This window comes from Ruegeria sp. CDSB114, assembly GCF_059611025.1.
In genome coordinates this window covers 1-54,511 of record NZ_JBXWOT010000009.1, presented here as the reverse complement: position 1 = coordinate 54,511, position 54,511 = coordinate 1, and the positions used below count along the sequence as shown (strand labels likewise).

The window sequence follows — 54,511 nt, the reverse complement described above, 5'->3', positions numbered from 1 at the left end:
AGGTTTGAGCGCACGCTCCGAGCGCTTCGCCACGGCAAGAATGTAAGAAAGAAATTGACCGTGAAAAGCAAGGCGGCTGAAACAGCACTCTTTAAGGAAGCAGGCGCCACCGCACACTTTCGGGCAAAACAGGTTTAACCCAAGGTGTTGCCGGTGATGAAGGTGTACGAACTTTCGACCAGATCGATGACGACTTCCAACTCTTCTGGTGTGGTTGGAGTATAGATCATGACAAAGCCGCTCCATCCGGGGCGTTGATCAGCCCAAGGGTGAGCTACGGCCCAGCCAGCCTCAATTGCTTTTCGCGCCAATGCTGGGTCGAGCGAAGCGTGCAAGCTGCCATCAGGATGCATATGCGCAAACTCAAACCCACCGACGATAGAGCTCGGTTGAGACAACAACATGCCGGGATCAAGCTGAAAGCCAATCGCGCCAGGTAGTGATATGCGTGTGGGGCCAAGTGTGACCCCTGGGAATTGCGCAACTCGCTCCAGCAATAGCCGGGCCAAATCGGCATCAATTTCGACACCAATCTGAGTATGCGGTACGCCGCTTGTCGTTTCAGGGCGAGGCGAGGTGCGCTCCGGGAACGCGTACTCTTGCGCATATGCCAAAGGGCTCGTGACCGCCGCTACTGCGACAACAGCAAATATTTTCGGGAAAATATCCATATTGTTGGCGACCCCGTCAAAAGTTAAGAAAGAGCACTCCGTGCAGTATCAGCGCACTTGCACACATCATTCAGCCTTTAACGCTTCGATATTGATCAAGAGCTCTATTTCGTCGCTCACCGCAGGTGCAAACGCCCCAAGTCCGAATTCAGACCGCACGATAGTCGCCGTGGCTGCCAGCCCCAAGGTTGGCGTGCCCTCTTTTGGGCCAAACGGGTATGGCGCTGACTTGTTAAGCGTTGTTTCCAGGACAACAGGTTTGGTGATGCCATTCATGGTCAGGTCGCCAGAAATATTCGCGGTGTTGTCCCCGGTCACTTCAATGCTGGTTGAGGCGAATGTGACCACGTCACCGTCACTCGCGCTAAAAAAGTCATCGGACATGAAGTGTTGCAAACGGGCATCCCAGCCCGTGATCATGGATTTTACAGGCATAGACACTGTGACAGATGAGGCCGACGGATCATCTTCGTTGAACTCTATCTCACCGCTAAAACCTGAGAACATTCCAAATGTTTCTGAGAACCCGATGTGGGCGTAGCTAAACAATACCTGGCTGTGTCCAGGATCCAGCTCGTAAGTGCCACTCTCGGACAATGCGGTTGTCGCGCCCATCGATAAGATTACCGCCAGCGGGGTTGCTGCCACTTTAAACATTGATACGCTCCCATTTTGACAAGACGTGTTTGCGAAATTGAATTTTGGGATTTAGTTTTTAGCTTGCCATACTTTTAGGACAAAATGTTCTACTATGCAACAAAATGTTCTATAGGAGGGGTGATTGAAAGAAGATCCTAGGCTGATCGCCACACGACTGACCGCGCTTGATGCTGCGCAAGAGATACTAATGGATGAGGGCGTGCTGCATGTAACTCATGGCTCAGTATCGAAGGCAACGGGCATTTCGCGCAGCACACTTTACAGACACTGGCCAGATGCGCGTAGTCTGCGTGATGCAGCGTTCAGGCGCATCGCAACACCGCAGAACATACCGCCCAAAACCGATGGCCCGCTACGATCTGACCTGCGCTGGCTACTCGGTGTACTGATGGGAGCCTTGAATGACACGCCATGGGGCCAAATCGCGCCTCAGGTGGTCGCTGCTGCGTCCAACGATGCAGAAGCGAGGTTGGTGATCACTGAATTTATGAAAGACAGGTTCGCAAGTGTTGAAGCAGTATTTGCAGCCGCAATAGGCCGCGGTGAGATCACCGCCGACATCCCGGTTGACCAACTCATAGAACTAGCAGTCGCTGCACCTTATTTCCGCAAACTCATACGTCACGAGGCACTGGACGAGGATTGGTTGGATCAACATGTTGATCTGCTTTGCAATATAGCGAAAACCAATACGGGACATTGAACATCGCCTGAATTTGCAGACAAAGCGACCAAGAAGCCTAACGATTTCCAAGATCGCGGTGGGGCCACGTTCGCTGCGTGACATCAGCACGTCGCATGGTCAAAACGAACTGCTACTCACAACGTTGATGTCTGTACTCTGATTTGTCGCTGCTGCTCTTTCCTATTGCAACATGAACACCTTGGGTTCAGTGTTGCCATTGTCTGCAGCAAGCACGATAGGCCGCAAGCAGCCCAAAGCGAACCTTCAAGACAGGAATTTGCAGTTTCGTTGATGCGAACCTACGCGCCGTTCGCTACTCTCGCATAAAAAGCATTCACAGTCTCGGTTAGCGGCCATTCAACAACGCTTGCCATGAATTGACTTTTGGTGCGAAGGAAGCTTTCGCTTGGATCTATGTTAGGCTCAGGATGCATTGATTTTCGCTGCGCTGCGTGATTCACAGCTCCAAATATGGAGCGATGACATGAGCGACCTTTATTGGCTGACAGACGAGCAGATGGCCAAGCTTTCCCCTTTCTTCCCGAAGTCGCACGGCAGGCAACGGGTCGATGATAGAAGGGTGCTGAGCGGGATTATCTTCATCAATCGGAATGGGTGCGTTGGCGAGGTGCCCCCAGGGAATACGGACCTCACAAGACGCTCTACAGCCGGTGGAAGCGTTGGAGCGAGAAGGGCATCTTCGCACGGATGATGGCTGGTCTGGCCGCCGAGCACGGTGAAAGGAAGATGGTCATGATCGACGCCACATATCTAAAAGCCCATCGCACGGCGTCCAGCTTGGGCGTCAAAAAGGGGGGCGTGGCCGCCTGATTGGCAGAATCAAAGGCGGCATGAATACCAAGCTGCAAGCTATCTGTGATAGCCAAGGTCGCCCGCTCAACCTGTTCGTTACCGCCGGGCAGGTCAGCGATTACATCGGTGCTCGGGCTCTGCTCAGCAGCATACTAAACGTGGATTGGCTGCTCGGGGATCGCGGCTATGACGCCGACTGGTTCCGTGAAGCGTTAAAAGACAAAAGGATACGCGCCTGCATCCCAGGCCGTAAGCAACGCAAGACACCGGTCAAATACGATAAGCGCAAATACAAACGCCGCAACCGGATCGAGATCATGTTCGGCAGGCTCAAGGATTGGAGGCGCGTGGCGACACGCTACGACCGTTGTCCCAAGGTCTTCCTCTTAGCCTTCGCACTCGAGGCAACCGTTATGTACTGGTTATGAATCTTGACCCTAAGTAGAATTGGTCAAGTTGAGAACTCTGTCGGTTTCAGCGCCAAGCCTTGTTGCAACAAACGTCATTGAGCCGCCTGGCGCTCTTTTTCCGGCCAGAATTCATCTACCACGACATATGCGATGATTACAAAGAAGGCGGCGCTGGCAACTTGTAAAACTCGAGTGATGCTCTTGACGTCAGCCTCGTCTGAAAACGGTGCAACCGACCCGCCGTATACAATCAGAGCCGTTGTAATAGCAGAGCCGGCAGCGGCGGCGAGTGGGGCTTGAGATTTACCGAGTGCTCCGAGTGTCAGGCAAAAGAAAAAACACAGCAGAATGGGCGTTAGAATAACCGGAGCTATTACGTTTATCTCATAGCAAATGATGGATACTGCCGCCCCAAGAAGGTTTGCCGTCAGCATTGCTTTTGCAACTGTTTTGCCTGCAGCGGGCATTGCCGCAAGTTGCTGGCTCAGCAGGGCGACAAAAAACAAAACAAGTAGTGCAGATGCGCCGGAAACAAAAAACGCCAAGGCAAACGGCACTGTTACAAGCGACATCCTGACTATTCGGCGATGTGGGTCGAAGTTCGGCGACGATGCGGCCTTCTTCTGGGCCGCTGTTTGAGGTTCGGCGGGGATCAGCGCGAACATTAGCGTCGATACGAAGCCCGCAAACAGCAGATTCAAAGGTATCCAATACACAAGCACCAAGGCCAGATCCTGGGATTGCAGAACCAAGTTTGGGATCATCAATGCCCCCATGAGAGCTATGACACCGGGTAATACTCCGGCGCCGGAAACTGACCACATGAAAGACAGGATTATTCCAATCGCCACCAGCATCAGAAATACAAGCGGATATGGTGAGAAGATTGACGACATCAGGAACGAAATGAACATCAATCCAATAGAGAAGACAAAGAGCTTCGCAAATGCTGTCAAAGGCAATGCGGCAGGTGCTTGCAGAAAAAGGGCGGCGAACACCGCCCCAACGACGGCAAGCGGCCACCCAAGAAATAGGCCCAATGAAAAGACGCCGGTAACACCCAGCGCAAGCCGGGTGACAGAGCGTTGGTCCTCAGTACGCATAGGACAGAATTGAAACCACGTGAATGTAGGTACGTCCCACGAGGTTCAGCAACGAGTTGTCGCTTAGGTACATGATCACATCGGCTTGCCCATTCAACTGAAAGCGAAGGTCGTCTTCGGTGCTTCCGGCTTCATAGCCGGGTAAAACGATCCTGACTGGGAATCTCTCAGGCTCTCGTAAAAAACCTTTGGTGCTTGGCGGGCTCGCCAATTGCCCGGGCACATCACCGCCGCTTAGGGAAACCGCCGAACTAAAGCTCTCAATGACGCCCGGAATAACCTGACCTGGATGCATGTCCAACACTACATCAACCGGAGACCCTATCGAGGCTCTTCCTAGGTTGTTCTCGGAAAAATACGCCTCAATCCAGACGTCAGTTGCGTCCAGAAACGTCAACAGATCCTGACCGGATCGCGCATATGTTCCGGGGGCTATCAGCAAATTAGAGATGACACCTGTCGCCGGAGCGCGCAACTCAGTCCACTCAAGGTTAAGCTCTGCATCCGCCAAGGCGGCCAACGCGCGCTGGATTTTCGGATTTTCAATCCCGTCGTCACCAAGTCTCTGTTTTGCTTTTTCCAGATCTGCTTTTGCGTTCTCATAGTTTGCCTCGGACTCTGCCAGTTGCCCTCGCGCATCATCGGCCTTTGAGACGGCAATCAACCCTTTCTTTTCGAGCGCAAATACGCGTTCTGTTTGAATGCGCATCGTATCCAGATCGCTCTGCGCCCTTGCTAGTTTGGCTTGTGCCGCTCTTACTTCTGCCGAAGATGCGCCGACTTCTTGAGTGGCTGCTTCGAGATCAGCTTCCGCTTTGTCGCGCTGAATCTCGTAGGGTCGCGCATCGATCCGGACAAGGACATCTCCGGCCGAGACAATCTGACCATTTTCGACCAATACTTCAGTCACGGTGCCAGTCACCTGAGGGACGATCTGAGTCGCCACGGCTTTTACTCTGGCGTTCCCGGTAAATGGCGTTTTCCGATCAGCGACCAAATACCAGACAAGGAAAATCAGAATGACAGCCAGGGTTGTCCATATCGTTTTCCTCATTTCGTCGTACCATCAGCAACGCCCTCGGCTTCGGGCGAGGTATCAATCCAAACCTTGAACAGCTCATAGAAGACAGCAAAGAGAACCGGCCCCATAAAGACACCGATCAAACCGTACGCCATCATACCTCCGAGAACACCGATGAGGATGACCAACATAGGAGTCTCGAGGCCTTTTGAGATGAACACGGGTCTTAGGAAACTGTCCATTATAGTGACGGGAACAGCCAGTATGGTGAAGATCAAAGCAGTTCCGCCGGACATGGAACTCCATGCGTAGATAATTACCGGTATAAGAACCAATCCGGGCCCGATTTGGATAATCGAGAGTATCAGGCAGATGAATGCCAACGTGGCGGCCGAAGAAATCCCAAACAAAGCCAACAGTATCCAAACGCAGACCGCTTGAATGGCAGCTACGCCAATCACGCCTTTTGTAACGTTCCGAATTGTTGCGCCTGCCAGTGTTACGAATTCTCCACCGCGCGGAGCGAAAACACGGTTGGCAAAGCGCTGAAGACCCTGGACCATATTTGGCCCGGGGCTGAACAACGCCCCCATAATCAATACGGACAGAGCTAAGCCAAGAAGCCCGATGCCGATGCCCAACACCTTTCCAAACAGCGACTTGGTGATCTCAAGGATTTGCGCGCCATATTTCGTAAGCGCGCCGTCAAGATTGCGCTCAAACATCCCCCAGACATCGGAAATTTTGTCTCCAACCAATGGCAATTCCTTGAGGCCCTCGGGCGCAGGGGGGACTTTCAACTCACCCTTGTCAGCTTGTTCCGCGAATTCAGCCCCTAGTTCTGCAGCACCAGACACCGCAGTTGCGACAGGCCCGAGGGTCAGAACAAGGCCCAGCAAAACCAAGATCGTTGTGGCAAGCTTTTTCCGACCTCCCAGCTTGGACTGCAGCCAATCAAATGCCGGGTAAAGCGCCACACAGAGGATAGTTGCCCAGATAACCACGCTTGCAAGCGGGGCCACCATGACCAGAGCGCTGTAGAGAAATAGTCCGAGAAAGAGCAATCGTATCGCTAGATCGACAATCTTTGCGTCCTGTGTCTTTTCCATTCCATCCCTCCATATATTTTTTTGAGTTTTAGTGATCATCTATCAGCTTGAAGGCGCAAATGAATCCAGGCCGCGGTTTGAGATGCACAGACGGGCCAATGCCTGTGCAGGAACTCGGTTTGGCTCATTTGAGTGCAGTCTATTAGTCCGCTTTTTTGTCGTCTTGGGACAAGATTGTATCTGCCACTGTGGTCGCCGCGGTCACGAAGACACCGAGGCCCACGATGATGTAAATCATTGTGAAGATCTTCCCTGCCGCGGTTTCAGGTGAGAAGTCACCAAACCCTACGGTCGAAATTGTCACTACAGAAAAGTAGATTGAGTCGAGCCAACTCCAACCTTCGACAAAGTGGTAAAAGACCGAGGCCCATAAAATCATTCCAACCGTGAAGGCAAGAATACCTTTCACTCTACTGTCCTTGAAAGCGACGCCTATCCCACGTGTTATTCTGGTTAGTGAGTTCATCCTGTCCTCGTCGTTTGAAAAATTCACATATAACAGTAATTGGATAAATGTAGGAAATCGAAGAAATCTGGCTGCCAATAGCTTGGGGGATGCGTCGAGCCGCTGAAGTCGCAACCCCTGCAACGTGTCCAGTTCTGGTCGGTCAGACTCGCTTCAAGCCGGCTGATTGGAAGCTGGGTCAGCGGTACAAAAGTTATTTTGTCATCTACCCGTGATTTAGCTGTCCGTCCAAATCAGCGAGAGTTATCAGCTGTACGGTCAAGATCATTCAGAGGTCGGGAAATTTACCGACCATATAATCCATTAACCTAACAAATAAATGGTTTAGGTTGCCCAAGGTATGAATCGGAACATTAGGAGAAAAGCGTGCGATACGTTGCAAAAGGTGTATTGGTTTGTTGCGCTGTCGCGTTTGTGGCTGTGTTAGCAGCTTGGCTTTTCCTGTCTTCTACGTTGTTTTCTTCTGTAAGGACCACCTTCGTTGAAAACCTAATCTCCAAGAAACTTGGTCAGGACGTTATCATAGAGGATGAAGTGCGTCTGGGCCTTGGCCGGCACTTGCAGGTGTCAGCGGCGGGGCTGATACTACCCGGTTCGCGGAGAGCGAACGAGAATCTGGCAGCAATCGACGGACTTGAGTTCGAAATTTCCACGCGCGACCTCTGGAACAGTAATCTATCGCTGAGCAACCTTTCTCTCTCGGGCGTTCACCTGAACCTGATCACAGGCAAAAACGGCGTCGGAAACTGGCAGTCCCTTTCCCAATCAGATGTAGAAGCCGGGCAAGCTGCTAAGTCTCCGAAAAAGCCTTTGGCTGGAGTTCTAACGGACCATAAAATTGACCTGACCGATATCACCGTTTTTTACCAAAACCATCTAAACGGGCTTGAGCTGGATCTGCAGCTTTCTGAGCTGCGTCTAAAACGCGATACGGAAACCGACGTTGCGACCGCAGTTGGGGCCGGTTCGCTAAACGGAGAGAGGTTTGATCTGAACGCGACATTCCCTGCGGAAGACCCGTTTCAGGTAGCGGTGAACTTCGAACAGATTTCGATTACCGCAGAGGAATCCCCCATAGAAGACGGGCTGCAAGTGAAGACGACCCTAGAGGTTGTAGAACTTGGCCAGCTTCTCGATATCCTGAAGCTTGACCGTGTCCTGGAAGGTTCAGGGAGTATTAGTGCAACATTCAATTCGGTCGACGGCGTTGCCGGGATTGATGATCTAAGTGTTTTGACGGAGTTGGATGGCGGGCAAAGCCTCTCGCTGACAGGACAAATCGGAGAATTGGGGAACCCGGAAGACGTATCGCTGACAACCCGCATTCGGTTGTACCCTGAAGATGCTGAACCGGGCACAGCCGCATCGCGGTATGATCTTAAACTTATCGCGGTCGACATGGTTATCGACAGCGTCCCCGGGCAGATTCCGCAGCGGCAAATGGTCATTAAGACCAACGGATTCACATTGGACACGTCTGGCGAGGGTCCGCCTCCGATCAAGTTCTCCGAACTTTCCAGAACACCAGAAGGCACCTTAAGGGTCGGAAGCATCAACTTGAGAATTGGGAACCCCGCTGATCCGTTTATCATTTTGGACGGTTCGGTCGATGACGCGCTGCAGTTACAAGGAATATCAGCAGAAGGTCTAATGGATATTCCGGCAAGCAGTTTGATCTCACCAGAACTGTTAGGACCGGACGACCAACTCGGCAGGTTTTCCGGCGACTTTCATTTGAATGGCGACATCAGTCAGCTTTCGTTGACGAATTTAGATGGAAAGACAAGTGAAACAGAAGTCTGGAACCTCGAAGTACACGGCACTGTCAAGAATGTACTCAAATTCGAGGACCTGGATTTGGCAATTGATGTTGAAGTCCCGTCAGGAGCGGACCTTTTGGAGGCACTATCGCTTGAACGCGTGGAAACCGGACAGGCTCGCCTTGAGATTGACCTCGCTAGCGAAGGCACCGATTGGAACGCGAGTGCCAATGTCGAGGTTGCTGAATCTGTCCTGGAAATTGTCGCCGATCTTGATGATGCAACAAGTGATCCTGTGCTGAAGGGTTCCATAGAGAGTGACCTGATAAAGATAGATCATATCCGAACCATCGTTCAGGCCGCCGCACAGTTGCGGAAGCTAGGCGGTACGGAGCCCGATGAGGAAGATGTCAATCAAGAAGCCGGTGGCACTAGCCCTTTAAGAGATGTGACGCTTAAACCAATTGGACGTTCAGTTCTTTTGTCCGGTATGGATATGGATGTCGACATTGACCTTCGGCACATAGAGGGTGCCAAAGGCATTAGCAGTTTGCAGAGCGAACTGACGCTTAACAAAAATGAGCTTAAAGCTGGGCCTTTGAAATTTGAATACGGTGGCGCTCATTTCGACGTCAGCGGGCAAATGGATCTATCGAACGACGCGCACCTGCTCACGTTGACCGGCAAGGCAGGCGGCTGGCAGCTGGATGATATTCTTCACGGTCTGAACTTCAAAAAAGGTGCAAGCGGTACGATTTATGCAGATTTTTCGGTGTCAGGAGGAACCGATTCACCCAAGCACTTTGCCAACAGCATGAACGGCAACGCCACAGTTTCATTACGTGATGGCTCGATCGAGACCCAGCTTTTGGATTTGGCGGGGCTGGGTGTGCTACCTTGGGTGTTTACCAAAGAAAAACAAAAGGTTGCCCCAATCATATGCTTGCGCGCGCCGATTAGTATCTCCAATGGAAGTATTTCGACGAAACAAACCACCTTGGAAACGGATCATGTCCAAGTTGTCGTTTTTGGCGGGGTCGATGTGGCTGGCAAGGTCTTGGATTTAGATCTACAGCCCCGCAAGATTGGCGAACCTCTTTCGAAGAGCCCCTGGCCAGTGACTCTAAAAGGCCCGCTAGCTAAGCCGAAAATCAAGGTCAAGGACGGCCCGAAGCGACTGAAACGATCAGATGGTGCAGACAAAATGCCTGCCAAAAGAAAACTCTGCGTCCCGGATATTTTGCAACTGCAGTAGTGGTGGAGGCAGTTGGTTCAGGAACAATCTAGAATTAAAGAAAGATGATAATGCTCCCGAAAAGGGATTTCCGCTTTGAGCCCAGAGCGGACCAAGTAGATTCTGGTTTCAGCCTTATAATAATCGTCCCTAAGGTGTGTGCCAGATTGGCGATGTGTATGCCCTCTCTTGTATCGACCGTGGGGCTTCGTCAGGGATCTCCGTTCCGAACACTTTGGCATCGTATGTTGTCCAACGTGGCGTTGGTATTGCCAACACTCTGGCATAGTAGAAAGAGCTTTGTTCCGGATCGTAATCGGGGTCTTCCCAATACCCGGATAGAATTGCCTGACCAATATCGTTTGTCCAAGTAGCGCTCTCAACGTCAACCGTGTCGCCAACGGGTCCGCCACACTTCGCGCCCGCCGCAAGATATATCGTAAACGCGTTCTGTAGTTGTCCCGTAGCTATTTAACCAACCTTTGACGATTTGAATGCGGTCTAGATTGGCTCCATCGGGACGCCTCCTTCATATCCATACGCGGCAAAATCAGCACGCGGCAGGTCCGTATCTTCAAAATCGTATCCGGCAAAAACGCGAATGCGCATGCGCGGACCTGTGGTTGCGTAGACTTCTTTCCCAGCAAGAGCGTGCCAAATGGCCTCGCGTGTGTTTTCTCTTGCCCAAACTGCCGCCATTCCCGACGCCGAAGTTTGCCATGCATATTGGGCAACCTTCTCGTCCCCACCGATACCGCCCACGACTTCTTCGAAGCGGACCGGATCCGCAGTGGATTCAACGGCAGCGTTAAGTTGTTGCCCAAACTCAGTCATGAGAAGCGTGGCGTCTTTCGCTGCCAACAGCGGCGCGAGACCCAAGTTCTCAGCGTGATCGGCAACCACCAAAAAGTCCAATGGTCAGCGCAGCCTAGCTTCGACACCGGTGCTGGATATCACCACCTCGTCCTTGGCAAAGCGGTACGCTTCATCAGGGCCTAGCACATTGCCGATCATACCGACATCTGCAGAGTAGGACGTATGCAAATGAGTGTCGCCAAAAAAGACCTGATTGGGAAAGCTCTGCCGTGGATAAGGTGAATACTGCCTGTCGCCGCGTTGAGTGCTCGGGATGTCCTCGGCATGGGCGCAAAAAGCAAGCAAAATGGTAAGAACAGATGCAAAACGGATCATTTTCGACCTCATCTATTGCACGAATGATGCTACGTTAAATGCATATTTCTACGACTCGTTCTTGTTCTTCGAAATAATTAGATTCTATCTACCGCACTAAGCCGTTGGCTAGGTTCAGCGGGGCGGAGGTGGAAGCACCTTCTTCGACTGGAGTACCTGAAGGATGTCAATAATCGCCTCAGTACTCGTTTCGATTGAACCTCGGAAGAACAGTCCAACGCCACCTTCCCCTAACTCCCGTGTGCCACCGGCGTCGTAAGTCGGCGAGAGAGAGACAAGTTCGGGAGGTAGTTCTGGGCATACCGGGTTTCTTTGAAGTATTGCGTTCGCGGTCTCGATGAATACCTGCCGAACCTTTTCGACATTGCCCTTTGCATCGGACGACTCGGTGAGTTGATCCGGAGCAAGTCTCAGGTCATCCAAACGGAAAAAATGGCAGTCATCTTTGAATTCGGCCGAAGCGGAAGCACCCACCGTCAAACCACCAGCGAAAGTGTTCTCGCCGCGTATAGATCCACCGCCGCTGCGGCTTTCGCATCGGAAAAGCTCTGCTTCGATCCTCCCACTTAGCGAAATCACTGTATCGCCGGCACGGGCCGTTGCTTCGGTCACACCGATCAGTGCGTTGCAGACATCTACAAACGCGGCTCGTTTGAGTTCCTCTACAAGTATTTCGTTTGCTCGGCGTAGGTCTATGACACTTTCGATTGAGATCCTTGTCGCGTTCACATCTTTTAGTCTCAATGCCAGATCAACGGGAAACTCACGATCTCCTAGCTTGACGTCCCCGCTTGCTTCGAAGGTAACCTCTTCAGCCAGCAGCGCGGATCCGAAAAGCCCGGCAGTAGCTAGTATCAGAAGAAAGATCCGATCCATCATCCTGCCCCCCCAACAATACCGCGAGATTGCATAACCGCCAGGAGTTCCATCATCGTCATCGCACTGGTGTCGATTGAGCCGCTCAACGCAACACCGATGCCACCGTCACCAATTTCTCGTGTACCGCCGGCGTCGAGAACCGGATTCAACGAAGAAAGCTCCGAAGGCATCTCCGGACAAATCACATTCTCTTCGGTGAACTCCTTTGCCTTGGTGAGAACGACCTCCTCGACACGCTCCGTGAGGCCAATTAGGTTAACCAACCCGCCGACAAACCCAGTAGGTTGAAGCACGACGTCGGCAAGATCAAAGTGAACGCATTGATCTTGAACATTGGCGCGTGCCGCTGCGGCGATCCCAACAGTCGTCGAGATAAAGCGAACTCCACGCCCGTTGGTCCCCTCGGATTCTTCGTTTCGACAACGATAAAGCTCGACGTCCACTGAGCCTACGAGTTCAATGAGATCACCGCTGGCGCGGGCGTCGTCGAGTTCAAAGTCAACATTCAAAGAGCAACTTTGTTCCAGTGTACCCGACAGAAGCGCTGGCGCTTGGACTTGGATTTCTCGCAGATCTAAGAGCCCCCGGAAACCTAGGCGCGTTGACGTCACACTGCTGATGCCCGCGTTAAATGCGTAAGGTAGGTTTTTCCCACGAGCGGGAATCTTGTTTGAGATGCTCAATTGAACTTCCCCGGCGTAGTCGCTTGGCGACGCATTCTGTGCACTGGGTCGAGCGTTCAACTCGGACTTCAAAAGTTCTGGGTTCGTGGTTGCGCAGGATGCGAAGAACAGCAAACACACAAAGGCAAAAGGTACGGATTTACGCGCCCCAAGTTCCGCCAAACTCCATTGTAGTTCTATTCCCATTACCCTTCGCTCAACCTCACCGTTGAATATCAACCCTAACGTACAGCGTCACGGCGAAGGTCAACAGTTTGCACCACGAAAATATACTGGTGCGGTGTTGTGTTGTCGCAACGACTTGCAGTTGACGCGGGTCCTTTGAAACTTCGAGCATAAGCTCTTCCCACAAGACTTTTCTCTCGCGTTAAGCCCTGAGCAGGTGCAGATGCATTCGGGCATCTGCCAATATTGCGAGGGTTTGCTTTCGATTCGTCGCCATGCCAGCACCTCTCATCAACAAACCGACTCCTAGGCGACACAATGTGTTTTACTCTCGACACAGGGTGCTTTTCACCTCCACAAGGGTGTTACGCCACTAAAGAGGGAAAAACCATGCGCTTGCTTTCTATACTTATTGTGACGATTCTATTCACAACCGGCGCGGTTGCCCAAACAATCGACAGGATAACAAAAAACAACGAAATCCGATTTGGTTTTCGAACAGATGCTGCTCCGTTGTCTTACATTAACGACCAAGGTCGCCCGTTTGGTCTGTCACCGTTGATTTGCGATCATGTAGCGAAGGTAATTGCGCAGAAACTGGAATTGAAGGATTTGAATGTTCAGTTCATTCCGGTCGACTCTAAGGATCGTTTCGACAAAGTAGCTTCCGGAGAGGTGGATATGCTCTGCGGGGCAGCGTCGATTACACTTTCCCGACGCGAAATTGTTGATTTCTCAATTCCAACTTATGTCGATGGCACGTCCATATTGTTACCAATCGAGGCTGAGGGCACCATGGGTGCACTCGCGGGAAAGAAGGTTGGAATGAGAAGCAGCACAACAACAGAAGCGTCCGTTCTGAATTCATTTGAAGCTGCAGGTATCGACGCAGAAATGGTGCGGTTCGCTTCACACCCAGACGGTATCAAAGCACTTCGAGACGGTGAAATTGACGCCTATTTTGCAGATCAGTCGATTTTGCTGGTCAACTACATTGCTGCGGGACTAAAGGGCAAATTCAAACTATCCCAGGAAATACTGACGATAGAAAAGCAAGGATTGGCCATCGCGAGGGGTGACGAAAACTTTCGACTCGTTGTCGATAGTATTCTGTCAGAAATGTATGCTCAGGGCACAATGGAAGAGATATTTCGTCTCGCTTTGCCGGGGGTGGAGCCGAGCGAAGCACTAAAAGCTCTGTACGTTTTCGCCCCCATTAATCCCTGAAGCTTGTCGCGCAAAACAGTTTTGTCGGGAGTTAATCACCCTGCACAATAGAAGCTGGCCTTGTAAGCAAACTGACCGCTCAAGCCAGCTTGACCAATGACCATGTTTTACTAAATGATCCTCCATTTGGCAGGCCAGTTGCCAGAATCACGGTCTTAGGCGATCCTTCGATAAATTGAAGGATCGCAATATGTTTAGATATATAATATTTGCTCTCAGTTTAAGCGCATCTAACGTCCTGTTCGCACAAGAGGCGTCCGATACTGTTGCAACGGAAGTTACGTCTGAAACTTCGTCCGACCTTCTATCTGATGCTGAGTTGCAAACTTTGGTCGCCCCGGTGGCTCTTTTTCCCGACACTCTACTCATACAGATATTTGTTGCGGCCACTCAGCCGCTGGAGATTGTTAAGGCAGAACGGTATTTGTTGGATAACGCCGACCGCGACCCCATAGAGCTCGAGCCGGAAATCGAAGCTATGGGCTGGGATCCGTCTGTAAGTGTATTGGCCACGGCGTTCCCCGAAGTCGTCGGTCAAATGGCCACCCACATCGATTGGACCGAGACAGTCGGCTCCGCCATGCTGGCCCAGTCCGACGATGTACTGGATGCGGTGCAGGTAATGCGGGATCAGGCAATTGACAGCGGAGCTCTTGTTTCCGGGCCCGAGCAAACTGTCGAGGTATCTGATGAAGAAACGGTTGTAATTACTCCGACACAACCCGAAACAGTGTACGTCCCGCAATATAATCCCGAGACTGTCTATACCGGCCCGTCGACCGGGGACGTAGTGGGCGCGGCCTTGCTGACATTTGGCACCGTGGCGCTGATCGACGAGATTTTCGACGATGACGACGATTGGTATGACTATTGGGGGTGCCGGAATTGCGGCGGATGGGGCGGTGGCCCGATATACAGAAACCCGGACATCGACATAGACGTCGACGGCAACGTCAATATCGGTAACGATATAGATCTTGGTGACCGAACTGATATCGGATGGAAACCCGATCCTGACCGAAAAAAGGAAGCCCGGGACAAGATCGCTGATCACAAAAGGCCGGAAGGTGGTCGCGGCGACCTGCCTGTCAACCGCCCCGAGGGCCGCACGGACGAACTCCGCGCAAAACTGAGCCGTGAATCCGGTGCTGCAGACATTAGCAGGGGAGACGCGGCAGCAGTTGCAGCTGGTGCAGGGGCGGGGGCTATCGCGAGCGGTGCTCTGGCCAATCGAGGTAGTGGGGGCAAGTCCTTGCCGCAGGTGAATCGCGGTAACATTGATCGGGACAAGGCTGCTGCCAAGCAGCAGGCCATCGATCGGACTAAACGGCCAGATGCGGCGAAGAAGCCTGTCAAAAAGAAACCGCAAGCAGCTAAGAAACCTCAGGTAAAAAAGGCCACGGCTCAGCAAAAACCCGCTGCGTCCAAAGGTAAGGCTATGAAGAAAAAATCTTCAGGCGGCAAAGCTCACAAGGCGTCCAAACGGGGACATGCTGCCAAAGGCAAGGGGAGGCGGTAACATGCGTAAATCGGTTTTTTCTATTTTAGTGATCGCAGTGGCTACTGGACCGGCGTTTTCCGACGGTGCCCTGTTCGAAACTCCGCAAACCGCGCTGGACGCTTTTGTCGAAGCGTTAAGGGCCGATGACCAGAATAAGCTGCTCGAGATTTTCGGACCAGAGGCAGAAAATCTAATCGGAACGGGTGATCCGGTGGAAGATCAGCAAAGAAGGCAGGAAGTGCTTGGCATGTATGCTGAAGGATACCGCTTTCAGCCCGAGGATGATGGGGTTTTTCTTCTGCTTGGCGAAGATAGTTGGCCCTTTCCGATCCCAATTCTGAGAGCTGAAAATGGTTGGAAGTTTGATTTAGAAGCCGGGGTAGAGGAGCTTTCCGCCCGTGAAATCGGACTGAATGAATTGGAAGTGATCGAAACGCTTGAGGCCTATGTTGATCTTCAGGCGGCGTTTCGTCTTGTGGACCACAATGGCGATGGCGTCATGGAATTTGCCCAAACGATCATATCGGATCCCGGCGCACGAAACGGCCTCTTCTGGCCAGAAGAAGACAGTTTTGTCGGTGAAGCCCTTGCCCGCGCTACCGCCTCGGGGTGGAGCGACGGTGCGGATGATTTCGAACCCGAACCTTTCCTCGGTTACTACTTCGCAATTTTACAGGGGCAGGGACCAAATGCTCCGGGTGGTGCCTATTCCTATTTTGTCGGCGATCGGTTCGTGGCGGGTCACGCCTTGCTTGCGGTGCCTGCGGACTACGGAGAAACGGGTATCCATTCTTTTCTCGTGGGTGAAAACGGCACCGTGTTCGAAGCGGACTTTGGGCCGGATACGCTTGAAATAACAGCTGAGATATCTACCTATGATCCCGGCCCAAATTGGTCACCAGCCGAGTAAATTTAGATTGGCGGCGACGCTTTGTTGCCGGGCTTTGGTTTGACCGCTTTGTTGCCGCGTGCAGGTGTAGATTGAATGCAATTCTCGACTTAAGTGGCACTGGTTCGGGAAGGATCGATTTTGGGAAATCTAATTAATCGATGAAAAAACTGCCCTTGATTCAATTTGACCCAACTTGCCCGCAATGGTTTGATCGAATGGCCGCTTTGTCCGCGTTCTGTGAGTTCGCTTGTGTTGAGATATTGCGGTCGTAGCGAATGACCGCAAAGGGTTGTGTCGCAAACTTTTGGAGCGGCCAGAGGCGGCGATTTTGTGGACACATCTATCCTGCGATCTCAGCAAATAGCCGAAAGCCCGAGGTAGTAGTGCTGGAGAATTGCTGCTTCCGGATCATGTTGGCCACCTCAATGCCATCCAATGTGGCTGACGCGGATTCGAACGACTTAAGCCCACGGATGAGCCGAACACGCCGCTTTATGATACGATGATCCTGTTCGATCATGTTGTTCAGATACTTGGACCTGATTGCCTGTATTTTGGCTGGGTACCCAAATCGCCTCAGAATTCTGTTCACTTCTCGAATACCGGCCGCGTTTGCTCCGCTTTTGTCGATGACGATCTTGCTCGGGATTCCATTTGACGACAGCGCTTTGGCAAAGAACCTTGCAACAGCTGAACGATTCCTTCGCTCAGACAGCATGAAATCAAGGGTGTTTCCTGCTTTGTTGACAGCTCGATAGAGATATATCCATTTGCCGCGAACACGTATGTAGGTCTCGTCCATTCTCCAGGACTTCTGTTTTGGGCGTTTCTTCGATTGCGCTCGCGCGGCGACCAACGGTGAGAATTTTACAACCCATCTGTTGAGAGTAGCGTGGTTAACCTGCACACCGCGCTCAGCCATGATCTCTTCCAAATTACGATATGACACCGTGTACCGCAGATAGAAATACACAGCGTACAAAACCGCATCCTTGGGGAAATGGCAGCCCTTCAGTAGAGATCATGTTGAAACCTGTTCAAAATCTATTCGACGGGAACAAACGTCAGATCACGCATATTCGTCAAATGGACCTAATAGTTTGCGACACATCCGGCACAAGTCCGACGTGGCAAATGACGGGAATACCTTCGCGAACAAGTGCCTCGACTATCCGCGGGCTGTAGCCGCAATAGACCGACTGCGCACCTGCCATCATTGCGTCCATAGCATCGCGCGAAGCCTCTGTCGCATCTGCATGTTTGCCCCATGGCAGGCCAAATTGGAAATGCGTTTCAGGCACAGCTTTGGCGAATTGGGACCGCTCTGACACAAAGGCTGTGCCAATCATGTCCATGCTTGCCTGCGCCGCCGCAATCGCTTCTTCCTCACGGGCAACTTGCACATATGCAATTGTGCGTTTGCCTTTAGCGTCCAGTAGGTCCTTAACCGTCATGCCACCCGTATCATTTGGCCCCGTTTGTAAATTTCTTGCGGCGTTCGCGGATTTTCGCGTCAGATTCGACAGTGCCATCATGGAACGAGCCAAACCACTTGTCCCACGGCAGTTCGAGCGATCCGTAGTTACATTCAAAATAACGGTGGTGCATCTGGTGATGGAACGTCCCCAACTTCAGGCGGTTCTTGTCCTTTACCAGCATGCCTTCAAAGCCCGTATGTGTTGTCGCAGCCGTCAGCGTGTAGTATTGCAGGTGAAACAGGATGTGGAGCGGGTGTGCGGCAACCACAAAATGGATCAACACTGACCCAAGGAAAATCAGGTGTTCGACGGGATGCATCGCCATGCCTGACCATGGGCCGACGTTGATGTTACGGTGGTGCAACGCGTGCACGTGCTTGTACAAGAATGGGATGTGCAGAAACCGGTGAATCCAGTAGAAATAAAAGCTTTCCCAGACCGGTATCAGCAGGAACAGGGCAATGAACCAGATCGGGTGCGCGGCCCATGTCAGCATAGGGGCATAGCCATTGGCCATCGCCCAAAACATCAGCACCTCATAGAATGTCCAAATTGTCACGCCACTGGCGATGGTCCAGAACATGTTGTCGCGGATTTGCCCGCCTAGCGTGAACTGCCGCCCGTTTTTCATCAGGGGGCGCGGGTCGTACTTCAGCTTCTGCCCCTGTTTGGTGAAGGTGTAGAAATAAAGATGCAATCCTCCGGCCACGAGAGTCATCAACGCAACATTGCGGATGAACATCTGTGCAATCCACCCGACGGCAAGCGTTTGCGTTTCTTCTAACGGTGGCTGAAACCAATAGAACGATATGCAGGCGATCGCGACCACGATCAATCGTTCGGTGATGAAGAACCAAGAGTTCCAGAACCACTTCACCATCGCCATTGGGCGCTGCGGCCAACTGAAGAAGGGTGACACTTGAAGCGGCACGTTTGGCGTGTGGTTCCAGCCTTTGAGTGGTGCGTCAGACATCAGTCGCCTCCGATATTAACAGCACGTATATTTTTGCACGATTTGTTTCGACGGAAAAATAGTATTAAAAGATCATCATCATCACAAATTCAGAGATAGAAATGCCACTGACCCTTAAAGCAATGGAGTATTTCACGACTGCCCTGCGTCATGGCAGCATCGTAAAAGCGGCGGCGGAGCTGAACATCGCGGCCTCCGCAGTTTCCAGCGCGATTGATCAGGTCGAGGCGGAATTCGATCTGACCCTTGTGATCCGCCAGCGCGCGCGAGGAATCCAGGCGAATGCGGCTGGGCGAGATGTGGCGCGAAAATGCGAACACCTATTGGAGGACTATCGGTCTCTTCTGATTGAAGGAACGGAGCTGAAACAGTCGCAAAGCGGAACGTTGAAGATTGGTTACTATGCTCCCATCGCGCCCGCGTTCCTCCCGCAAGTTTTTGATGCGCTCTTGCCAAACCGAGCTGATATCACCCTTGAGCTGGAAGAATGTAACAATGATGAGGCACAGGATGGGCTGCTCAAGGGGAGATATGATGCCATTTTGTTTGTGGCTGAAGGTGTTCGGCCTTCCATCAAATTTGACACTTTGATTGCGGCACCTCCGTATTGCTTGCTGCCAGAGTCCCATCCATTGGCAGGCCAGGATGCAGTCACGATCGCTCAGATTGCAAAGGAACCCTTGATCGTGCTGAACCGTCCCGTGGCCGCCTCCTATTACGAAGGTCTGTTTCAATCTGGAACACGGCAAGCGCCCGTCTCGGCCTATGCGAACTCGACCGAAATGGTACGCTGCCTTGTCGCCGCAGGAAGGGGGTGCGCCATCCTGAACATGCTGCCGCTGACGTCCGAAACCTACGGTGGCGCGTCCGTCGTCGCCCGTCCGATTTCAGATACCTTGCCACCATTGACGCTGGCCCTCGGGTACGACAGCGCGCGCCCAAGGCGGATCGTTCAAGAATTCGCGCAAGCCTGCCGCGATCACTTCACTGCATCTGGGCCAACTCGATGTGTTATTTCGAGCTAGTCCGAGATAAGCGGCCATTGGGGCGCATGCAGCGAAATGGTGCGATGTCCCGCAATGTGTGAGTTTGAGCAGCGCCAAAATTTGCACTAGCAGCGAAAGACCGGAATGCGGGCTGCGTCCGCAGAATGCCAGTGGGGTGTTGAATGCCTTTTATGGGCCGAACCAAGAGTTTTCTAGGTCTGCTAGAATGCCCCCTGAGACGCATACGAAAAACCTACGGTACCCGATATGTCGCCGCCGATGAACCTGCATGATCTCATTAAAGATCAGGACCTGGCACCCGACCTCATCGGGCATATTGACAGACTTTTGGTGTTAAAAAGCAAAACCAAGGAAATCGGCCGTGGACAACGCATAGCGATCCTTGACGATTTCATACACGATCAATTGGCGTGGGCAGCCGTGGTGAAAAAGAACGAAGATCGCCTCGACCTCATCGCCGAGGGTAATAACTTGCTGCGGTACATCGTTAGGGAAAATGCCACGGCCAGAAATGCCATTATCGAAGGCATGTGACAGCAGATCGGGCATTCAACGAGGGACAGGTGCATATAACATCCGAACCGCGATGTGCAGGAGCTTTCCGCTATTGCCTTGTTTACAGGAAATCAAAACCGGACCCTAGTACAGCATGCGGCGAAGGTTCCAAAGGAGCCCTTGCTACTTATTCCTTGGGGTTCAGAGATTGCTTGGTTCAACCTCACTTACCAGTGCTCTTTTGGCACCCAATCTTCGGTCTCGTTGTTCCAGAACCTGTTAGGATTGTCCTCGTCCATTCCCCGGATATGAAGCGTCCGCATGCACGGTTCTACGAAGATCACCGGCTCTTCGTAGGGGTGTGATGAATAGATGTTTCTTAGAACCTGCACGGTTTTGGCTTCGTTACTGTCCAGAAAGAATGACAGTTCCACACAGGGTACCTCGACAACCTTTGAGGTTGCCATGTTGCGCCCACTCCCCAGGGATCTGAATTGTTGCATTCCCGGCGCGGTCTGATAGGTGACGCAATCGTAGTCGCCATATTTCAGAACGTCATCGACCAGAACCGCGTCAATGATCTTTTGCGCATGTGTATCTGGCACCTGGACAACGATCCGCAGACCGTTTTCGGGAACGAACCTGTCATTTTCGAGTTTGGGCAATGTCATGTTTATCTCCAGCAGCTTCTGCCGAAATAGCTCGTATTGGCGATGCTGTGGAAAATGACGGTTCGTTATCGGCCGAACTGTCAATTGTCGTCCGAGCCGTCCAGAGCCTTTCTGCTCAGGCCAAACCAGCGTTCGAGCGCATCGAACCCGTCGTCGGAAATGGTAAGAGCGCGACTACCGGTCCTGCGCTCCAACCAATTCGCTGTCAGTGACTTCTGCATGATCGCTGTGGCCAGCGGGCCGGAAATGTGGTGCCGACGCTCCGTCCAGTCAAGGCAGAGTTTTGCCGGAGGTTTACCCGATGAAACTCGTGGCGGCTCGATCCCGATATCATCGAGGAAATCCTGATAGCGAGGTCCGGATGTCAAAGCGTCATCTCTGAGATTCAGCACATTAAGGGCAACAAGGCGCTTCGTCATCAGGACGCCGAGCTTACCAGCAATGTGATTGTAGCAACTGCGTGCGCGTTGTGTGTCTGTCGCGATCCGGCCCGGCCGAGACAGGTGGTCGGTCGGTGACAGGGTAGCCAATCCTTCCAGCACCCGGGCAACGTCAGCACTTGCCACCCAGTGATAAACATGCCGGCCGCTTCGCAAAGAAGCGGTCAGACCGGCAATTTCGAGTTGCTTCAAATGGGCACTCGCGGTCTGCGGGCTTACCTTGGCCGCACAAGCCAGCTCTTTGTTGGTGAATGCGCGCCCGTCCATCAGTTCGCACAGGATGCGGGATCGGCTGGGATCGGCGAGCGCGGCCCCGATTATATCCAGTCTCGGTTCGATTGCCATGCAAGACAGATTAAAGACAGAAAGCGAATGCAGCCAGTAATAACCGTTCGATGGCGAACGAAATGAGCTTTAAAGCGGACGCAATCATGTGTCTGTGTTTGTCCCGCTAGAAAGCCACTGGCGTTAGTCCCACTGAATCGCCACTACTCAACCAGAGATCGCTTCACATAACACCGGTTCAGGACGTTCGCAGTTTGTTACAGCGCAGCGATTCAGCCGAAGATTGCGAAATCTGCCGCTCCTGACGTGGGGCGTCGACAACCGCAATGCGAACAACGTTGACCTTCTTAACGCTTACCTCAAGGCTAGGTTTCGGAAACTGAATGCCCAAAGCAACAACAATGTCTGGGCCTTGTACTTTACCAATCCGGAAAACGTGTGGTGAAATAATTGGGGATACGGACTGCAAACAGGCGCTTCAGCGCAGACCTATAGGCAATGCCTGTGGTAACTTTTGCCGGGCTCCCATCTTTCGGAGAATAGACGTCCAGACAGTATACATTGTGCCGAGTGAGCGTTGATGCTAGGCGTCGACGGTAAACTCGACCTTGCGTTTGATCTTCAGGCCGGACGTTCGAGTGCGGCTGCGGCATCCCACAGGCAAGAGCTCGCGTTGTTTTTTGCGCAGTACAAAATGGTGGGAGTAGGACAAGCAGAGCGCTGATCCTGCCAGGCCAAATCATGGCTCCTAGGATTATGCGCTTAGGGGCGCCATTGTGCGCAACAAGATATGGAATCAATCTGCAGTGGACTCATTGAGGCCTACTTGCCTGAATCAATTTGGCCGAAACACTATCTTTTAGGGTTTGATATGGAATCTATTTTATTGCAGCTAGATGTCGGGATACCGGTCCATTGCAAGGCGTGGTCGAATACTCCAGTGGCGCGTGGGCTGCAACTGACAATCTGCACCAACGTGAGCAATGGTCCCTCCGCACGGATTGCTCGACAGTTCTGACGGCTTCCATCTCGAAAACCTATCAGATGAGAAATCAGGGGATGTCCATTCCATCAGAGCCCTTCCGCACCTAGCCGCTATCTACCCCAGAGCATCGGGTAAAGGACCAATCACTAAGCCGCCATTGCCCAGCACGCTCCGGTCTTTCTGTTAGACCGTTGCCCCTTTGATACGGATCGCAGAACCCAGTGTTCCGGCACACAGACCCACAACAATGGCGATCAGAAGTTCGGTCATTGCAACATTGGCAAAGTCCCAATGGGCAAACAGCAGCGTCCCAACAATGCCGATCAAACCACCCATCATGGCCCCCAACCAGAGGCGGCGCGTCATCATGCCAAGCGCAATGCCCAGAATGCCTGGAAGGCCGATGATGTTGCCTCCGATTGTTCCCAGAAGTTCCAGCATAACTTACCCCTTTTCAGTCCGACTGTATGGTCAGGTATGACCGGATTTCTGTACTGCCGTCAGCAACCTGTTGTTGCAAGTTACCTGCAGATTTATTAGCCAACGCATCGGTGATTTTCTGGTATTCTTCCTGATAACCCTGCGGCAGGCTGTGTGCGATGCCTTGGTGGCAGTCGATGCAGGTCATGTTGTTGTCAATTGCCCGCTGATGTTCCGATGCAGCGCGTGCTTCTTGAATGGTGAAATCCATATAGTCAAAGTTATGGCAGTTGCGGCACTCGCGGCTGTCAGAGGCCTTCATCTTTTTCCAGACCGCCGAAGCCATACTTAGCCGATGCGCTTCGTATTTTTCAGGCGTGCTGATGGTTCCGGCAAGCTCGTGATAGACATCTTTAACAGCCATGATCTTGGCCTTGATCTTGTGGTTCCATTCATGTGGCACGTGGCAGTCAGAACAGATCGCGCGGACACCGGAGTGGTTGTTGTAGTGGATCGTCTCGCGGTATTCGCCCAGATTGGTTTCCATCGTGTGGCACGAGGTACAGAATTCCTCGGTATTGGTCAGTTCCAATGTCCAGTGGAACCCACCCCAAAACAGAATACCGGCCAGAAACCCGGCGAGGATCAGAAAGCCCGAGCTGAACATAACAGCCGGGGTCCAGATCGCGTTCCAGAGGCGGCGGATCCAACCGCGGTTTTCGGGGGAGTCTGCCATCTTGGTGCTCCTTTCAGACATGCGTTGGATTAATTGCCGGACGAGGGTTCAAACACGTTGTCGACCAACGCAGGCGCATCTGCCTGAGGCACGTGGCACTGGTTGCAGAAATAACGGGTCCCGGCGATGTGATCCAACTCATTGCCGTCACGATCCAGATAATGGGTCATCGACAGGGTGGGCGCATTGCGTTCCCCGGCTTTGGTCCAGTCATGGCAAGACAGGCATTGATTGGTGCGCACGTCGATCTGGTATTGCTCGATCGAGTGGGGGACAAGCGGTGGTTGCTGGCGATAGTTACGCTGCATCCGTCCTTCCACGTTCTTGTGAATCTGGTCCAACGGAATGGGTTCATCCACCTCGGCGCCACGCAGGGTTTGCACCGGCGCGGATTGCGCAAGGACGAACCCGCTCAGGAATATAACGGGGATCAGGGCGACGACACCTGTCAGGATTGTCTTGTTCATCTCGGCACTCCCTTAAATAGGTCTGGCTACGCGCGGTTCAGGCGCGGGAACTGGATCGGAAGGTGCGGCGACTTGGTCGTCGAACCGGTGAGTAAATTTGAAGACATCAACTGCACAGACATCGATACAGCGACCACAGTTTGAGCAGTCGGTTGACAGGATCAGCGGCGTGGCACCCGGCTTGCCTTTCAGCGCGGGCGAAATGATGTGGTTTTCGGGGCAGACGGCATAGCAATCCATGCAATCGTCACAGGCCGAGCGGTTAACCGCGCTGACCCGTAACAGGCTTTTGGTGCCGATCAGGCCATAAAACGCACCGACCGGGCATATGTGGCCGCACCAGCCGTGACGGGCGACAAGCACATCAAAGACAAAGATCGCAACGACCATGGCCCAGACAAAACCGGCCCCAAAGATCAGGCCGCGATGCAGCATGGTGATTGGGTTGATAATCTCCCATGCGATCACGCCGGTGAGGCCCGAGACGATCAGCGCGGTGGCCAATATCCACAACCGCGTGCGCCTTTTAGGTTGCCAACCTTTCGGCAAATCCAACCGCCTGTGCAGCCAGTTTGCCGCGTCGGTCACCGGGTTGATCGGACAGACCCAAGAACAATAGACGCGGCCCCCGACCAGCGCATAGGCCACCATGACGATCAAACCGCCAATCAAAGCGGTCAGCGCCGGCCAATGCCCGGCGATCATGCTTTGCAACAGGATGAATGGGTCCGTCAGCGGCAGTACACCAAGGGTCTGCGATCCTGCCAAGGTACCTGTAACGACCCAGGTGCCGAACCAGGGTCCCAACAGGAACAGGACCAGAAAGAACAGCTGACTGATACGGCGCAGTATCAGGTATTTATGCGCACCGACCCAGCCTTTGACCGCCACGGCTTCTTGGCCTATGGGCATATGTGTGCGGGTGGTCATTGTCCCACCCCTGGAAGATCATAGCCGGGTTCAAAACCACCCGGTGCGATCAGATTGTCGACCCCCGGGCCGGGCAGGCGGTCGGGCAGGTCGATTATGCCTTCGACAACCGGCGCGCCCTTGGCATCTTTTTCTTCCCAACCTTTGCGGTAATGATCGGCGCTGCTGCCCCGCGCAAGACGTGCCGGCAATACCTTGATTGCGGCTTCTGGCAGAACACAGCTTTTTTCGCACATGCCACAGCCGGTGCAGCGGTCGGCATGTACAGTTGGGATAAACATCGCATGGTGGCCCGAGCGGGCGTTATGCGCTGTTTCCAGCGTGATCGCTTCGTCTATCACGGGGCAGACACGGTAACAAACGTCACACCTCAAACCCAGGAAGTTCAGGCAGTTTTCCTGATCGACCAAAACCGCGACGCCCATTTTGGCATCGTCAATGTTATCCAACTTGGGATCTAGCGCACCGGTCGGGCAGGCGGCAACACAAGGGATATCGTCGCACATTTCACAAGGCACATCGCGAGCGGTAAAATATGGCGTGCCCGTCGCCCCGGCATCCGACCCAAGCTCGGCCAGTTTCAAGGTATCATAGGGGCAGTCTCGCACACACAGCCCGCAGCGAATGCAGGCCGACAAGAACTCCCGCTCTGGCAGCGCACCGGGGGGGCGCAAAGCCTCGGCCGACAATGCACGGGCGTCGCGGGCCAGCCAGGCCAGCAGTGATCCGGCGACCATACAGCCGCCTGCCGCACGCGCCGTATCCTGAAGGAAGCGGCGACGTTTCGGCGAAAGAGGTGTCTCGGCGAGTGGCATGGGGATTACCTTTGCGATCCGTGCCGATTACGCGCGCTCGACCTTACAGGCGCATTTCTTGTAGTCGGTTTCCTTCGACAGCGGACAGGTTGCATCCAGCGTCAGCTTGTTGGTCAACTGGTGTTCATCAAACCACGGCATAAAGACCAAGCCGCGCGGCACCTTGTTGCGCCCGCGTGTCTCAACCCGACTGGTGACCTCGCCACGGCGGGTCGACAACACGATTTCCTGCCCGCGGCGCAGGCCGCGATCCTTGGCGTCTTGTGGATGCATATAGACAACTGCCGACGGGAACGCCCGGTGCAGTTCCGGCACCCTGCGTGTCATCGAGCCTGAATGCCAATGTTCCAGCACGCGACCAGTAGACAGCCACAGGTCATATTCTTCGTCCGGCTCTTCTGCGGCGGGTTCGTAGGGGGCAAAGATGATTTTTGCCTTGCCGTCCTTGTGACCGTAGAATTTAACATCCGCGCCTTCGGGCACATACGGATCGTACCCTTCGCGGAAGCGGTAAAGGGTTTCTTGCCCGTCCACGACCGGCCAGCGCAACCCGCGCGCCTGATGGTAGGTTTCGAACGGTGCAAGGTCATGTGCGTGGCCACGGCCAAATTCGGCATATTCCTCAAACAGGCCTTTCTGAACGTAGAACCCAAAATGCTCGGATTCGTCGTTGTCAAAGCCTTCCGCAGTTTCGGCTAGGGGGTACTTATCCACCGATCCGTTGGCGTAAAGCACATCATACATCGTCTTGCCGCGGTGTTCGGGCATCTTGGCCAGCAGCTCTTCATCCCAAACCTCTTCAACGGTGAAGCGCTTCGAAAACTCCATCAATTGCCACAGGTCCGATTTTGCTTCACCTGGCGCTTTCACCTGCTGACGCCAGAACTGCGTACGGCGTTCCGCATTGCCATAGGCGCCTTCCTTTTCGACCCACATGGCGGTGGGCAGGATCAAATCGGCAGAGACAGCCGTGACCGTTGGATAAGGGTCAGAGACTGCGATGAAGTTTTCCGGGTTGCGATAGCCCGGGTAACCTTCCTCGTTGATATTGGGTGCCGCTTGCATGTTGTTGTTGCACTGCACCCAATAGGCATTCAGTTCACCATCCTTCAGCTTCCGGTGCTGCAAGACAGCATGGAACCCGGGCTTAGGTGGAATAGTACCTGCCGGGATATTCCAGGCGGTTTCGCAAATCTGACGGTGTTCGTCATTTGCCACCACCATGTCAGCAGGCAGGCGGTGGGCGAACGTGCCCACCTCACGCGCGGTTCCACAGGCCGAGGGCTGACCGGTCAGCGAGAAAGGCGAGTTGCCGGGTTCTGAGATCTTACCAACCAGCAGGTGTACATTATACATCAGCGAATTCACCCACGATCCGCGGGTGTGCTGGTTGAAGCCCATGGTCCACAAGCTCATCACTTTGCGGTTCGGGTCTGCATATTGTTGCGCCAGCTTCTCAAGTTTATCGGCGGGCACGCCAGACAGTTCGGCTGTGTATTCCAACGTATAAGGCGCGACCGCCTCGGCGTATTCTTCAAAGCTGATCGTCTCGAGCTTGCCCGAGTTTGGGTTCTCTGCCTCTTGCTGCAGCGTGTTTGTATCGCGCAGACCATAACCGATATCGGTGGCGGTCTTGGTGATGTTGACGTGTTTGTTGACAAACTCTTCGTTCACCGCGCCGTTCTGAATGATGTAATTGGCGATGTAATTCAGGATCGCCAGATCGGTCTGCGGGTTAAACACTAGGCCATTATCGGCAAGCTCGAACGAGCGATGTTCGAATGTCGATAGAACATGCACTTCGCATCCCGGCTTGGTCAGGCGCGTGTCGGTCAGGCGCGACCACAGGATCGGGTGCATTTCGGCCATGTTCGATCCCCACAGCACGAAAGTATCCGCGTGTTCCAGGTCGTCATAGCAACCCATCGGCTCGTCAATTCCGAAGGTACGCATAAAGCCCACGACCGCGGACGCCATACAGTGCCGCGCGTTGGGGTCGATATTGTTGGACCGGAACCCGGCTTTCATCAATTTCGAAGCAGCATAGCCTTCCCAAACCGTCCACTGGCCTGACCCGAACATGCCGACACTGGTCGGGCCCTTCTTGGCCAGCGCCTCTTTCCATTTGGCAGCCATGACGTCAAAGGCTTCGTCCCAACTGACCGGCTCAAACTCACCGTTCTTGTCATATTCGCCGTTGGTCTTGCGCAGCAATGGGGTGGTCAGGCGATCCTTGCCATACATGATCTTGGACAGGAAATAGCCCTTGATGCAGTTCAGCCCGCGATTGACCGGCGCGTCAGGGTCACCCTGAGTGGCGACAACACGCCCGTCCTTGGTACCTACCAGCACAGAACAGCCGGTGCCACAGAACCGGCAGGCGGCCTTGTCCCAGCGAATGTCAGGGGTGCCCACCTGCGCGGCGGCCTGACCAGTGGCCAAAGGAATACCTGCGGCAGAGGCCGTCGCTGCGGCCGCTGAGGCCTTGAGGAATGTCCGACGAGTTTCTGATATGGTCATAGCGTGGGCCTCCGGCTGGTGGTTTGGCTTGGGGCATCGGGATGCGGATGGTTGTCCGCAGTGTCCTCGAAATGGTGGTACGTTAACGTCAGAGAAATCACCCCGGGGATCTGGTGCAGGTCCATGATGATCTCGGACGCAAGGCGTGTCGGCGTGTCTTCGACAACAATTACGAAACGGCCGTCTTCGGCCTCGGCGTGAATTTCGACACCGACCGTGACTTTCATTGCCTCGGACGCCGCCAGTGCCTGCGCTGGTGCGATATGTAAAAGGCATCCGCAGATATTCATTGGCTGACTTCCGTTTGAGATATGGTTTTGCGTTTCAATGTGACGGCATCGACCGGGCATGACACCATACACGACCCACAGCCAGTGCAGGCGTCGAGGTCTAAAGATGGATCCGCGCGGCCACCCAGTTGCAGCCTGAAGCTGATGGCGTTCTGATCGCAATTATCCTGACACACTCGGCAGCTGACACCGTTGACAGACAGGCAGGACGCAGCTTCGACCGACGCGCGCCACGGCCAATCTTGCAGGCGTTCTATGTCCAGGGCATCCGTGGGACAGGATTGAGCGCAACTCCCACAAAAAGTGCAGGGACCCTCGGTGGGTTGAAACACCGGATACCCATCCTGACCAATGGCAATCACACTTTCGGGGCAAGCTTCGACACAGTCGCCACATTTACTGCATTGATCTGCAAAACCAGGCACAACCGAACCCGGAGGTCGAACAAGATTACTGTCCTCCCGGAATGCGGTGACGCCCAAAAATGCGCGTCGGCTGGTCAGTTGACTCATATCGCTTTGACCTGGCTATCTCTGATTCCTTTTCTGAGTTTACTGCATAATCGTTCTGAGGCTGGTACATTTTGATCCAGATCATTATTTGAGCGCATCGTTCTTAAACGTTTTGAGCTATTTGACGTCTGGAATGCCACCATCCGTACTGCTTGAAACCAGATGAGCGATGACACAACAAAGCCAAACCGCCATCTGTCTCAAAACATCTGATGACGTATAGCCGTCCATTGCCAACCGTTGCCACGTCGACAGGTGATTGGGCCGTAGATCATGTCGTCGCGCAACTTCATTGACCTCACACCCAGGACCAACGACTTGGCCACAACACGACCCTTGAACGGTTCTGAAGGTGTAGACGCCCCGGCTGGCCTCGGTGTGCCATTGTGGGTTTGCAAACATCCTGAATGGAGGCGTCACTGGAAGAGATTGGCCTGAATTTGGCGAAGAATGTGTTCCAGGTGCACGGAGCGGCTAGAACAGGTCACCCGGTTCTTCAGAAGAAACTGCGCATGGGCAGGTCCTCGAGTACTTTGCCAAATTCCCGCGTAGCGTGGTTGCAATGGGGGCCTGCGCCAGTGCGCATTATAGGGGGCGCGAGATCGGTCGTTTGGGTCACGAAGTCAGGCTGTTCCATCCGGCCCTTGTTTCAGGCTGGGCGAAGCGCGCGAATGGCGGGTAAGTTTGGTGTTTCCATGACTGATCCTACGAACCGCCATTCCATCCCACTTCGACAACCCGACGTTGACCGGTGTAGCATATCACTGGATGCTGCATCGCATCCGACGTCGAGTTTGAGCCCAAACTTCCAAATGCTGCGATCAGTGCGAATGGTAATGCTCGAGGTGAGCCGCCGTCCGTTAATTAGCAATGATCTCCGATAGCGTCAGCCCACCCGTAGCTTGCTTTGTTGCCGCGAAATGCTCTAATTTCTTGAATGATGGTGTCGAGGGACCCTATAGATTGCTGGACAATCCACATGATTGCTTCCTGAATTGTGCTGTAGCCACCTTCTATTGTTGTGCTCAAGCGAGCGTGTGACTGCTCGAGGTCAGCCTTGGCATTAGACCGAAGTCTTGAGCCATGTTTTTCCAGATACTCAGATATCGACTTGCTAAGTGCTGTTAACTCCAAGTGAAGGGATTTAGCCGAAGCGGTGACATCACCGCTGTCTATGGCTTCCTGGACACTACGCGCTGTTGACTTGATCTGGCCATGAAGAGACCTTGTATCTCTGTCGAACCGTGCTCCACTTGTAGCAGGGCCGACGTCTCGCTCATTCACCCGATCGCGATCGGCGCCGGATCGTCGGTGTAAGCCTTTGCGATCATGGGAATTACTCTGCCAGTTTGCGCTGAGCAGAATGGTATGATCGATTGTTGTTTCGGCTTCAACAGCTTGTGGAAAGAAGTCGAGACATAATGAAAGCACTGTGAAAACAATAGCCTTTAGTGTGATCTCCACTGCAGCGATCCTATATTGAAATGCCCATCTCAAGCTTTTTAGCTTCCGAAGCATTGAGACCGCAACCCTCACTATCGCGGACCTTATCCGAGTTTTACTGTGCCTACTGCAAAGGTTACAAGGAATGGCAGGAATAAAGAGAGATAGCAGGCTTTCGAGTGGACAGGACTAACGACCTAAAATTCCGCAAACAGTGAGCATAATGGCCTTCTGGCTTCGCACTCGCGGCAAAGGGCAGCAATGCGGGCCGCGCCCCCAATGCCGAAGGACATGCCATTGTGGCAAGGTGCCGTTCTAGTGGGGCTGGCCGTCTCTATGGCCTTCCCTCTCGCTGGGCTGACGCTTCTGGCAGTGTTGACCTTGGACGCATTCTTACTTTCGCGGGTTCCAAAGCTCAAACAGATGCTCACCTGATTTCGTCGGTGCTGGGCTGCCCCACATGGAGCAGCCCACATACCTAACGCCATACTTAACTGTCATCAGCAGAATCGACCGTATTTGATTCTTCTAAAGCCGCTAAAGGAGACATTGGCACAAGTGCAGCGAAAGATGACTTCGTCCCGCGACTTGATCCTTAATCCGCCCGTTGACGTTGCTTGCGCAGCGAATGGCCGGTCTGGTGAAGCTGCAGTGCGGCGGCGGCACTTACGATAAATGTCTCTTATGGGCCGCGAGTTACAACACACTCTGGAGCTGGCGATGTACCAGAAATCGGACAATGCTGTCACTCTGTCGCAAGTTGAAATTTGAGGAAGGTCGCCCCGTCATAGTCGACTTCGCCAACCCGCCAAGCACCAAGTCTGTCGAGTGCCCGCAGGTTCGTGCGTGACGGTGGTAAAAGGAAGGTCACATACGGGATGCGTTCATCGGAAATTGCAAAGTCGATCGCCTTTCGCGAGATGCGCGGCCCGAGGCCAAACGTGTCGGGCCGCAAGACCAGTCCGAAATCCCACTCGGCTCCTTCTTTTTGAAATCCACCCCAGCCGACATATCGGTCATCGGACAAGAATGCCCAATGTCCAAGTCCGTCACGGTGCCAACACTCTTCCTTTTTGGCGACAAACCGCGCCACTGTCTCGGCATTCCAAGTAAATCTCAGAAGCGGCATATGCTCGGCGACACGAGGGTCGGACATGTGCGCTAAGATTTCGGTTGGGTCGATTTCCGACAATCGGACGAATTTTATTTCAGATCTCATTGCGGCGTCTTTCGATGTGCTCGTCTCTCATTGTCCGCTGGACGCGATATTTCAACAGCCAACTCTTTGCCTGCTGTCACGCTGGGACATACGCATTCAGTTTGTTGCCATCCAGATCCCGGAAATACCCTCCGTAGAAACCATGATCTCCGCGTGTGCCGGGGGGTCCCTCATCTGTTCCGCCAAGTTCGAGGCACTTGGCGTGAAGCGTATCGACGGCTTTTCCGTTGGTCATTTTCAAAGCGACCATCACCCCGTTTCCAACGCTTGCCGGTGCCCCATTGAATGGACAAGCAAGGCATAACGCAGGCTCGGCCCTTGAGCGGCCCCATGCGGCCATATCGCCGTGTTTCCAAAGACGGTTTGCGCCCACGCTCGAAAACAAGGCGTCGTAGAATTTCAGCGCGGCCTCGAAGTTGTTGGTTCCGAGGGTAACATATCCAATCATGCTTGATCTCCGTAATTCTGTGGTCGTCATTTTCAACTTTAAGCCCGGCTACAAAGACCCCTGGGTTGCTGCGCCAGACCGCCTAGCAAGTAAGGTCGAGGCCGGACCATGGCTCGGAATTGCCCGCACTTCAAAATTTTCGAAACGCTCGATTGCCTGCATCAATCGGGAGCGGGACATAAATCGGCCGGTCCCGCGAAACAAAAGCGCCTGGCGCATGAGGCTGCCGGCAAGACCACGGGCAGGCTCATCCGCGCAAAACGCGAGACAAAGCGCGCCGCCGGCTCGAACAACCCTGCAAAGCTCACTCAAAGCCAGGTGGGGATCGGGGACGGTTTCCAAAGCCCAAGCACACGTCACAAGATCGAACGTGCCATCTTCAAACGGCAGGGACTCCAACCGTCCTTGTATCTTCGGCACAGGAATGTCGGCGCAGCGTGCAAGCATCGCTGCGGACGGGTCGAGAAGGGTCATCAAATTCGGCGGCATGCCCTCGGCGATCAGTCTACGTGCCAGGTTGCCGGTGCCGCAGCCAGCATCCAAAAGCCTCGAATTCGGCGTCGCAAGTGCACGCACCAGACCTTCCAGGGCGGCCTGCGCCTCGCCGCCTGCATGACGCAGCCAGCGATGATGAAGTTTGTCGTAGCGAGGTGCGAGCTTGTCATAAAGATCAAACGCATCGTCTAAAGGCGTTTCTTCCAACATCTATTTGGTCCTATTATTCATTCATCGTGTCCGCGGTGCGCGCACGTTTTTTACGGAGAACTTGCGTCGGATTGCGGCGCGGTGTGTTCGTTCTCGGGCCACGTCCATGCGGTCCAGAGAATTGCGATTAGAGCCACGATCTCGATGACGAGGTGGAAGGTGTCATCCATGTCGGTGGGGGCCGAGGAAAGGAGCGTACCGGTTGTGACGATCGCTGCAAGAAAGGTGACAGGGCGACCAATCCTGCGGGTTAGCAGGAGCGAAAAGAGCACCATCGCAATCGGCACTTGGACGAGGAAACCGCCCAAAAGCATCAGCCCTTCGGTGATCTCGATGCCGTTGTAATGGCCTGTCAGCAGCATCTCGATATGGGACGCGAGGACAAACTGGTGAATATCGCGAAAGATGATGTTGAGCAGTATGAACAGCCACAGGGCCGACAGAAGAATACGGGGATCGAGCCGTCTCATTTTGGTGTCTTCTTTCTGTGTTTCTGGAGTTTGCCGGTATCAGGTCGGGAGCACGACCGGGTTCAGATCACCGCGCCGGATGTGCGCGTTGCAAAGGCGCGGCGGATAAGGAGTTCCGCAATCGCAAGGTTGATGGTCCACGCCCCAACCATCAGGAGGTCTCGCGAAAACCCCTGCAGTTCGGTGTCAAAGAGGGCCATTGCGACCAGAAAGAGCGCGGTTTGCGTTGAGGCCCCTTGGCCGATGGCATAGGCGCGCAGCATCGCGGCGCGGTGCGCGGCGACGTTTCGCGACCGGATCGCGACGATGGCCCATGCGATGAGGGTGACCATCGCGAGGCCGAGCGTGACCCTTGCCCCGTAAAGTACTGGTCCCTGCAGGGCATCGGGAAATGCGTAGGACACGGTCATCCAGAGCCCGGTTAGTGCGCTGATGCATCCCGCTGCCGCCACAATCCGCCCGAGGGTCCTGTGCAGGGCCGGGCGGTAGCGCCTCAGGCTCGGGAGGAATTGCACAGCCCCCACAAGGCAGAAAACTGAACTGCCGAGGATATGCAATGTGATCGGGAGGGGATCGAACACCGCACGCGGGTTCGGCGGGATGATCGCCCGAGCGCCGAGAAGTTCCGGAAGCCGGACCAGCCCTACGACTGCCGGAATGAAAGAGTAGAGGAACAAGAGGGCAAGGAACGCCCATTCGCGACGGCTTATAAAGTGCATGCTTCGGTCTCTCAGAATAAGGCGTCGGTCTGCCTCAGGCGGGCTTGCGCGCGACGATAAAGGGGCTCAGTCGGTTCTTTCCGAAATACCGTGTCTGCTCGATTTCGAACCCGGCGCGGATCAGGTGTCGGGTCAATTCAGCGCGACTCAAGATGATCACATTAGGCGCGATCCGCGCGGCCATGAGCACGCGAACCATGGCTCGCATCCAGCGCGGCGCGTCCTTCAGACAAACCGTCTTTGATATGAAGTGACCGCCGGGTTTCATTTGGTGGAATGCTGCATCCAGTACGGTGGGTATGTCGTCCACCAGGTGAAGCAAGCTGAACGCGCAAATGGCGTCGAACGGTTGGCCAGGAATGTGTTGCGCCGCCTCCGCCTGAAGAAATTCTGGTGTTCCCGCGGCATCGCCACCTGATCGTGACCGGGCGATCCGGATCATCTCGGCAGAGAGGTCGGTTGCAGTCACATGAGCGACGACAGGCGCGATCTTCCTGGCTGTGCCGCCTGTGCCACAGCCGATTTCAAGAACGCGATCGGTCGATCGAAGAAGCGCAGTGACGCATTCCAGCTTTTCTTCGTAGGCGGTGACATCGGCAATGGGTTTCTTGGCGTACTTGGGCGCATGCCGGTCCCAGAAGGCTTGGGCAGTCATGTCGGTTTCCTTTGCGCGTTGCACTTCAGGTTTGAAGCGGCGCGGATGCGCCAGTCGTAAGAAACTGCGGAATGCATTGTGTCGCTTTCGATTGCAGAGACCGGGCCGATCTCGTTTCGCATCCGGTATCATCCATGCGCTCATAAAAGGTCGATTGCTTAAATTCGTCCACCTGCTATACGCTCATGAATGAACTGGCAGGCCGTTTCCTTCGATTGGAACCAGGTACGCGCCTTCCTCGCGACAGCGGAGGAAGGCTCGTTCAGCGGCGCGGCGCGCGTGCTGAAGACAACGCAGCCGACGATAGGGCGGCAGATCGGTGCGTTGGAGGAGGCACTTGGCGTCACGTTGGTAGAACGCAGCGTCCGTGGTCTTACCTTGACGGAAGCAGGGCGCGACCTGATTGATCACATGCGCACGATGGGCGAGGCTGCGACGCTCATCTCGATGGTGGCCGACGGTAAATCTCAGGATGTCACCGGAGAGGTCACGGTCACGGGAACGGACCTCTTGTCAGCAGCGATCCTGCCAGGCGTGCTCAAGCCGTTGAGACAGATGGCGCCGGGCATCCGCGTCCGCATTCTCGCGTCGAGTGAGATGCAGAATTTGACGCAGCGCGAGGCAGACATCGCGATACGCCACGTCCGCCCAGATCAGCCGGACCTGATCGCACGGCACTTGGGCGACTTTCGCGCCACTCTCTATGCCGCGACCGACTATCTCGATCGTGCAAGCCGCCCACGGACTCCGCGCGATGTGGCTGCACTCGATTTCGTCGGCAATGCCGACCCAGAGAGGCTAATGGCCCCACTGCACAACATGGGCGTGCCCGTTCGCGCAGAGAGCTTCGTGATGTCGAGCGAGAGCGGTGTCGTCGCATGGGAATTGGTGAAAGCGGGCTACGGCGTCTCTATGCAGCCCGAAACGTTGGGCGAGGCTGAATCTGGCATAGAGAAGGTCTTGCCGGATTTCCCTTCGCTTGAGTTTCCAATCTGGCTGGTCACCCATCGGGAGTTACAGACCAGCCGTCGTAACCGGATCGTATTCGACCTGCTGGCCCGGGGTCTGTCAGACGTTGCGAAGCGCCGAAGTGGTGGCGATTAACAGGTGCAAAAGCGCCGAACCCGGAGCAAGTAAGGTCGCGTGGCAATAGTTGAAGCTGCGCTTGCACGAGTTCGTTTTGTCCGATGAGTGTACGTTAATGTTGGAAATGCTGCGCAATCGATCAACTTCCGCTTTGGGGAAGCTGCAATGCGGCAACTTATCTCGCGATGAACGGCTGGTTTGGGCCGCCCGCGAGAGCGGCCCGTTGACTTTAGATCTCTATCGCTTCGGCGATTGCTAGGGCATCCTCGAGTTCGACGCCGAGATACCGGACTGTACAGTCCATCTTAGTATGGCCAAGCAGAAGCTGAACAGCGCGTAGGTTTCCGGTCTTCTTGTAGATCTGAGTGACCTTGGTTCTCCTCATGGAATGGGTGCCGTAGGCGCTTGCTTCGAGGCCGATCGACGTGACCCAATCGCGGACAATCTGTGCATATTGGCGTGTCGAGATGTACAGGCGTTCATGAAATCGGCCGGGCCAAAGGTACTCCGAACCGACCATCAGCTCATCTTCCATCCACTTCTCAACAGAGGCACGTGTGCCCTCTGATATCTCAAAGCGCACGGGTTTCTGCGTCTTGCTTTGAAGGACCGAAGCCCGTTCCTTAATCTGACCCGATGACATGACATCGGCGACCTTCATCTTCACCAGATCGCAGCCGCGAAGCTTACTGTCGATTGCCATGTTGAAGAGCGCAAGATCGCGATGATTTTCGGCAAGCTCGAGGCGAACTCGGATTGCCCAGACATGTTTTGGTTTCAGCGGTCGCTTCTGGCCGACGATGCGTCCTTTGTTCCAGGCTGGGCGAAGAGCACGAATGGCAGGTAAGTTTGGTGTTTCCATGGTTGATCCTCCGATCCGCCATGCCCGCCCACAACGACAACCCGACGTTGACTGGAAAATTTTATCACAGCATGCCGCGCTGCCTCCAAGGTCCGCGATGAGCCCAAAGCGGAATTGCTTTGCCACGAACATTGGCAGCTAAAGAAACGCAAGTAACTAACTCCGCGGATATGAAGGTGACCGTTTGCTGAATGCGCGACAGGTATTTAAGCATTACCTTTTTAGTTGTGCGTGTATGCCTGTACCTGTGCTTTCTATTCATTAAGGCTTTTCAAAATCTGACGAATGGGCTGACAGAAGCAACCCACCGAGCTAACTTCATTGCAAAGAGGAGGGGTGAATGGGAAGACGTCTCACGACGGTATTGGCCGCCGACATTGTGGGCTATTCCGCGCTGATGGATCAGGACCGTACTGGCACAGTCGCTGCATTAAAGACCTTCCGCGAGGACACGTTTCTCCCGATCGTGGAAGATACCAATGGTTCACTGATCAAAAGCATGGGCGACGGCTGGATCGTCGAGTTTCAATCACCATCTGAAGCAGCAGCTTGCGCGATTGCAGTTCAGTCCGCCCTCAAACCTGACCACATCAAACTGCGCATCGGGGTTCACACAGGGGAAGTGGTAACCGATGGCGATGACATTTTCGGTGACGGCATCAATGTTGCGGCGCGTCTGGAGGCTCTCGCGAAGCCGGGACAAGTGCTCTTTTCGGATACGTCACATAACAGCCTTGACCGTAACGATGCGGGATTATTCGACGGCGGAGAGCAAACCGAACTGAAAAACATCACGCGGCATGTTGGAATCTGGTGTTGGCCAAAGGGTACGAAAGCCAATCTCGCGATCAAAGCGGATGTGAGGCCGGGAATCGCAGTGCTCCCATTCGACAATATGTCGGGTGATCCGGAGCAGGAGTTCTTTGCCGATGGCATAACGGAAGACATCATAACTGAGCTATCTCGGTTTCGTTGGTTGATGGTCGTCGCACGAAATTCTTCTTTTGCTTATAAGGGGAAAAGCACGGACATCCGCGACGTGGGCCGCGACTTAGGGGTTCGGTATGTACTGGAAGGCTCCGTTCGGCGTTCCGGGCAGCGCGTCCGCATCACGGGACAGCTCATAGATACCGAAAATGGGAGCCATTTGTGGGCGGACCGCTTTGACGGTGTGCTCGACGACATCTTTGATCTTCAAGATCAAGTCACCGAAGACGTAGTTACAGCTATTGAACCATCGGTGCGGCACGCTGAAACAAATCGTGCGCGTGCAAAACCCACCAAGGACTTACAGGCATACGAGCTCTACCTCCGAGCTTTATCACATTTCCACTTGCTGACTGACCAAGACAACATAGAGGCAATACGACTGACAAAACTGGCTTTGGATCGAGATCCGGAATACGCCTCCGCAGCGGGCTTGCTAGCATGGCTTCATATCCAACGTCTTGTGCAAGGTTTGGAACCTGTAGATCAGGGACCCAAGTCAGCTGTCGCGGCCGCAGAGCAGGTGCTGCGGAGCGATCGCGCGGACGGCATTGCAAAGGCTTATGCCGCACATTCGATCTCTATGCTGGCACAAGACCTGTCCCGCGCGCGGACAGCCTTTAAGGAAGCATTGTCGGAAAATCCCAACGCGGCGACGGTCCACATGCTCGCCGCTGCAAATCTTTATTTGCTGAATCGCCCTGACAAGGCGCTGGAACATGCAGTCCGGTCTGTCGAACTCAGCCCGGGTGATCCATTGCGGCACGCCGCTTTCATGGGACAGGGTGCCGCCTTGTTTCACTTGGGACGTTATGAGGAAGCCGCGCAGGCCTGTCGCGAAGCCTTGTCTGTGCGTGCAACCTTCCTGATGAGCCACCTGATGCTGATTGCCTCGCTCGCTGAGCTCGATGACATAGATGCGGCAAAAAAAGCTGCTGTCAAATTGAACGAAATCGCTCCGAATGCGGCTTCGATAACCGAGACAACACGTTTACCATTATTCTCTATTCCAACCTGCGCTGATCGCTGGCGCAGCGGGTGGAAAAAAGCAGGGTTGCAAGTGTGAAGACAAACGGCACCCCCCCGGTTCCGACAACCATGCATTCGGTAAAGGATATTTCGCCTTTGTCTTGAAAATCAGTTGCTGACCAAAACTCTGCCTGGCTGGCCCTCCTCATGGACACGGAACACCAAAATGGTTGCCCCTTCGTCCCCTGAGCGAGCGGTGTGCACTTTTTTCAACGGAACGACGCCTACGTCACCTGAAAAAGCTTCTTGTTCGCCTTCGCCGTCTAGGATGAGGGTGACGCTGCCCTGCAGAATGTAGGCAAATTCTTCACCGGGATGCCAATGCATTGGTAAAGTGAGGTTTGGTGGTAGGGCAACATGGCTCACGACAACCTCCAAGCCCTCAGTGCTTTTGAGCGACTCGGTTAGCAAGTCCTGAATAAGCGGTTTTTGCAAAGTCGCTGGATCCCGCACATCGTGCGACATAGCCGCAGCGGCACCAGTCACGACAATCAAAAAAGCAAATATGATTGGTTTCCACATCTAATCCCCTCCTACTTTTAGAAGATGATGGCATTGGGACCTTTTCGAAATCAATGCTGGTGTGCACGCGGTTAACTGCGGCGTTCCAAATTGTTGTGTCAAAGGCTGTTCCAGGGTCCGCAAAGTTCGCGGAGCGCTTCTTAGTGGACGGTGCGGCGAGTGGCGGCTTAGTCCTGCGATCTGTGAATTCGAACCAGACCAGATTTTGCGCTTGCAGCGAATGACCGCAAAGCGGGCTGCGACCGCAGAATCTTGCCTGGGTGCTCAGTGTCCGGAATGGGCCGACCCCGTCATCTGGAGAAGCGCCTTTTACCTCAATATGATAGCGGATCACCTCAGCTGTAGAGGAACAGCTGTCGTCGACAATTCCTGCTTAAGGCCGACTTGGCAGCCCGATTTTGTTCCAGAGCTCATCGGCAACAACGCCTATTGCCTGGTCCCGGCGCCTCATCTTGAAGATCATAGTCCGGCGAAACGGGAACCCTTCCAGGTTCAGGGAGAGTAACGTCCCGGACCGCCTCTCTTCCTCTGTCATATGGTCGGGCAAGCCGCCCCAGCCGAGGCCGGCGAGGATCACTTTCTTCTTGGCTGCGAGGTCTGAAACCGTCCATTTCAGCCCACCCGGCAGCAAGTCCCGGCTCTGTTCATGCGCAGCGCCGCCTGTGCCGGCAGCAACCACCTGCACATGGCTTTGCATTTCGGATGCGGACAATGCGCGGGAACCGGCGGGCAGGCCCAAGCCGGGGCTGGCCACTGGCCGGATCGTGACCTCAGCAATTGGCTCTGCCTCAACTTCGTCCAGTGGCACCCCATCAAGAGACGCGACTGCGATATCTGCCTTACCCTCCATCAGCCGGGCAATCGGGCCGCCCATCATTTCCATCCGCAGCCGAAGGTGGGTGGCAAGGTGGCGCCGCCCTGTATGCGCAAGCGCGGGCAGCAAGGGGTCCAGATCCACTGTTGCGCTGACAGCTATTGTCAGTTCCGGCTCTTCGCGGGCGCGCAGCCGGGACGCAGTGGTGCGCAGCCCCTGCATCTGCCGCAGCACCCGGGACGCTTCGCGGTAGAAAATTTCGCCTGCAGGGGTGAGCGAGGGACGGTAGGCTTCGCGGCTGAACAACTCCAGTTCCAGCTCCTCTTCCAGCTGACGGATTGTGTGGCTGATGGCGGACTGCGATTTGTGCAACCGCTCGGCTGCGCCGCGAAACGTGCCGGTTGCGACAATGGCATCCAGGGCAATGAGCTGGTCGTGTTTCATGGGCTTCCAACATGATCGAATTTAATAATCATTATACTGAGAACACAATATTATCAATCAATCATGCCAGCAGGTAGTCATTGGACATCACCAACACAGGAGACTGTCATGAAACTCTACTACAAACCCGGAGCTTGCCCGCTGGCAAGCCATATAGCCCTGCATGAAACTGGCCGCCCGTTTGAAATCGAAGCTGTCGATACCGCTGCAGGTCTGACCGAAGGCGGTGCGGACTACCGCGCGCTCAACCCCAAGGGTTATGTTCCGGCCCTGGGCCTGGAAGACGGCGGCGTTCTGACCGAGGGGGCGGCTATATTGCAGTATATCGCAGACAGCAGCCCTGAAGCAGATTTAGCGCCGGTGGCAGGCACACTGGCTCGCGCCCGGATGCAGGAACATCTCAACTGGATCGGGACCGAGCTGCACAAGGCATTTGGCCCGCTGTTCCGCGAGGGTACGCCTGAGGCCGGGAAAGATGCGGCGCGCGCCGCTGTTGCGGACAAGTTCGATTTCATTGAGACGCATCTGGAGGATGGCCGCGAGTGGCTGGTCGCGGATCAGTTCTCGGTGGCGGATGCCTATCTGTTCGTGGTCTCGAACTGGGCCAATTTTACAGGTATCGACCTGGCCCGCTGGCCCAATCTGGCCGCCTTTGTGAACCGCAGTGCTGCTCGCCCGTCGGCACAGGCAGCGATGCGCGCCGAGGGGCTGATTCAATGACGCCCTCCGACCACAAACAGGTCGGCGATCTGATGGGGGCCTATTTCGAGGGCCTTCATCAGGCCGACAGCACCATGCTGCGCGAGGTCTTCCACCCGCAGCTGGCCTATGTCTGCGCCACCGAGGACGATGAGTTGTATCTGGATCTTGAGACCTACATGAACCGCGTGGACGGGCGCGAGCCGCCCGCCAAACGCAGTGACCCGCGGGATGAGGAAATCCTGGAGATTGCCATTGTCAGCGACCGGCTGGCCCGCGTCAGCGCCCGGATGACCATGATGGGCCGAGATTTCCATGACCTCCTGACCCTGGTCCGATACGGAGCCGAATGGCGCATCGTTGCGAAGGTGTTTTCCTATGTGCCGCGAAAGGACTGACTGATGCCCTATGTGAATATCAAGGTGACCCGCGAAGGCGGGCCGGATAGCAAAGGCCCGAGCGCAGAGCAGAAAGCGCAGCTGATTGCCGGGGTCACCAGCCTTTTGCAGGACATTCTGGGTAAGAACCCGGCGACGACCTTTGTCGTGATCGACGAAGTCGCGCTGGAGGATTGGGGTATCGGCGGTGTGCCGGTGCAGGAATACCGGAAGCAGGCGCAATGAAGACGCGGCTGACAGAGGCGCTTGGGATCACTTTTCCGGTGATCCAGGCGCCAATGGCATTTGCTGCGGGCGGCGCGCTGGCCCGCGCCGTCTCCGGCGCCGGAGGGCTGGGTATGATCGGAGGCGCTTACGGAGATGCCGAGTGGATCGAACAGCAGTTCAGCATAACTGCGGGAGCTCGCGCGGGCTGCGGGCTGATCACCTGGAAACTGGCGGAACAGTCGCACCTGCTTGACCAGGTGCTGGCGCATGATCCGGCGGCGGTTTTTCTGTCTTTCGGCAACCCGGAGCAGTTTGCGTCTGCGATCCGAGATGCCGACGTGCTGCTGATCTGCCAGGTACAGACCCTGCGTGATGCTCGGCAGGCGCTGGACTGCGGCGCGGACATCATTGTTGCGCAAGGAGCGGACGCCGGCGGTCATGGCGAGGCGCGCGGCACCTTTGCGCTCGTTCCCGAGATCGCGGACGAGATCGCACGCCAGAACAGCCAGGCACTTTTGTGTGCCGCAGGCGGTGTCACCGACGGGCGCGGTCTGGCCGCGGCCCTGATGCTTGGGGCGGACGGGGCGGTGATTGGCACCCGGTTCTGGGCCTCGCACGAGGCGCTGGTGCATCCGCACATTCTGGACCGCGCACTGCGGGCAACCGGGGACGACACAATCCGCACCCAAGTGGTTGACATGGTCCGCGGTTTTGATTGGCCCAGCCGCTACAACGGCCGTGTTCTGCGCAACCCGTTCATTCAGAAATGGCACGGCTCAGAAGACGCCTTGAAGCTGGAATCGGGCGTTGAAGCGGCAAAATGGGCGGCAGCTCAGGATGCCGGAGATCCTGATGTTGCAACTGCCTTCGCAGGCGAGGGCATTGGTCTGATTAGCTCTGCGGCACCTGCCGGCGATATTCTGGCGAAGCTCATGGCGGATGCGCAGCGGTGTCTGGCTGGGGCGGTTGCATAACGCGGTGATCCGGGAAGAGCCAGAAACACTTGAGCTGGAGTAGGCGATGGCATGTTTACTGCCGCCTACTTTGTTGCGTCCTGTACGAAGGTCCGGTTCGGGGAAGAACGTTGGTCAACTTGCCGGGTCTACGAATGTCGGCTCAGGGCCGTCCTCGTGATCAGCTACTATCGAGGCAGGGGGCTTTGCTGCAACGGCCCCGAGGTCGGCAGTGAGCCCAATTTGACTGTCAGTTACAAATCGCATTTGCCATAGCTGCGTAAGAATCTTTTAGTCCGTCCACAGTGGGAAGCGGGTTCAGTGGCCCTTCGGGTGTGTTGATCCCTGACGCAAGTACGATGTTGTTGATGAAATCAAAGATGCCGCAGACTTCCACTACTTCGTAAACCGCAACTTCGCTCCATCCAGCACTCAGTGCCGCATCGAACGCCTCCTTGATCTTGTCGGAATTTTTGCTGTGCAGACTGAGGGCATATGTCAAAAGTGGTTTGATACGTTTGTTGGTATTTTCAACAGACCCAGAAAATACCTCTGAAAATACAGTGTGATAGAAAATACAGTAGGGAGTGGTGTTTTGCTTCGAAATGAACGCAGCTATCGCTTCGCGCTCTCCTCTTGATAACGCTCCATCTGCGCACATGATGTCATTAAGGAGGCGGAGAAGCATCTCAGAATTACGCGGGAACAACTTCAACACATCGGTAAGCCCGCTATCAAATGAAAGGCCATCAAAGTTTGTCATTTCGTTTTGACCTTTTGCAAATTTGGGCTGCGACAAAACGCGATCACCCCTTCCTTAACCACATACTAGTACCCGGCAATGACTATGTCACTTTGTCCGCACTCCCGAAGTCGGGTCACGCTACAATCTCGTGGGCGCAGCGAATGGCCGGTTCGGTGAAGCTGCACTGCGGCGTAGTCTGACACGATGAATGTCTGGTATGGGCCGTACAGAACAGGGTTTATCTTGGCTTGGCGAGTCATTCTGCGCCGCATCCGACGGTAGCAGTGAGCCCAATATGCTCGTTAAGATCGGCGCATAAACAGATAACCGCGTTCTGCGAAATGTGTTTTCCAATCCAATTCATGGGCCAAAGCGGTGGCTTTAAAGTCTGCAATATTGGGCGACTCATCCGCGATTAGAAGCCATCCGTCATCGCTTACATGGTCCATCAACGAATTCAGAACCGTGCCCCGAGATGGGCGATCTAACATGTGCAGTGTTCGGTCGATCAGCACTATGTCAAATAGACCCTCTGGGTTGTAGGTAGTGATGTCGGCCACAACACCTTCAACTTTTAGATTTTCTTTTGTCGCTGCAGCTCTTAGATCGCGAATGCCATTGGGGGATATGTCCACTCCCACAACGCGATGCCCCAAATTCGCAATGAAAATAGCGTCACGGCCTTGTCCGCACCCCACGTCCAGGACACGAACGTTATGTTGGTCGAGTTGGTCGAAAAATTTGACAGAAACCGAAGTTGGTTGCCCCAATGCATTTCGTGTCTCGCCGTACAGTTTGTCGTAATTGTACGCCATGGAATCAGCGTTAGTAGATATCCGCGTGATTAGCTAAGTGAAATATTTCGTGAGCGGCAGGAATGTCCCGCGACTTGATCCTTAATCCGCCCGTTGACGTTGCTTGCGCAGCGAATGGCCGGTCTGGTGAAGCTGCAGTGCGGCGGCGGCACTTACGATAAATGTCTCTTATGGGCCGCTTATTTCAGTTTTTGCGGGGCAGGGGGCTTTGCTGCAACGGCACCGAGGTCAGCATCGAGCCCAATGTTCTTGACGCTGCGACTTACGCCAATATCCGACGGCTTAGGGAAACGGCGCTGACGCGTGTTGCGGAGAATGTCAGTGGCGAGCCCTTATTACCGAATGCTGCATCAGGTAATCGCTGACTAGGCCAGATTAGTTTGCCGATGGAAGAGTTGCAGGCACAGTTGCCATGGTAACCTCCACCGCTTCTGGCCAGCCGAAATCCGTTGTCCCGTCCGGCAATCCCAGAATGCGGTCGAGTGTGAGAAACTGCATGTCGATTGCCGCCTGCAATTTCTCTGCGGCATGATCGGCTATGTCAGATCCCCGTGCATCAATCGCGCGCAACAGCGCGAGATCAATAAAGGTGCTTAGGAACAAAATGAGTTCTGCGGCAGTATCAACATCTGCGACAGTAAATGTGCTCTCATCACAGCCTTTCTGAATGATCCCGGTCAGGACGGGCATAGCACCGGTTCTGACCCTGCGCTTGAACTGTTCAAGCAGAACCATGTTTTTGTCCTGATTCATGACCCGGAAAAATTCAACCTGACCAGGGTAGTCATGTTCACGTAAGTAGTTGGCTCGCAGGTGGATAAAGCTGTGTAACAGGTCGAGCGCAGAGGAGTTCTCATCAGAGGCAACAACAGCCATCTGCGAAAATACACCCTCTGCCATTCCGTCCAATACGCCAAACAACAACTCGTCTTTAGATTTGAAGTGATGATAAAACCCGCCCTTTGAGACGCTCGCCATATCAAGCACATCTTGTATGGTGGTATCCTCGAAGCCTTTGGAAAAGAACAACATCTGCGCGCATCCCAGCAGCTGAGCACGCCGTTCTTCGGGGGGCAAATTCTTTCGCTTCGTAGATTTCATGCACTTTCCTCTTGCAAACCGACCGGCGGTCTGCAAATACAGACCCATGGTCGGTTTGTACCCCGACTCACCTGGCAGAGCAATGTAATTCACCTGCCAACCCGAATTTAACGATGCGTTTACGCAGCCAAACTCCGCAAGCGGTAGTGCTTTGCGGACCCGGTTTAGTTGCGCGCACGATGCAGGATCGAATGTCATGAATGCTCTTGTCTGTGGAATTACTTCGCCATCCGAGTTGCGTCGAATGTCTCGCTTGGCGGGTATTCGCGAACTGCTCGGGGTTCTGATCACAAACTGCTTGAAGCAGAAGCCCCCTATGCAACGCACAATTCAATCAGGATATGGAAAGGCCATGAAAAAACCCCATAAATCAATAGGGCCGAAGAACCCAGTCTCTTTTGAAGCAGGTCGAGTTCGATGGTTAGCAATGCAACGCATTGCGACCTCCAGTCAGTTTGTGCGTTCAGTGTTCGCCGCGCTCATCTTTGGTGTCGCTCTGAGCGGATGTGCCGCCAACATGGCGGCGACAGGCAGAGATGGCCCTGATCTGAGCGTCGTTAGCCAGGAGGCCACCCGGTTCAATGTAGAACGCCAGTTGGGCTCACCCGATGAATTGCAGCAACAAGCCAATGGAGACTGGGTGGCCGTCTATGATGTTGAGCCCAGGACAAAACCGAACCTGGCGCGAGCAGCAGGTCATGGAACATTGGATCTTTTTACCTTCGGGCTTTGGGAAGTTGTTGGTGGCCCGCTGGAGGTGGCACATGCGCGTCGGGTACTGGTCACTGCCCGATATGACCAATCAGGGAAACTGATTCAAATGACCAGCAAACCCAAACCCATCCTCTAATCCAAGTTTTGGATCACCGCTGGACGGAAAACGGAAAGCGGTAATTCCAGCACCCCCACTAACGGAAAATCATTCCCGCTGGCGCATCACGCATGCCCAGCGTCCAGATGGTCTTTCCGTATAATCAAGAGAACGGACCGTTTAAATGAAGACTATCACGATGATCACACTGGCAGCCATGATGCCGACTTTGTCCTTGGCAAATGAAAGCTGGACCGGTTTCAATGCAGGCTTGCAGCTATCCACAATCGATGTCTCCGAGGGCAACAACGACAATGGAAATGCAGCCCTGGGTCTCCATGCCGGTTATCTACACGATTTTGACGGTTACGTAATTGGTGGTGAACTTACTTATGACGCGGGCGCTGAGGTTGAGTCCGGAGGGAAAGCCGGAAAAGTCGATACTGTACGCCTGAAGTTCAAAGGTGGTCATGTATTTGGCCGGACATACCTCTATGGCGTGATTGGCTATGCAAACATTGATGGCGGATCCAAGAACGAAGACGGCTATTCCGCCGGTGTTGGCGTGACGTATCGCGCGACGGACAGGGTTCTGGTTGGTCTTGAATACCTGCGAGACACATATGACACGTCGGGTGATGATATCACTGCTGACTCTGTTGCGCTTCGGGTGTCCTACAAGTTCTAGCCGAAGCCATTCGAGATTTCGAAAATGGCGGGGGACTTCGAACGGTTCCCCATTTTTCTTCCACCTTCAAATTCCGGAGAGGCGCCAGGTGACTAACGTGCCAACTCTAAAGACCGAAAGGCTAAACTTAATACCACTTAAAGTAAAAGCTTGGCTCGACTATCTTACTTTTATGGTCTCGAAACGCCCAGCGTTTATGGGCGATCCTGTTTTCCCGCGTTTACCCAAACATGGCGAGCTGGCATTCCTATCTAATCACATGCGTCGCGATATTGGTCTCCCAGAATATGGCAAGCGCGAGCCCAATCTCTATCTGAGATATTGAGTTCAGGTCGCAACCGAATTCGAGACGCCACCACAATGCATTAATCCAATGGGCAGCGAACAATGTACTCATTCAAACTTCAACGCCGTCTCTTACTGTTGACATTCTGTGCCTCCAATTTTGCTGGGTCGTCATTTGCCCAGGATCGTCAAGAAATTTCCGTGACGCGCAGCGGCGAAGATGTTGCAGCTATAGAGTGTTTCGGAAGCTTCGTTTCACAGGAAATAGTTGTTCTTGGCGGGATTGAGCAAACGATACTTATTCGCACTTGTGATTTATCCCAACCGGTCCTGCTATTTTTGCACGGGGGTCCGGGTGGTGCCGTGATGCCCTGGGTCGATCTGTTCCACACGCCCTTGTTGGAAGAGAACTTTGTCGTTGTCAATTGGGATCAACGTGGAGCCGGAAGTTCATTCAACGACGATCTCACGATAGAGGACATCACGCCATCCAAGTTGGTGGCGGATACGCTTCAACTCACCAACCTCCTACGCGACCGCTTCAGGCAAGAGAAAATATTTCTGAGCGGTCATTCGTGGGGCAGCGCGCTGGGTTTCATGACTATCGCAGAGGATAGTTCCCCCTATCACGCGTTCATCCCAACGTCAGAGCGTGTCGCGTGGGTACGCAGTATGAACATGGGTTTTGAATGGGCCCAGGATCAGGCGAAAGTTCGTGGCGATGTTGAAACTCAGCGGAAACTCAAGTCGATTGAGCCGTTCGATGCATTAGACGAGTCAGATCTCACCGTTCAGCGCGAAGTTTTGGCAGAATATGGAGCTGGAGACTTTCATACCGAAGGGCTATGGGATCGCTATCTCTCTTATGTGCTAGAAGGGCAGAGCCCCTACTACACGGACACACAGGTTAATAACTATCTCCGCGGACTTGAGCTATCGAGCACAGCAATTGAACAGCCTGAGATTGTTGGTGCATACGACCTCTTCACCTCGCATCCGGTCCTGGATCTACCGGTCCACTTTATAACCGGAGCAGAAGACCAGAACACGCCAGCCGATCTGGCACAGGAATATTACGAACACCTGAAGGTTCCAGCGAAGAGTTTTACCCGTATCGACGGCGCTGCCCATATGGTGATGTACGACCAACCCAATGCCTGGGCTGAAGCCCTGGTTCAAATAAGAAACCAGACGCCTACCAACTGACGAGCGGCCCAGCGTCGTCATACACTTCAATCAATCCTACCCCTCCTATTTTCGGAGAGGTGGATCCAGGAGTTGCAAAGATGGACATAGCTCGATTTTCCGAACGCCTTATGGGCATGAAGGACGAGGTTTGGCTGCGACATGCAAACCCTTGGTCCGTTTGGACCCGTGTGTTGACACCCGTGCCTCTTCTGGCGTTTGCAATCTGGAGCAGAGCATGGATTGATTATTGGGCGTGGCTTGCGGTCGGCATAGTTCTTGTCTGGATATGGATCAACCCACGCGCTTTTTCGCGGCCGGAGACTTTCGACAGTTGGTCTGCACAGGGTGTTCTCGGCGAGCGTGTCTGGCTGCGGCATCGCGACAAAGTTGCGGAACATCATAAGCGCGTCGCAAATACGGTCGCCATTGTCAGCGGCGCTGGTCTTTTGCCGTTTGCCTATGGTCTGTGGGCATTCGACTTAGGGTTCACTTGCCTCGGCATAGTTGTGATCTCGGGCGGCAAGATGTGGTTTGTAGACCGCATGGCCTGGGTTTGGAGCGACTTCCTGCGCGACGGTGGAACTTTAGCCGATCTGACGGTTGGCAGTTGATCTGTGGCGCCTCATTTAAACCACTCGGGAATACGATCATGAAGAAAGTAGTGTTTTGCCACGGTATGCCTGGCAGCCCATCAGATGCGGAGCTACTAAGTAAGGCCAATCCTGGTATTGAAGCCATTGCTCTGAATTTGCTGAACTTTGATCCGAAGGCCATCGACGCAGATCTTTGTGATGCCATAGATACAGCGTTGGGGGAAAACGACGGCGAGTGTGTGCATGTGGTTGGCTTTTCCATCGGCGCCATGGCGGCAATAAAAGTTGCGGCGTCCAGGCCAAACCTGGTTGGCCGACTAACATTGATATCGCCGGCTGCCCCACTTTTCATAGGTGATTTTCTACCCAAGATGGCGGGAAAACCGGTTTTTGAGTTGGCCATGAAGCGTCCAAGGATACTCCGGATTCTGACGCGTCTTCAAAGTTTGCTGACCCGGTTTTTTCCAGAAACTATGGTCAAAGTATTGTTCGCAAAGTGCGGCCCTGCGGAAAGAGTTCTTTTAGAAGACGAGACCTTCGTCAGCGTTATGAAAAAGGCGCTATCGGAGAGCTTCGTACAGAGGCCAGCGGCCTATCTTGCATTTATCAGCGCCTATGTCGCGGATTGGAGCGAAACTATGTCAGCGGTGCAGTGCGACGTCGTCCTTTGGCACGGGACTAATGACACTTGGTCGCCGGTTGAAATGTCTCACTCGCTAAAGGGTGTGTTTGGTGAAAAAGCCACAATAAACTTGGTTCAAGGCGCTGAACACTATTCAACCCTAGTACAAGCTGAACTGTAGTTCACACTCAAGATTGACGCTTTTGGAGTTGTACAGATTCTGGATAATATACTGATTTCGTTTAAAATAGGCACTCGAAGGAAGAGGCGTCTTTGGCTCGGTCACCTCGGCTGGAGGCAGTCGGATGTTCGACCGGATTCATCAAGAAAATGCATGCGGCATCGCCCCGAAATTCGACGTATGAAATTCATATGCGGCAAGATCCGTTATTTCGGTCAATCGATGGCTAGTGGGTCTGGACAGACTTTGTTCGAACTTGGCGGACTTCTACAGAGATTTGGTATCAACCACATCCATAATGCGGAGGGAGATATCATGGGTTATCAAGATTGACGTGGGTGCGGAAACCCAGGAAGTTTTGAGTTCCTAGTGTCACAAATGAGTACGTTAAGTGGTACGGTAAGGATCAATCTCAACAGACTTCCCCCAAGAGAACTTTCTGAGCGAACAGGTTACACACATGATTATCGAAGTTCGTCGCTACACACTAAAACCCGGACGTCGCGAGGAGTTTATCGAGTTCTTTGAGCAGGAGAACCGTGTTGCACTGCGCGACGCCGGGATGCTGGTCTTTGGCCCTCTGCGGGATCTGGACAATCCTGACAAAGTCCACTGGATGCGGGCATTCTCGTCGCTCGAGGAGCGAGACAGGATCAAAGATAGTTTCTACAAAGGACCGGTATGGAATGAGCACATCGAGCCCTTGGTAATGCCCTTAATCCTCCATTTCGAGGCGGATGTGACCGAAACAACAAACGGGTTTGAGAGTTTCGGGGGTGGCGTATCTCTCTGAATTCCGGGGCCCACAATCCGAAGGGCTCACAGAAGAGAACGAGACACGCTCCGCAACACCGATTGTTGCCACTGGCGTGTACGCGGTGAGTGGCGATAACCCGAAACAGACCGTGATCGCATGGCAAAATTACGTCGCCAATACACACCCAACTAACTGGAAGCGAAGACGGCATTAGATTTCGAATGCAAGTCGCCGCTGTCCCGCAGTTCGTGAGTTCGACAGGCCTCCTTTCTCGCTAGTGCAGCGAATGGCAGCAAAGCGGGCGCTACCGCAGCATTTCGGTTGGCTGCTGGATGTCTCCTTTGGGCCGTCCTTTCGAACGGCCCTTTAGTCTAGATTTCAATGGCTTCGGCAATGGCCAATGCATCCTCAAGTTTGACACCAAGGTATCGGACCGTGCTGTCCATTTTCGTGTGACCGAGTAGGAGCTGAACAGCTTGGAGGTTGCCTGTCTTCTTGTAGATCTGCGTGACTTTAGTTCTCCGCATTGAATGGGTGCCATACGCGCTCGCCTCAAGACCGATCGATGTGACCCAATCTCGGACGATCCGTGCATATTGGCGGGTCGAAATGTGCAGGCGTTCATGAAAGCGCCCGGGCCAAAGGTACTCGGAACCGACCATCAGCTCGTCCTCCATCCACTTTTCGACAGACGCGCGCGTTCCTTCGGATATCTCGAAGCGCACAGGTTTTTGCGTCTTGCTTTGGAGGACCGAGGCTCGTTCTTTGATTTGGCCTGAAGCCATGACATCGACCACTTTCATCTTCACCAGATCACAGCCTCGGAGTTTGCTGTCGATCGCCATGTTGAACAGGGCGAGATCGCGGTGGTTCTCGGCCAATTCAAGTCGAACCCGTATCGCCCAGACGTGTTTTGGTTTCAGTGGTCGCTTCTGGCCGACGATACGCCCTTTGTTCCAGGCAGGGCGAAGTGCGCGAATGGCAGGTAAATTTGGTGTTTCCATGACTGATCCTCCGATCCGCCATGCCCTCCCAAAACGACAACCCGACGTTGACCGGAGCATTTTATCACGACACGCTGCGCTGCCTCCGAGGTCCACTCTGAGCCCATTAGCAACGGTTGCTGCACGATGCACGAAGGTCAGCTTTTCAAAGATCGCTATTGACTTAGAGTTACTCTAACCCGCTACCCAATGGTGAGAGGAGCACTTGCGAAGATGAGAATTGCTGAAGCTGTGGAAGCCTGTGGGCTATCCGCACATACGATAAGATTCTACGAGAAATCGGGAATGCTGCCAGAGATCGAACGTGGTGCCGATGGGCACCGTCGGTTCACACCTCGTTTGATCGAGTGGCTGACTCTGCTCTACTGGCTGCGCGAAACTGGCATGTCACTTAAGCAAATGCGTCGGTTCACGACTCTTGCCAAAGCAGGCGATGCCGGTATCGAAGAACGCCGCCAAATCCTGTTGGATCACGCGGCAACGCTGAAGGCAAAACGCGCAACGCTCGAAAAATGCGAAAGCATCCTTGCCATCAAGATCGCCAGCTATGGCCCGGACAACAAGGAGGATGACCCATGAAGTTTGCCTACCTGATCGAACCGCCATTCAACTATGTCGATGCTTCAGGCTGAGTCACGGGTTGCGATGTTGAACTCGCCCGGTATGTGTTTGCGGAAATTGGCATTGCAGATTTTGAACCGGTAGAAACGGAATTTGCAGAACTTTTACCCGGTGTCGCAGATGGCCGATGGCGCATGACGACGGGCCTATTTGGAACTGATGAGCGCAGGAAGAGCGCATTGTTCAGCCGCCCGATCTGGGCGCTATCCGACGGGCTGCTGGTTGCTAGGGGCAATCAGTTAGGTTTGGGCGGTTATCAATCGATTGCCGACAACTCTGAGGTCCGGATAGCGGTTATCCGCGACCAGTTTCAGCATCGTTCGGCGGTCGAATTTGGCGTCAGTGCAGACCGGATTGTGATTTTCGAAACCTATACCGAAGCCGCTCAAGCTGTTCGCCAAGCCACTGTCGACGCCTACGCTAGCGTCGGTCGAGCGCATGGCGGCTTTATCGAGCAGAACCCGGAATGGGGGCTGGAACTGATCCTTGTGCCAAATTCGGAAAAACCTCCTGCGTTTGGGTCATTCGCTTTTGGTTTGAACGACACAGAGCTTCTGAATGAAGTCGATGCAGCTCTTTCGCGATTCCTCGGGACCGATGCCCACCGGAAGATGGTCGCTTCTTTTGGTTTCTCTACTGCCGAAGTTGATATGGTGGCTGTCTGAAACGTCGAAAGCTGACTTTGGCCGCGGCACGCAAAGTCCTGCCCTTCCGCATCGATACTGCCCAAATACCTTGAAACGAGCCCAGGGGCCCCAGTGCTGCCCGATGCGCGAATGGTGGCTTTTGAGAGGCTTCTACAAAAGTTGCTTGACCTCCATCGCAATGTTGCAAGCTAACAGTTCAGCAACGAACAATAGAAGGGTGTTGTGTCTCGACCGTTTGCGAAAAGCCACTTTTGCTGTGGCACTACACCCACAATGTGTGAAACACATTCTTCACCAGACCTATGCCGGCAAGCTCCCAGTCCGCCATCTTGCTGACCACCTGATGGGTCCCATCTTCAAAACCTTGCAGATGAAAGATCAGGGGATGTCCATTCCATCAGAAATCAACTCAACCGATGCTGCCTTACGAAAACTTTGCGACAGAGCCGGAGAACACTGCTCAGCCGAACCCACCTTTGAAGTCATTTTGGGTCATTTGGATTTAGGATGTAATCTAAAGGGTTACCTGTGGCCAAATTTGCGACGTCTCCAAGACAGATAAAACAGTCGTCAATTACGATGTATGCCTGATCAATCTCGGTGATTTCCTCGCCCTCGATAAGTTTGTACCCGAACATGAAATCGTCACCTGATGCCCTTGGGTTTGTCAGTTCGACGATCAATGAAACGGGATTGCCATTTTGCTGGCCAACAAGAGCGGCGTTTGGTGGATCAGAAGCAAAGCTATCGTCTCCCTCGCTCCAGATTTTTACCAGATGTTCACTTGGGATGGCTGCGGCGGCCCGGTGCGGCCGATCCGTGAACATAATGAGGTTCTTGTCAGCCCCCACCAGCGTGAGCACACCGTCGGACATCGCGGCCTTGTCGCTGTGCTGTACAAGGAGAACGCTTTCCGCAGTCGTAAAGTCTTGGGGTGACTCTGCCACGACTGCGGTTGCAAAGCCAACTGAAGTAATCGCGATGGAAAAAGGCGTGATGTACTGATTCATTTTTGATCCTCGAAAAAGCATCTTTGGTGCGGCGTAAATACCTTGTTTTGCGGCAGAAAACCTAGTCATTCGTGTCCGCCCAATTCAGCTCGCCGGACGGCGCCGGAATTCCGACAGCTGTGTCAATGGTGGATAATGTCGACGCGACGTTGAAGCCCAAATAGCTCAAATCTATCACAACATAAGGGTTTTTGATTGTTCCGTGAGCATCGCCTTTGATGACCTTGTATTGATAACTCATCGCACCATCGCTAAGCGCTGGGTCTGTTATCTCGACAATCAAGGAAAC

Annotated in this window: 59 protein-coding genes and 5 pseudogenes; 24 read left to right on the top strand and 40 right to left on the bottom strand. The window is 54.0% G+C overall.

Features of this window, described 5'->3' with window-relative positions; genetic code table 11:
• Positions 1-134: 134 nt before the first annotated feature.
• Together AC2FIP_RS16805 and AC2FIP_RS16800 are read right to left on the bottom strand one after the other, a co-directional pair.
• A complete protein-coding gene (locus AC2FIP_RS16805; RefSeq protein WP_496787324.1) occupies positions 135-671 on the bottom strand; it encodes a luciferase domain-containing protein in 537 nt (178 codons plus the stop codon).
• 66 nt (positions 672-737) lie between these two features.
• The gene (locus tag AC2FIP_RS16800; RefSeq protein ID WP_496787323.1) at positions 738-1,328 is read right to left on the bottom strand and encodes a YceI family protein; all 591 of its coding nucleotides are present in this window, start codon (positions 1,326-1,328) and stop codon (positions 738-740) included.
• 124 nt (positions 1,329-1,452) lie between these two features.
• Between AC2FIP_RS16800 and AC2FIP_RS16795 the strand changes: the two genes are divergently transcribed.
• A complete protein-coding gene (locus AC2FIP_RS16795; protein ID WP_496698601.1) occupies positions 1,453-2,034 on the top strand; it encodes a TetR-like C-terminal domain-containing protein in 582 nt (193 codons plus the stop codon).
• Positions 2,035-2,500: 466 nt separating this feature from the next.
• Positions 2,501-3,257, top strand: a pseudogene (locus AC2FIP_RS16790) (IS5 family transposase).
• Between the two features lie 74 nt (positions 3,258-3,331).
• Here AC2FIP_RS16790 and AC2FIP_RS16785 read toward each other — a convergent pair.
• The 4 genes from AC2FIP_RS16785 to AC2FIP_RS16770 form a co-directional block, all read right to left on the bottom strand.
• Positions 3,332-4,342: a DUF2955 domain-containing protein gene (locus tag AC2FIP_RS16785; protein ID WP_496787321.1), complete on the bottom strand. Its 1,011-nt coding sequence runs from the start codon at positions 4,340-4,342 to the stop codon at positions 3,332-3,334.
• Complete coding sequence (locus tag AC2FIP_RS16780; RefSeq protein ID WP_496691973.1) at positions 4,332-5,396, bottom strand: HlyD family secretion protein; 1,065 nt, start codon at positions 5,394-5,396, stop codon at positions 4,332-4,334. The genes AC2FIP_RS16785 and AC2FIP_RS16780 overlap by 11 nt, the downstream gene beginning before the upstream one ends.
• A complete protein-coding gene (locus AC2FIP_RS16775) occupies positions 5,393-6,472 on the bottom strand; it encodes an AI-2E family transporter (RefSeq protein WP_281995029.1) in 1,080 nt (359 codons plus the stop codon). The genes AC2FIP_RS16780 and AC2FIP_RS16775 overlap by 4 nt, the downstream gene beginning before the upstream one ends.
• A gap of 142 nt (positions 6,473-6,614) precedes the next feature.
• Positions 6,615-6,881 (bottom strand): potassium channel family protein, encoded by a 267-nt coding sequence (locus tag AC2FIP_RS16770; protein ID WP_246097203.1) that lies wholly within the window; start codon positions 6,879-6,881, stop codon positions 6,615-6,617.
• Between the two features lie 423 nt (positions 6,882-7,304).
• Here AC2FIP_RS16770 and AC2FIP_RS16765 point away from each other — a divergent pair, with 423 nt between their 5' ends.
• Positions 7,305-9,953: an AsmA family protein gene (locus tag AC2FIP_RS16765; RefSeq protein ID WP_496787320.1), complete on the top strand. Its 2,649-nt coding sequence runs from the start codon at positions 7,305-7,307 to the stop codon at positions 9,951-9,953.
• A gap of 129 nt (positions 9,954-10,082) precedes the next feature.
• Here AC2FIP_RS16765 and AC2FIP_RS16760 read toward each other — a convergent pair whose 3' ends face one another.
• The 4 genes and pseudogenes from AC2FIP_RS16760 to AC2FIP_RS16745 form a co-directional block, all read right to left on the bottom strand.
• Positions 10,083-10,370: a DUF3604 domain-containing protein gene (locus tag AC2FIP_RS16760; protein ID WP_496787424.1), complete on the bottom strand. Its 288-nt coding sequence runs from the start codon at positions 10,368-10,370 to the stop codon at positions 10,083-10,085.
• Positions 10,318-11,123: pseudogene (locus AC2FIP_RS16755) on the bottom strand (DUF3604 domain-containing protein). The gene AC2FIP_RS16760 and the pseudogene AC2FIP_RS16755 overlap by 53 nt, the downstream one beginning before the upstream one ends.
• Before the next feature lie 114 nt (positions 11,124-11,237).
• The gene (locus AC2FIP_RS16750; protein WP_496787319.1) at positions 11,238-12,002 is read right to left on the bottom strand and encodes a hypothetical protein; all 765 of its coding nucleotides are present in this window, start codon (positions 12,000-12,002) and stop codon (positions 11,238-11,240) included.
• The gene (locus tag AC2FIP_RS16745) at positions 11,999-12,871 is read right to left on the bottom strand and encodes a hypothetical protein (protein WP_496787317.1); all 873 of its coding nucleotides are present in this window, start codon (positions 12,869-12,871) and stop codon (positions 11,999-12,001) included. Before AC2FIP_RS16745 ends, AC2FIP_RS16750 begins: the two co-directional genes overlap by 4 nt.
• A 369-nt stretch (positions 12,872-13,240) precedes the next feature.
• Between AC2FIP_RS16745 and AC2FIP_RS16740 the strand changes: the two genes are divergently transcribed.
• The 3 genes from AC2FIP_RS16740 (at position 13,241) to AC2FIP_RS16730 (ending at position 16,488) form a co-directional block, all read left to right on the top strand.
• Positions 13,241-14,077 carry an amino acid ABC transporter substrate-binding protein gene (locus AC2FIP_RS16740; RefSeq protein ID WP_496787316.1) on the top strand — a complete coding sequence of 279 codons (837 nt, stop codon included), beginning with the start codon at positions 13,241-13,243 and terminating at the stop codon, positions 14,075-14,077.
• A gap of 190 nt (positions 14,078-14,267) precedes the next feature.
• On the top strand, positions 14,268-15,596 hold the full coding sequence (locus AC2FIP_RS16735) for a DUF3300 domain-containing protein (protein ID WP_496787315.1): 1,329 nt from the start codon (positions 14,268-14,270) through the stop codon (positions 15,594-15,596).
• A gap of 1 nt (position 15,597) precedes the next feature.
• The gene (locus AC2FIP_RS16730) at positions 15,598-16,488 is read left to right on the top strand and encodes a DUF2950 family protein (RefSeq protein ID WP_496787313.1); all 891 of its coding nucleotides are present in this window, start codon (positions 15,598-15,600) and stop codon (positions 16,486-16,488) included.
• A gap of 322 nt (positions 16,489-16,810) precedes the next feature.
• Here the strand turns inward: AC2FIP_RS16730 and AC2FIP_RS16725 are convergent, their stop codons facing one another.
• From AC2FIP_RS16725 to AC2FIP_RS16715, 3 genes are all read right to left on the bottom strand, one after another.
• Positions 16,811-17,485, bottom strand: a complete 675-nt coding sequence (locus AC2FIP_RS16725; RefSeq protein ID WP_496787422.1) for an IS6 family transposase — start codon at positions 17,483-17,485, stop codon at positions 16,811-16,813.
• A gap of 67 nt (positions 17,486-17,552) precedes the next feature.
• Positions 17,553-17,924, bottom strand: a complete 372-nt coding sequence (locus tag AC2FIP_RS16720) for a 3-methyl-2-oxobutanoate hydroxymethyltransferase (protein WP_496787311.1) — start codon at positions 17,922-17,924, stop codon at positions 17,553-17,555.
• 10 nt (positions 17,925-17,934) lie between these two features.
• The gene (locus AC2FIP_RS16715) at positions 17,935-18,921 is read right to left on the bottom strand and encodes a sterol desaturase family protein (RefSeq protein WP_496787310.1); all 987 of its coding nucleotides are present in this window, start codon (positions 18,919-18,921) and stop codon (positions 17,935-17,937) included.
• 101 nt (positions 18,922-19,022) lie between these two features.
• Between AC2FIP_RS16715 and AC2FIP_RS16710 the strand changes: the two genes are divergently transcribed.
• Together AC2FIP_RS16710 and AC2FIP_RS16705 are read left to right on the top strand one after the other, a co-directional pair.
• Positions 19,023-19,946, top strand: coding sequence for a LysR family transcriptional regulator (locus tag AC2FIP_RS16710; protein WP_496787309.1), 924 nt, complete (start codon positions 19,023-19,025; stop codon positions 19,944-19,946).
• Positions 19,947-20,174: 228 nt separating this feature from the next.
• Complete coding sequence (locus AC2FIP_RS16705) at positions 20,175-20,462, top strand: DNA polymerase beta superfamily protein (RefSeq protein WP_496787306.1); 288 nt, start codon at positions 20,175-20,177, stop codon at positions 20,460-20,462.
• Positions 20,463-20,650: 188 nt separating this feature from the next.
• Here the strand turns inward: AC2FIP_RS16705 and AC2FIP_RS16700 are convergent, their stop codons facing one another.
• From AC2FIP_RS16700 to AC2FIP_RS16650, 11 genes are all read right to left on the bottom strand, one after another.
• Complete coding sequence (locus AC2FIP_RS16700) at positions 20,651-21,094, bottom strand: YqfO family protein (protein ID WP_496691432.1); 444 nt, start codon at positions 21,092-21,094, stop codon at positions 20,651-20,653.
• Positions 21,095-21,174: 80 nt separating this feature from the next.
• The gene (locus AC2FIP_RS16695) at positions 21,175-21,879 is read right to left on the bottom strand and encodes an ArsR/SmtB family transcription factor (RefSeq protein ID WP_496787304.1); all 705 of its coding nucleotides are present in this window, start codon (positions 21,877-21,879) and stop codon (positions 21,175-21,177) included.
• Between the two features lie 1,108 nt (positions 21,880-22,987).
• Complete coding sequence (locus tag AC2FIP_RS16690; RefSeq protein ID WP_496787303.1) at positions 22,988-23,245, bottom strand: hypothetical protein; 258 nt, start codon at positions 23,243-23,245, stop codon at positions 22,988-22,990.
• Between the two features lie 13 nt (positions 23,246-23,258).
• Positions 23,259-23,960, bottom strand: a complete 702-nt coding sequence (locus AC2FIP_RS16685; RefSeq protein WP_496702551.1) for a NapC/NirT family cytochrome c — start codon at positions 23,958-23,960, stop codon at positions 23,259-23,261.
• A 29-nt stretch (positions 23,961-23,989) separates the two neighbouring features.
• Complete coding sequence (locus tag AC2FIP_RS16680; protein WP_496787302.1) at positions 23,990-24,427, bottom strand: nitrate reductase cytochrome c-type subunit; 438 nt, start codon at positions 24,425-24,427, stop codon at positions 23,990-23,992.
• Between the two features lie 12 nt (positions 24,428-24,439).
• Positions 24,440-25,357, bottom strand: a complete 918-nt coding sequence (gene napH / locus AC2FIP_RS16675) for a quinol dehydrogenase ferredoxin subunit NapH (protein WP_496787301.1) — start codon at positions 25,355-25,357, stop codon at positions 24,440-24,442.
• Positions 25,354-26,172: a ferredoxin-type protein NapG gene (gene napG, locus AC2FIP_RS16670; RefSeq protein ID WP_496709119.1), complete on the bottom strand. Its 819-nt coding sequence runs from the start codon at positions 26,170-26,172 to the stop codon at positions 25,354-25,356. The genes napH and napG overlap by 4 nt, the downstream gene beginning before the upstream one ends.
• A gap of 27 nt (positions 26,173-26,199) precedes the next feature.
• Positions 26,200-28,692: a nitrate reductase catalytic subunit NapA gene (gene napA, locus AC2FIP_RS16665; RefSeq protein ID WP_496702287.1), complete on the bottom strand. Its 2,493-nt coding sequence runs from the start codon at positions 28,690-28,692 to the stop codon at positions 26,200-26,202.
• Complete coding sequence (locus AC2FIP_RS16660; RefSeq protein WP_496787299.1) at positions 28,689-28,982, bottom strand: chaperone NapD; 294 nt, start codon at positions 28,980-28,982, stop codon at positions 28,689-28,691. The genes napA and AC2FIP_RS16660 overlap by 4 nt, the downstream gene beginning before the upstream one ends.
• Positions 28,979-29,494 (bottom strand): ferredoxin-type protein NapF, encoded by a 516-nt coding sequence (gene napF / locus AC2FIP_RS16655; RefSeq protein ID WP_496787298.1) that lies wholly within the window; start codon positions 29,492-29,494, stop codon positions 28,979-28,981. The genes AC2FIP_RS16660 and napF overlap by 4 nt, the downstream gene beginning before the upstream one ends.
• Before the next feature lie 117 nt (positions 29,495-29,611).
• A complete protein-coding gene (locus tag AC2FIP_RS16650; protein WP_496787296.1) occupies positions 29,612-29,896 on the bottom strand; it encodes a transposase in 285 nt (94 codons plus the stop codon).
• A 5-nt stretch (positions 29,897-29,901) separates the two neighbouring features.
• On the opposite strand from AC2FIP_RS16650, the pseudogene AC2FIP_RS16645 reads away from it, so the two are divergent.
• Positions 29,902-30,161, top strand: a pseudogene (locus AC2FIP_RS16645) (IS110 family transposase); the annotation flags it as partial.
• A gap of 197 nt (positions 30,162-30,358) precedes the next feature.
• On the opposite strand, the gene AC2FIP_RS16640 reads toward AC2FIP_RS16645, so the two are convergent.
• The gene (locus tag AC2FIP_RS16640) at positions 30,359-30,958 is read right to left on the bottom strand and encodes a hypothetical protein (protein WP_496787295.1); all 600 of its coding nucleotides are present in this window, start codon (positions 30,956-30,958) and stop codon (positions 30,359-30,361) included.
• A 234-nt stretch (positions 30,959-31,192) separates the two neighbouring features.
• Between AC2FIP_RS16640 and AC2FIP_RS16635 the strand changes: the two are divergent.
• Positions 31,193-31,372 (top strand): annotated as a pseudogene (locus AC2FIP_RS16635) (PepSY-associated TM helix domain-containing protein); the annotation flags it as partial.
• Positions 31,373-31,682: 310 nt separating this feature from the next.
• On the opposite strand, the gene AC2FIP_RS16630 reads toward AC2FIP_RS16635, so the two are convergent.
• The 6 genes from AC2FIP_RS16630 to AC2FIP_RS16605 all read right to left on the bottom strand — a co-directional run bounded on the left by AC2FIP_RS16630 (position 31,683) and on the right by AC2FIP_RS16605 (position 35,153).
• Complete coding sequence (locus AC2FIP_RS16630; protein ID WP_010443838.1) at positions 31,683-32,156, bottom strand: GNAT family N-acetyltransferase; 474 nt, start codon at positions 32,154-32,156, stop codon at positions 31,683-31,685.
• 76 nt (positions 32,157-32,232) lie between these two features.
• The gene (locus tag AC2FIP_RS16625; protein WP_496787294.1) at positions 32,233-32,604 is read right to left on the bottom strand and encodes a VOC family protein; all 372 of its coding nucleotides are present in this window, start codon (positions 32,602-32,604) and stop codon (positions 32,233-32,235) included.
• A gap of 48 nt (positions 32,605-32,652) precedes the next feature.
• A complete protein-coding gene (locus AC2FIP_RS16620) occupies positions 32,653-33,309 on the bottom strand; it encodes a methyltransferase domain-containing protein (protein ID WP_171329870.1) in 657 nt (218 codons plus the stop codon).
• Between the two features lie 50 nt (positions 33,310-33,359).
• Complete coding sequence (locus AC2FIP_RS16615; RefSeq protein ID WP_010443833.1) at positions 33,360-33,779, bottom strand: DUF6326 family protein; 420 nt, start codon at positions 33,777-33,779, stop codon at positions 33,360-33,362.
• A gap of 62 nt (positions 33,780-33,841) precedes the next feature.
• Complete coding sequence (locus tag AC2FIP_RS16610; protein ID WP_496787292.1) at positions 33,842-34,498, bottom strand: DUF2306 domain-containing protein; 657 nt, start codon at positions 34,496-34,498, stop codon at positions 33,842-33,844.
• A 34-nt stretch (positions 34,499-34,532) separates the two neighbouring features.
• Positions 34,533-35,153 (bottom strand): class I SAM-dependent DNA methyltransferase, encoded by a 621-nt coding sequence (locus AC2FIP_RS16605; protein ID WP_496702852.1) that lies wholly within the window; start codon positions 35,151-35,153, stop codon positions 34,533-34,535.
• 189 nt (positions 35,154-35,342) lie between these two features.
• Between AC2FIP_RS16605 and AC2FIP_RS16600 the strand changes: the two genes are divergently transcribed.
• Positions 35,343-36,257, top strand: a complete 915-nt coding sequence (locus AC2FIP_RS16600) for a LysR family transcriptional regulator (RefSeq protein WP_496787291.1) — start codon at positions 35,343-35,345, stop codon at positions 36,255-36,257.
• 211 nt (positions 36,258-36,468) lie between these two features.
• Here AC2FIP_RS16600 and AC2FIP_RS16595 read toward each other — a convergent pair whose 3' ends face one another.
• On the bottom strand, positions 36,469-37,101 hold the full coding sequence (locus AC2FIP_RS16595; protein WP_496787290.1) for a tyrosine-type recombinase/integrase: 633 nt from the start codon (positions 37,099-37,101) through the stop codon (positions 36,469-36,471).
• Positions 37,102-37,441: 340 nt separating this feature from the next.
• Between AC2FIP_RS16595 and AC2FIP_RS16590 the strand changes: the two genes are divergently transcribed.
• Entirely contained in the window at positions 37,442-39,154 is a 1,713-nt protein-coding gene (locus AC2FIP_RS16590; protein WP_496787289.1) for an adenylate/guanylate cyclase domain-containing protein, read from the top strand.
• A gap of 71 nt (positions 39,155-39,225) precedes the next feature.
• Here the strand turns inward: AC2FIP_RS16590 and AC2FIP_RS16585 are convergent, their stop codons facing one another.
• Positions 39,226-39,639, bottom strand: coding sequence for a cupin domain-containing protein (locus AC2FIP_RS16585; RefSeq protein WP_496787287.1), 414 nt, complete (start codon positions 39,637-39,639; stop codon positions 39,226-39,228).
• 373 nt (positions 39,640-40,012) lie between these two features.
• Positions 40,013-40,897, bottom strand: a complete 885-nt coding sequence (locus AC2FIP_RS16580; RefSeq protein WP_496698896.1) for a LysR family transcriptional regulator — start codon at positions 40,895-40,897, stop codon at positions 40,013-40,015.
• A 108-nt stretch (positions 40,898-41,005) separates the two neighbouring features.
• On the opposite strand from AC2FIP_RS16580, the gene gstA reads away from it, so the two are divergent.
• The 4 genes from gstA to AC2FIP_RS16560 are packed head-to-tail and all read left to right on the top strand — an operon-like array spanning position 41,006 to position 43,175.
• Positions 41,006-41,617, top strand: coding sequence for a glutathione transferase GstA (gene gstA / locus AC2FIP_RS16575; RefSeq protein WP_496787286.1), 612 nt, complete (start codon positions 41,006-41,008; stop codon positions 41,615-41,617).
• Positions 41,614-41,994, top strand: coding sequence for a nuclear transport factor 2 family protein (locus AC2FIP_RS16570; protein WP_496698898.1), 381 nt, complete (start codon positions 41,614-41,616; stop codon positions 41,992-41,994). Before gstA ends, AC2FIP_RS16570 begins: the two co-directional genes overlap by 4 nt.
• A gap of 3 nt (positions 41,995-41,997) precedes the next feature.
• Complete coding sequence (locus tag AC2FIP_RS16565; protein ID WP_496698900.1) at positions 41,998-42,219, top strand: tautomerase family protein; 222 nt, start codon at positions 41,998-42,000, stop codon at positions 42,217-42,219.
• Complete coding sequence (locus tag AC2FIP_RS16560) at positions 42,216-43,175, top strand: NAD(P)H-dependent flavin oxidoreductase (RefSeq protein WP_496787284.1); 960 nt, start codon at positions 42,216-42,218, stop codon at positions 43,173-43,175. The genes AC2FIP_RS16565 and AC2FIP_RS16560 overlap by 4 nt, the downstream gene beginning before the upstream one ends.
• A 229-nt stretch (positions 43,176-43,404) precedes the next feature.
• On the opposite strand, the gene AC2FIP_RS16555 is transcribed toward AC2FIP_RS16560, so the two are convergent.
• From AC2FIP_RS16555 to AC2FIP_RS16545, 3 genes are all read right to left on the bottom strand, one after another.
• Positions 43,405-43,953: a carboxymuconolactone decarboxylase family protein gene (locus AC2FIP_RS16555; protein ID WP_496787283.1), complete on the bottom strand. Its 549-nt coding sequence runs from the start codon at positions 43,951-43,953 to the stop codon at positions 43,405-43,407.
• A 248-nt stretch (positions 43,954-44,201) separates the two neighbouring features.
• On the bottom strand, positions 44,202-44,714 hold the full coding sequence (locus tag AC2FIP_RS16550; RefSeq protein ID WP_496787282.1) for a class I SAM-dependent methyltransferase: 513 nt from the start codon (positions 44,712-44,714) through the stop codon (positions 44,202-44,204).
• 375 nt (positions 44,715-45,089) lie between these two features.
• Positions 45,090-45,815 (bottom strand): TetR/AcrR family transcriptional regulator, encoded by a 726-nt coding sequence (locus tag AC2FIP_RS16545; protein ID WP_496787281.1) that lies wholly within the window; start codon positions 45,813-45,815, stop codon positions 45,090-45,092.
• A 196-nt stretch (positions 45,816-46,011) separates the two neighbouring features.
• Between AC2FIP_RS16545 and AC2FIP_RS16540 the strand changes: the two genes are divergently transcribed.
• The 6 genes from AC2FIP_RS16540 to AC2FIP_RS16515 all read left to right on the top strand — a co-directional run bounded on the left by AC2FIP_RS16540 (position 46,012) and on the right by AC2FIP_RS16515 (position 50,976).
• The gene (locus AC2FIP_RS16540) at positions 46,012-46,665 is read left to right on the top strand and encodes a hypothetical protein (protein WP_496787280.1); all 654 of its coding nucleotides are present in this window, start codon (positions 46,012-46,014) and stop codon (positions 46,663-46,665) included.
• A gap of 145 nt (positions 46,666-46,810) precedes the next feature.
• The gene (locus AC2FIP_RS16535; RefSeq protein ID WP_496787278.1) at positions 46,811-47,314 is read left to right on the top strand and encodes an outer membrane protein; all 504 of its coding nucleotides are present in this window, start codon (positions 46,811-46,813) and stop codon (positions 47,312-47,314) included.
• 387 nt (positions 47,315-47,701) lie between these two features.
• Positions 47,702-48,805 (top strand): alpha/beta fold hydrolase, encoded by a 1,104-nt coding sequence (locus AC2FIP_RS16530; protein ID WP_496787277.1) that lies wholly within the window; start codon positions 47,702-47,704, stop codon positions 48,803-48,805.
• Between the two features lie 80 nt (positions 48,806-48,885).
• A complete protein-coding gene (locus AC2FIP_RS16525) occupies positions 48,886-49,398 on the top strand; it encodes a DUF6653 family protein (protein ID WP_496787276.1) in 513 nt (170 codons plus the stop codon).
• Positions 49,399-49,436: 38 nt separating this feature from the next.
• Complete coding sequence (locus tag AC2FIP_RS16520) at positions 49,437-50,183, top strand: alpha/beta fold hydrolase (RefSeq protein WP_496699581.1); 747 nt, start codon at positions 49,437-49,439, stop codon at positions 50,181-50,183.
• A 460-nt stretch (positions 50,184-50,643) separates the two neighbouring features.
• Entirely contained in the window at positions 50,644-50,976 is a 333-nt protein-coding gene (locus tag AC2FIP_RS16515) for an NIPSNAP family protein (protein ID WP_496770499.1), read from the top strand.
• A gap of 335 nt (positions 50,977-51,311) precedes the next feature.
• On the opposite strand, the gene AC2FIP_RS16510 is transcribed toward AC2FIP_RS16515, so the two are convergent.
• Positions 51,312-51,944, bottom strand: coding sequence for a tyrosine-type recombinase/integrase (locus AC2FIP_RS16510; RefSeq protein WP_496787275.1), 633 nt, complete (start codon positions 51,942-51,944; stop codon positions 51,312-51,314).
• Positions 51,945-52,157: 213 nt separating this feature from the next.
• On the opposite strand from AC2FIP_RS16510, the gene AC2FIP_RS16505 reads away from it, so the two are divergent.
• Together AC2FIP_RS16505 and AC2FIP_RS16500 are read left to right on the top strand one after the other, a co-directional pair.
• Entirely contained in the window at positions 52,158-52,523 is a 366-nt protein-coding gene (locus AC2FIP_RS16505) for a MerR family transcriptional regulator (RefSeq protein ID WP_299893248.1), read from the top strand.
• 65 nt (positions 52,524-52,588) lie between these two features.
• A pseudogene (locus tag AC2FIP_RS16500) lies at positions 52,589-53,230 on the top strand (transporter substrate-binding domain-containing protein); the annotation flags it as partial.
• Positions 53,231-53,694: 464 nt separating this feature from the next.
• On the opposite strand, the gene AC2FIP_RS16495 reads toward AC2FIP_RS16500, so the two are convergent.
• Together AC2FIP_RS16495 and AC2FIP_RS16490 are read right to left on the bottom strand one after the other, a co-directional pair.
• Complete coding sequence (locus tag AC2FIP_RS16495) at positions 53,695-54,291, bottom strand: hypothetical protein (RefSeq protein WP_496697414.1); 597 nt, start codon at positions 54,289-54,291, stop codon at positions 53,695-53,697.
• Positions 54,284-54,511, bottom strand: a 228-nt coding sequence (locus AC2FIP_RS16490) for a hypothetical protein (protein ID WP_496787273.1), incomplete at its 5' end; no start/stop codon positions are given. The genes AC2FIP_RS16495 and AC2FIP_RS16490, both read right to left, overlap by 8 nt.

Excerpts from the sequence above, each read along its gene's own strand:
- AC2FIP_RS16805 (WP_496787324.1), bottom strand. The coding sequence starts at position 671 with ATGGATATTTTCCCGAAAATATTTGCTGTTGTCGCAGTAGCGGCGGTC.
- AC2FIP_RS16800 (WP_496787323.1), bottom strand. The coding sequence starts at position 1,328 with ATGTTTAAAGTGGCAGCAACCCCGCTGGCGGTAATCTTATCGATGGGC.
- AC2FIP_RS16785 (WP_496787321.1), bottom strand. The coding sequence starts at position 4,342 with ATGCGTACTGAGGACCAACGCTCTGTCACCCGGCTTGCGCTGGGTGTT.
- AC2FIP_RS16780 (WP_496691973.1), bottom strand. The coding sequence starts at position 5,396 with ATGAGGAAAACGATATGGACAACCCTGGCTGTCATTCTGATTTTCCTT.
- AC2FIP_RS16775 (WP_281995029.1), bottom strand. The coding sequence starts at position 6,472 with ATGGAAAAGACACAGGACGCAAAGATTGTCGATCTAGCGATACGATTG.
- AC2FIP_RS16750 (WP_496787319.1), bottom strand. The coding sequence starts at position 12,002 with ATGATGGATCGGATCTTTCTTCTGATACTAGCTACTGCCGGGCTTTTC.
- AC2FIP_RS16745 (WP_496787317.1), bottom strand. The coding sequence starts at position 12,871 with ATGGGAATAGAACTACAATGGAGTTTGGCGGAACTTGGGGCGCGTAAA.
- AC2FIP_RS16740 (WP_496787316.1), top strand. The coding sequence starts at position 13,241 with ATGCGCTTGCTTTCTATACTTATTGTGACGATTCTATTCACAACCGGC.
- AC2FIP_RS16735 (WP_496787315.1), top strand. The coding sequence starts at position 14,268 with ATGTTTAGATATATAATATTTGCTCTCAGTTTAAGCGCATCTAACGTC.
- AC2FIP_RS16730 (WP_496787313.1), top strand. The coding sequence starts at position 15,598 with ATGCGTAAATCGGTTTTTTCTATTTTAGTGATCGCAGTGGCTACTGGA.
- AC2FIP_RS16720 (WP_496787311.1), bottom strand. The coding sequence starts at position 17,924 with ATGACGGTTAAGGACCTACTGGACGCTAAAGGCAAACGCACAATTGCA.
- AC2FIP_RS16715 (WP_496787310.1), bottom strand. The coding sequence starts at position 18,921 with ATGTCTGACGCACCACTCAAAGGCTGGAACCACACGCCAAACGTGCCG.
- AC2FIP_RS16710 (WP_496787309.1), top strand. The coding sequence starts at position 19,023 with ATGCCACTGACCCTTAAAGCAATGGAGTATTTCACGACTGCCCTGCGT.
- AC2FIP_RS16705 (WP_496787306.1), top strand. The coding sequence starts at position 20,175 with ATGTCGCCGCCGATGAACCTGCATGATCTCATTAAAGATCAGGACCTG.
- AC2FIP_RS16700 (WP_496691432.1), bottom strand. The coding sequence starts at position 21,094 with ATGACATTGCCCAAACTCGAAAATGACAGGTTCGTTCCCGAAAACGGT.
- AC2FIP_RS16695 (WP_496787304.1), bottom strand. The coding sequence starts at position 21,879 with ATGGCAATCGAACCGAGACTGGATATAATCGGGGCCGCGCTCGCCGAT.
- AC2FIP_RS16690 (WP_496787303.1), bottom strand. The coding sequence starts at position 23,245 with ATGCTGGAACTTCTGGGAACAATCGGAGGCAACATCATCGGCCTTCCA.
- AC2FIP_RS16685 (WP_496702551.1), bottom strand. The coding sequence starts at position 23,960 with ATGGCAGACTCCCCCGAAAACCGCGGTTGGATCCGCCGCCTCTGGAAC.
- AC2FIP_RS16680 (WP_496787302.1), bottom strand. The coding sequence starts at position 24,427 with ATGAACAAGACAATCCTGACAGGTGTCGTCGCCCTGATCCCCGTTATA.
- napH (WP_496787301.1), bottom strand. The coding sequence starts at position 25,357 with ATGACCACCCGCACACATATGCCCATAGGCCAAGAAGCCGTGGCGGTC.
- napG (WP_496709119.1), bottom strand. The coding sequence starts at position 26,172 with ATGCCACTCGCCGAGACACCTCTTTCGCCGAAACGTCGCCGCTTCCTT.
- napA (WP_496702287.1), bottom strand. The coding sequence starts at position 28,692 with ATGACCATATCAGAAACTCGTCGGACATTCCTCAAGGCCTCAGCGGCC.
- AC2FIP_RS16660 (WP_496787299.1), bottom strand. The coding sequence starts at position 28,982 with ATGAATATCTGCGGATGCCTTTTACATATCGCACCAGCGCAGGCACTG.
- napF (WP_496787298.1), bottom strand. The coding sequence starts at position 29,494 with ATGAGTCAACTGACCAGCCGACGCGCATTTTTGGGCGTCACCGCATTC.
- AC2FIP_RS16650 (WP_496787296.1), bottom strand. The coding sequence starts at position 29,896 with ATGTTTGCAAACCCACAATGGCACACCGAGGCCAGCCGGGGCGTCTAC.
- AC2FIP_RS16630 (WP_010443838.1), bottom strand. The coding sequence starts at position 32,156 with ATGAGATCTGAAATAAAATTCGTCCGATTGTCGGAAATCGACCCAACC.
- AC2FIP_RS16625 (WP_496787294.1), bottom strand. The coding sequence starts at position 32,604 with ATGATTGGATATGTTACCCTCGGAACCAACAACTTCGAGGCCGCGCTG.
- AC2FIP_RS16620 (WP_171329870.1), bottom strand. The coding sequence starts at position 33,309 with ATGTTGGAAGAAACGCCTTTAGACGATGCGTTTGATCTTTATGACAAG.
- AC2FIP_RS16615 (WP_010443833.1), bottom strand. The coding sequence starts at position 33,779 with ATGAGACGGCTCGATCCCCGTATTCTTCTGTCGGCCCTGTGGCTGTTC.
- AC2FIP_RS16610 (WP_496787292.1), bottom strand. The coding sequence starts at position 34,498 with ATGCACTTTATAAGCCGTCGCGAATGGGCGTTCCTTGCCCTCTTGTTC.
- AC2FIP_RS16605 (WP_496702852.1), bottom strand. The coding sequence starts at position 35,153 with ATGACTGCCCAAGCCTTCTGGGACCGGCATGCGCCCAAGTACGCCAAG.
- AC2FIP_RS16600 (WP_496787291.1), top strand. The coding sequence starts at position 35,343 with ATGAACTGGCAGGCCGTTTCCTTCGATTGGAACCAGGTACGCGCCTTC.
- AC2FIP_RS16595 (WP_496787290.1), bottom strand. The coding sequence starts at position 37,101 with ATGGAAACACCAAACTTACCTGCCATTCGTGCTCTTCGCCCAGCCTGG.
- AC2FIP_RS16590 (WP_496787289.1), top strand. The coding sequence starts at position 37,442 with ATGGGAAGACGTCTCACGACGGTATTGGCCGCCGACATTGTGGGCTAT.
- AC2FIP_RS16585 (WP_496787287.1), bottom strand. The coding sequence starts at position 39,639 with ATGTGGAAACCAATCATATTTGCTTTTTTGATTGTCGTGACTGGTGCC.
- AC2FIP_RS16580 (WP_496698896.1), bottom strand. The coding sequence starts at position 40,897 with ATGAAACACGACCAGCTCATTGCCCTGGATGCCATTGTCGCAACCGGC.
- gstA (WP_496787286.1), top strand. The coding sequence starts at position 41,006 with ATGAAACTCTACTACAAACCCGGAGCTTGCCCGCTGGCAAGCCATATA.
- AC2FIP_RS16570 (WP_496698898.1), top strand. The coding sequence starts at position 41,614 with ATGACGCCCTCCGACCACAAACAGGTCGGCGATCTGATGGGGGCCTAT.
- AC2FIP_RS16565 (WP_496698900.1), top strand. The coding sequence starts at position 41,998 with ATGCCCTATGTGAATATCAAGGTGACCCGCGAAGGCGGGCCGGATAGC.
- AC2FIP_RS16560 (WP_496787284.1), top strand. The coding sequence starts at position 42,216 with ATGAAGACGCGGCTGACAGAGGCGCTTGGGATCACTTTTCCGGTGATC.
- AC2FIP_RS16550 (WP_496787282.1), bottom strand. The coding sequence starts at position 44,714 with ATGGCGTACAATTACGACAAACTGTACGGCGAGACACGAAATGCATTG.
- AC2FIP_RS16545 (WP_496787281.1), bottom strand. The coding sequence starts at position 45,815 with ATGAAATCTACGAAGCGAAAGAATTTGCCCCCCGAAGAACGGCGTGCT.
- AC2FIP_RS16540 (WP_496787280.1), top strand. The coding sequence starts at position 46,012 with ATGAATGCTCTTGTCTGTGGAATTACTTCGCCATCCGAGTTGCGTCGA.
- AC2FIP_RS16535 (WP_496787278.1), top strand. The coding sequence starts at position 46,811 with ATGAAGACTATCACGATGATCACACTGGCAGCCATGATGCCGACTTTG.
- AC2FIP_RS16530 (WP_496787277.1), top strand. The coding sequence starts at position 47,702 with ATGTACTCATTCAAACTTCAACGCCGTCTCTTACTGTTGACATTCTGT.
- AC2FIP_RS16525 (WP_496787276.1), top strand. The coding sequence starts at position 48,886 with ATGGACATAGCTCGATTTTCCGAACGCCTTATGGGCATGAAGGACGAG.
- AC2FIP_RS16520 (WP_496699581.1), top strand. The coding sequence starts at position 49,437 with ATGAAGAAAGTAGTGTTTTGCCACGGTATGCCTGGCAGCCCATCAGAT.
- AC2FIP_RS16515 (WP_496770499.1), top strand. The coding sequence starts at position 50,644 with ATGATTATCGAAGTTCGTCGCTACACACTAAAACCCGGACGTCGCGAG.
- AC2FIP_RS16510 (WP_496787275.1), bottom strand. The coding sequence starts at position 51,944 with ATGGAAACACCAAATTTACCTGCCATTCGCGCACTTCGCCCTGCCTGG.
- AC2FIP_RS16505 (WP_299893248.1), top strand. The coding sequence starts at position 52,158 with ATGAGAATTGCTGAAGCTGTGGAAGCCTGTGGGCTATCCGCACATACG.
- AC2FIP_RS16495 (WP_496697414.1), bottom strand. The coding sequence starts at position 54,291 with ATGACTAGGTTTTCTGCCGCAAAACAAGGTATTTACGCCGCACCAAAG.